At 61.7% G+C, this 57671-nt stretch carries 61 protein-coding genes and 1 riboswitch (2 of these 62 only partly in view); of the genes, 57 read left to right on the top strand and 4 right to left on the bottom strand.

Translation table 11 applies throughout. The features are described from left to right. The 16 genes from priA to hslO all read left to right on the top strand — a co-directional run. A protein-coding gene (gene priA, locus GTO91_RS04875; protein WP_161255676.1) for a replication restart helicase PriA crosses the window boundary here: on the top strand, positions 1 to 2433 show its 3' portion. It extends 9 nt beyond the left edge of the window; only the last 2433 of its 2442 coding nucleotides appear in the window; its start codon lies beyond the left edge, outside the window; the stop codon is at positions 2431 to 2433. Positions 2434 to 2524: 91 nt separating this feature from the next. Further along, positions 2525 to 2980, top strand: coding sequence for a peptide deformylase (gene def, locus GTO91_RS04880; RefSeq protein WP_161255684.1), 456 nt, complete (start codon positions 2525 to 2527; stop codon positions 2978 to 2980). 8 nt (positions 2981 to 2988) lie between these two features. Then, on the top strand, positions 2989 to 4023 hold the full coding sequence (gene fmt / locus GTO91_RS04885; RefSeq protein ID WP_161255687.1) for a methionyl-tRNA formyltransferase: 1035 nt from the start codon (positions 2989 to 2991) through the stop codon (positions 4021 to 4023). A gap of 31 nt (positions 4024 to 4054) precedes the next feature. Continuing rightward, positions 4055 to 4888 carry a DUF116 domain-containing protein gene (locus GTO91_RS04890; protein WP_161255690.1) on the top strand — a complete coding sequence of 278 codons (834 nt, stop codon included), beginning with the start codon at positions 4055 to 4057 and terminating at the stop codon, positions 4886 to 4888. Then, positions 4888 to 6246 (top strand): 16S rRNA (cytosine(967)-C(5))-methyltransferase RsmB, encoded by a 1359-nt coding sequence (rsmB, locus tag GTO91_RS04895; RefSeq protein WP_235919121.1) that lies wholly within the window; start codon positions 4888 to 4890, stop codon positions 6244 to 6246. Before GTO91_RS04890 ends, rsmB begins: the two co-directional genes overlap by 1 nt. 2 nt (positions 6247 to 6248) lie before the next feature. Beyond that, the gene (rlmN, locus tag GTO91_RS04900) at positions 6249 to 7373 is read left to right on the top strand and encodes a 23S rRNA (adenine(2503)-C(2))-methyltransferase RlmN (protein WP_328793732.1); all 1125 of its coding nucleotides are present in this window, start codon (positions 6249 to 6251) and stop codon (positions 7371 to 7373) included. Then, entirely contained in the window at positions 7370 to 8125 is a 756-nt protein-coding gene (locus tag GTO91_RS04905; protein WP_161255696.1) for a Stp1/IreP family PP2C-type Ser/Thr phosphatase, read from the top strand. The genes rlmN and GTO91_RS04905 overlap by 4 nt, the downstream gene beginning before the upstream one ends. After that, the gene (gene pknB / locus GTO91_RS04910) at positions 8122 to 10014 is read left to right on the top strand and encodes a Stk1 family PASTA domain-containing Ser/Thr kinase (protein ID WP_161255699.1); all 1893 of its coding nucleotides are present in this window, start codon (positions 8122 to 8124) and stop codon (positions 10012 to 10014) included. The genes GTO91_RS04905 and pknB overlap by 4 nt, the downstream gene beginning before the upstream one ends. A 113-nt stretch (positions 10015 to 10127) precedes the next feature. Then, positions 10128 to 11039 (top strand): ribosome small subunit-dependent GTPase A, encoded by a 912-nt coding sequence (gene rsgA, locus GTO91_RS04915; RefSeq protein WP_161255702.1) that lies wholly within the window; start codon positions 10128 to 10130, stop codon positions 11037 to 11039. Then, positions 11036 to 11698 (top strand): ribulose-phosphate 3-epimerase, encoded by a 663-nt coding sequence (rpe, locus tag GTO91_RS04920; RefSeq protein ID WP_161255704.1) that lies wholly within the window; start codon positions 11036 to 11038, stop codon positions 11696 to 11698. The genes rsgA and rpe overlap by 4 nt, the downstream gene beginning before the upstream one ends. A gap of 57 nt (positions 11699 to 11755) precedes the next feature. Further along, positions 11756 to 11872, top strand: a riboswitch (FMN riboswitch). Positions 11873 to 12032: 160 nt separating this feature from the next. Beyond that, on the top strand, positions 12033 to 13133 hold the full coding sequence (gene ribD / locus GTO91_RS04925) for a bifunctional diaminohydroxyphosphoribosylaminopyrimidine deaminase/5-amino-6-(5-phosphoribosylamino)uracil reductase RibD (protein WP_170294096.1): 1101 nt from the start codon (positions 12033 to 12035) through the stop codon (positions 13131 to 13133). Further along, complete coding sequence (locus GTO91_RS04930) at positions 13115 to 13789, top strand: riboflavin synthase (protein ID WP_161255707.1); 675 nt, start codon at positions 13115 to 13117, stop codon at positions 13787 to 13789. The genes ribD and GTO91_RS04930 overlap by 19 nt, the downstream gene beginning before the upstream one ends. A gap of 12 nt (positions 13790 to 13801) precedes the next feature. Beyond that, complete coding sequence (locus tag GTO91_RS04935) at positions 13802 to 14995, top strand: bifunctional 3,4-dihydroxy-2-butanone-4-phosphate synthase/GTP cyclohydrolase II (RefSeq protein WP_161255710.1); 1194 nt, start codon at positions 13802 to 13804, stop codon at positions 14993 to 14995. 26 nt (positions 14996 to 15021) lie between these two features. Then, a complete protein-coding gene (gene ribH / locus GTO91_RS04940; protein ID WP_161255711.1) occupies positions 15022 to 15492 on the top strand; it encodes a 6,7-dimethyl-8-ribityllumazine synthase in 471 nt (156 codons plus the stop codon). 4 nt (positions 15493 to 15496) lie between these two features. Next, entirely contained in the window at positions 15497 to 16423 is a 927-nt protein-coding gene (locus tag GTO91_RS04945) for a bifunctional hydroxymethylpyrimidine kinase/phosphomethylpyrimidine kinase (protein WP_161255714.1), read from the top strand. Between the two features lie 92 nt (positions 16424 to 16515). Then, positions 16516 to 17418 carry an Hsp33 family molecular chaperone HslO gene (gene hslO / locus GTO91_RS04950; RefSeq protein ID WP_161255717.1) on the top strand — a complete coding sequence of 301 codons (903 nt, stop codon included), beginning with the start codon at positions 16516 to 16518 and terminating at the stop codon, positions 17416 to 17418. Positions 17419 to 17564: 146 nt separating this feature from the next. On the opposite strand, the gene rpmB is transcribed toward hslO, so the two are convergent. After that, the gene (gene rpmB / locus GTO91_RS04955) at positions 17565 to 17756 is read right to left on the bottom strand and encodes a 50S ribosomal protein L28 (protein WP_155474739.1); all 192 of its coding nucleotides are present in this window, start codon (positions 17754 to 17756) and stop codon (positions 17565 to 17567) included. 152 nt (positions 17757 to 17908) lie between these two features. On the opposite strand from rpmB, the gene GTO91_RS04960 reads away from it, so the two are divergent. Genes GTO91_RS04960 through GTO91_RS04980 form a run of 5 tightly spaced genes read left to right on the top strand, consistent with a single transcriptional unit; the run spans position 17909 to position 22915 of the window. Next, a complete protein-coding gene (locus GTO91_RS04960; RefSeq protein WP_235919126.1) occupies positions 17909 to 18118 on the top strand; it encodes a DUF1858 domain-containing protein in 210 nt (69 codons plus the stop codon). 34 nt (positions 18119 to 18152) lie between these two features. Then, positions 18153 to 18512, top strand: coding sequence for an Asp23/Gls24 family envelope stress response protein (locus GTO91_RS04965; RefSeq protein WP_235919176.1), 360 nt, complete (start codon positions 18153 to 18155; stop codon positions 18510 to 18512). Beyond that, positions 18490 to 20193, top strand: a complete 1704-nt coding sequence (locus GTO91_RS04970) for a DAK2 domain-containing protein (RefSeq protein WP_161255723.1) — start codon at positions 18490 to 18492, stop codon at positions 20191 to 20193. The genes GTO91_RS04965 and GTO91_RS04970 overlap by 23 nt, the downstream gene beginning before the upstream one ends. Before the next feature lie 4 nt (positions 20194 to 20197). Beyond that, positions 20198 to 22741: an ATP-dependent DNA helicase RecG gene (recG, locus tag GTO91_RS04975; protein WP_161255727.1), complete on the top strand. Its 2544-nt coding sequence runs from the start codon at positions 20198 to 20200 to the stop codon at positions 22739 to 22741. Between the two features lie 33 nt (positions 22742 to 22774). After that, entirely contained in the window at positions 22775 to 22915 is a 141-nt protein-coding gene (locus GTO91_RS04980) for a small, acid-soluble spore protein, alpha/beta type (protein ID WP_161255730.1), read from the top strand. Positions 22916 to 23117: 202 nt separating this feature from the next. On the opposite strand, the gene gpr is transcribed toward GTO91_RS04980, so the two are convergent. Continuing rightward, complete coding sequence (gene gpr / locus GTO91_RS04985) at positions 23118 to 24104, bottom strand: GPR endopeptidase (protein WP_161255733.1); 987 nt, start codon at positions 24102 to 24104, stop codon at positions 23118 to 23120. 124 nt (positions 24105 to 24228) lie between these two features. Between gpr and rsmD the strand changes: the two genes are divergently transcribed. From rsmD to GTO91_RS05000, 3 genes are read left to right on the top strand one after another with little or no spacing between them, the layout of a single operon-like run. Further along, entirely contained in the window at positions 24229 to 24822 is a 594-nt protein-coding gene (rsmD, locus tag GTO91_RS04990; protein WP_207708969.1) for a 16S rRNA (guanine(966)-N(2))-methyltransferase RsmD, read from the top strand. Then, on the top strand, positions 24819 to 25325 hold the full coding sequence (gene coaD, locus GTO91_RS04995; RefSeq protein ID WP_161255739.1) for a pantetheine-phosphate adenylyltransferase: 507 nt from the start codon (positions 24819 to 24821) through the stop codon (positions 25323 to 25325). Before rsmD ends, coaD begins: the two co-directional genes overlap by 4 nt. 17 nt (positions 25326 to 25342) lie before the next feature. Next, positions 25343 to 25861, top strand: a complete 519-nt coding sequence (locus GTO91_RS05000; RefSeq protein WP_161255742.1) for an ATPase — start codon at positions 25343 to 25345, stop codon at positions 25859 to 25861. Between the two features lie 82 nt (positions 25862 to 25943). Here the strand turns inward: GTO91_RS05000 and GTO91_RS05005 are convergent, their stop codons facing one another. Then, the gene (locus GTO91_RS05005; RefSeq protein WP_161255745.1) at positions 25944 to 27128 is read right to left on the bottom strand and encodes a nucleoside recognition domain-containing protein; all 1185 of its coding nucleotides are present in this window, start codon (positions 27126 to 27128) and stop codon (positions 25944 to 25946) included. A 137-nt stretch (positions 27129 to 27265) separates the two neighbouring features. On the opposite strand from GTO91_RS05005, the gene GTO91_RS05010 reads away from it, so the two are divergent. From GTO91_RS05010 to ylqF, 32 genes are all read left to right on the top strand, one after another. Beyond that, on the top strand, positions 27266 to 28456 hold the full coding sequence (locus GTO91_RS05010) for an acetate/propionate family kinase (RefSeq protein ID WP_161255750.1): 1191 nt from the start codon (positions 27266 to 27268) through the stop codon (positions 28454 to 28456). A 76-nt stretch (positions 28457 to 28532) separates the two neighbouring features. Next, positions 28533 to 29072, top strand: a complete 540-nt coding sequence (locus tag GTO91_RS05015) for a YceD family protein (RefSeq protein ID WP_161255753.1) — start codon at positions 28533 to 28535, stop codon at positions 29070 to 29072. 15 nt (positions 29073 to 29087) lie between these two features. Then, positions 29088 to 29267, top strand: a complete 180-nt coding sequence (rpmF, locus tag GTO91_RS05020) for a 50S ribosomal protein L32 (RefSeq protein WP_012283215.1) — start codon at positions 29088 to 29090, stop codon at positions 29265 to 29267. 184 nt (positions 29268 to 29451) lie between these two features. Further along, positions 29452 to 30024 carry a transcription factor FapR gene (fapR, locus tag GTO91_RS05025; protein ID WP_161255756.1) on the top strand — a complete coding sequence of 191 codons (573 nt, stop codon included), beginning with the start codon at positions 29452 to 29454 and terminating at the stop codon, positions 30022 to 30024. A gap of 13 nt (positions 30025 to 30037) precedes the next feature. Next, positions 30038 to 31045 (top strand): phosphate acyltransferase PlsX, encoded by a 1008-nt coding sequence (gene plsX / locus GTO91_RS05030; protein ID WP_207708970.1) that lies wholly within the window; start codon positions 30038 to 30040, stop codon positions 31043 to 31045. Next, the gene (locus tag GTO91_RS05035) at positions 31042 to 32034 is read left to right on the top strand and encodes a beta-ketoacyl-ACP synthase III (protein WP_328793733.1); all 993 of its coding nucleotides are present in this window, start codon (positions 31042 to 31044) and stop codon (positions 32032 to 32034) included. The genes plsX and GTO91_RS05035 overlap by 4 nt, the downstream gene beginning before the upstream one ends. Before the next feature lie 95 nt (positions 32035 to 32129). Beyond that, a complete protein-coding gene (gene fabK, locus GTO91_RS05040) occupies positions 32130 to 33086 on the top strand; it encodes an enoyl-[acyl-carrier-protein] reductase FabK (RefSeq protein WP_161255765.1) in 957 nt (318 codons plus the stop codon). After that, positions 33086 to 33997, top strand: a complete 912-nt coding sequence (gene fabD / locus GTO91_RS05045) for an ACP S-malonyltransferase (protein ID WP_161255768.1) — start codon at positions 33086 to 33088, stop codon at positions 33995 to 33997. The genes fabK and fabD overlap by 1 nt, the downstream gene beginning before the upstream one ends. 48 nt (positions 33998 to 34045) lie before the next feature. Continuing rightward, positions 34046 to 34792: a 3-oxoacyl-[acyl-carrier-protein] reductase gene (fabG, locus tag GTO91_RS05050; protein WP_161255771.1), complete on the top strand. Its 747-nt coding sequence runs from the start codon at positions 34046 to 34048 to the stop codon at positions 34790 to 34792. Positions 34793 to 34813: 21 nt separating this feature from the next. After that, a complete protein-coding gene (acpP, locus tag GTO91_RS05055) occupies positions 34814 to 35044 on the top strand; it encodes an acyl carrier protein (protein WP_161255776.1) in 231 nt (76 codons plus the stop codon). Positions 35045 to 35188: 144 nt separating this feature from the next. After that, entirely contained in the window at positions 35189 to 36133 is a 945-nt protein-coding gene (locus tag GTO91_RS05060) for an NAD(P)H-dependent flavin oxidoreductase (RefSeq protein ID WP_161255778.1), read from the top strand. Positions 36134 to 36151: 18 nt separating this feature from the next. Beyond that, on the top strand, positions 36152 to 37399 hold the full coding sequence (gene fabF, locus GTO91_RS05065) for a beta-ketoacyl-ACP synthase II (RefSeq protein WP_161255794.1): 1248 nt from the start codon (positions 36152 to 36154) through the stop codon (positions 37397 to 37399). 96 nt (positions 37400 to 37495) lie between these two features. After that, entirely contained in the window at positions 37496 to 38203 is a 708-nt protein-coding gene (gene rnc, locus GTO91_RS05070) for a ribonuclease III (RefSeq protein WP_161255797.1), read from the top strand. A gap of 4 nt (positions 38204 to 38207) precedes the next feature. Continuing rightward, positions 38208 to 39359: a radical SAM protein gene (locus GTO91_RS05075; protein WP_161255800.1), complete on the top strand. Its 1152-nt coding sequence runs from the start codon at positions 38208 to 38210 to the stop codon at positions 39357 to 39359. A gap of 416 nt (positions 39360 to 39775) precedes the next feature. After that, positions 39776 to 40036 (top strand): stage V sporulation protein S, encoded by a 261-nt coding sequence (locus tag GTO91_RS05080; protein ID WP_012283228.1) that lies wholly within the window; start codon positions 39776 to 39778, stop codon positions 40034 to 40036. Between the two features lie 149 nt (positions 40037 to 40185). Then, positions 40186 to 43758, top strand: coding sequence for a chromosome segregation protein SMC (gene smc, locus GTO91_RS05085; protein ID WP_161255803.1), 3573 nt, complete (start codon positions 40186 to 40188; stop codon positions 43756 to 43758). Between the two features lie 54 nt (positions 43759 to 43812). Continuing rightward, entirely contained in the window at positions 43813 to 44724 is a 912-nt protein-coding gene (gene ftsY, locus GTO91_RS05090) for a signal recognition particle-docking protein FtsY (protein WP_161255806.1), read from the top strand. A gap of 25 nt (positions 44725 to 44749) precedes the next feature. Then, positions 44750 to 44950 (top strand): tautomerase family protein, encoded by a 201-nt coding sequence (locus tag GTO91_RS05095; protein ID WP_161255809.1) that lies wholly within the window; start codon positions 44750 to 44752, stop codon positions 44948 to 44950. Next, a complete protein-coding gene (mtnP, locus tag GTO91_RS05100; RefSeq protein WP_161255812.1) occupies positions 44947 to 45744 on the top strand; it encodes an S-methyl-5'-thioadenosine phosphorylase in 798 nt (265 codons plus the stop codon). The genes GTO91_RS05095 and mtnP overlap by 4 nt, the downstream gene beginning before the upstream one ends. 18 nt (positions 45745 to 45762) lie before the next feature. Continuing rightward, the gene (gene mtnA, locus GTO91_RS05105; protein ID WP_161255814.1) at positions 45763 to 46800 is read left to right on the top strand and encodes an S-methyl-5-thioribose-1-phosphate isomerase; all 1038 of its coding nucleotides are present in this window, start codon (positions 45763 to 45765) and stop codon (positions 46798 to 46800) included. Positions 46801 to 46891: 91 nt separating this feature from the next. Then, a complete protein-coding gene (locus tag GTO91_RS05110; protein WP_161255817.1) occupies positions 46892 to 48205 on the top strand; it encodes an amidohydrolase in 1314 nt (437 codons plus the stop codon). Positions 48206 to 48278: 73 nt separating this feature from the next. Further along, entirely contained in the window at positions 48279 to 49538 is a 1260-nt protein-coding gene (locus GTO91_RS05115; RefSeq protein WP_161255820.1) for a GGDEF domain-containing protein, read from the top strand. A gap of 192 nt (positions 49539 to 49730) precedes the next feature. Then, on the top strand, positions 49731 to 50114 hold the full coding sequence (locus GTO91_RS05120) for a putative DNA-binding protein (protein ID WP_170294100.1): 384 nt from the start codon (positions 49731 to 49733) through the stop codon (positions 50112 to 50114). Continuing rightward, positions 50107 to 51471, top strand: coding sequence for a signal recognition particle protein (gene ffh / locus GTO91_RS05125; RefSeq protein ID WP_161255939.1), 1365 nt, complete (start codon positions 50107 to 50109; stop codon positions 51469 to 51471). The genes GTO91_RS05120 and ffh overlap by 8 nt, the downstream gene beginning before the upstream one ends. Before the next feature lie 93 nt (positions 51472 to 51564). After that, positions 51565 to 51837: a 30S ribosomal protein S16 gene (gene rpsP / locus GTO91_RS05130; protein ID WP_012283239.1), complete on the top strand. Its 273-nt coding sequence runs from the start codon at positions 51565 to 51567 to the stop codon at positions 51835 to 51837. 33 nt (positions 51838 to 51870) lie between these two features. Further along, on the top strand, positions 51871 to 52098 hold the full coding sequence (locus GTO91_RS05135) for a KH domain-containing protein (protein WP_012283240.1): 228 nt from the start codon (positions 51871 to 51873) through the stop codon (positions 52096 to 52098). Between the two features lie 81 nt (positions 52099 to 52179). Next, entirely contained in the window at positions 52180 to 52695 is a 516-nt protein-coding gene (gene rimM / locus GTO91_RS05140; protein WP_161255823.1) for a ribosome maturation factor RimM, read from the top strand. 108 nt (positions 52696 to 52803) lie between these two features. Then, positions 52804 to 53616, top strand: a complete 813-nt coding sequence (trmD, locus tag GTO91_RS05145) for a tRNA (guanosine(37)-N1)-methyltransferase TrmD (RefSeq protein WP_161255826.1) — start codon at positions 52804 to 52806, stop codon at positions 53614 to 53616. Beyond that, positions 53613 to 54236 (top strand): RNA methyltransferase, encoded by a 624-nt coding sequence (locus GTO91_RS05150; RefSeq protein ID WP_161255830.1) that lies wholly within the window; start codon positions 53613 to 53615, stop codon positions 54234 to 54236. The genes trmD and GTO91_RS05150 overlap by 4 nt, the downstream gene beginning before the upstream one ends. Positions 54237 to 54682: 446 nt before the next feature. Continuing rightward, positions 54683 to 55027: a 50S ribosomal protein L19 gene (rplS, locus tag GTO91_RS05155; protein ID WP_161255832.1), complete on the top strand. Its 345-nt coding sequence runs from the start codon at positions 54683 to 54685 to the stop codon at positions 55025 to 55027. Between the two features lie 82 nt (positions 55028 to 55109). After that, entirely contained in the window at positions 55110 to 55679 is a 570-nt protein-coding gene (gene lepB, locus GTO91_RS05160; RefSeq protein WP_328793727.1) for a signal peptidase I, read from the top strand. 2 nt (positions 55680 to 55681) lie between these two features. After that, entirely contained in the window at positions 55682 to 56542 is an 861-nt protein-coding gene (gene ylqF, locus GTO91_RS05165; protein WP_161255835.1) for a ribosome biogenesis GTPase YlqF, read from the top strand. Positions 56543 to 56617: 75 nt separating this feature from the next. Here the strand turns inward: ylqF and GTO91_RS05170 are convergent, their stop codons facing one another. Then, the gene (locus GTO91_RS05170; protein WP_161255838.1) at positions 56618 to 57472 is read right to left on the bottom strand and encodes a polysaccharide deacetylase family protein; all 855 of its coding nucleotides are present in this window, start codon (positions 57470 to 57472) and stop codon (positions 56618 to 56620) included. A gap of 125 nt (positions 57473 to 57597) precedes the next feature. Between GTO91_RS05170 and GTO91_RS05175 the strand changes: the two genes are divergently transcribed. Next, positions 57598 to 57671, top strand: the 5' portion of a protein-coding gene (locus tag GTO91_RS05175) for a ribonuclease HII (RefSeq protein ID WP_328793728.1). It continues 565 nt past the right edge of the window; 74 of the gene's 639 nt are visible here — the first part of the coding sequence; it begins with the start codon at positions 57598 to 57600; the stop codon falls past the right edge of the window.

The raw sequence follows: 57671 nt of genomic DNA on the forward strand, positions 1-57671 counted from the left end.
AACGGCACGGCGGCGAATGGCATGGCGGCCAACGGCATGGAACTCGGCGCCATGGAGGCCAATGGCAGAGAGGCCGGTCGGAGGCCGGAACTCGCCCAGGTGATTATCGATATCCCACACCGCGATCTGGATCGGGTCTTTCATTACCGCATCCCGGAGGCCCTGGCCGGGGAGGTCGAGCCGGGCCGCGAGGTTTGGGTCGCCTTTCACGGCAAACTGACCCGCGGCTGGGTGCTTGGCCTGGAGGTGGCCACGGCGGAGTTGGAAAAAGCCTTCGCTCTCCAGCCGGTCGAGGCGGTCAACGGAAGCTACCGGCTGGGCCATGACCTGCTCGCCCTCGTGCCTTGGCTGGCCCGTGAAACCTTGGGGACGATGGCCGATGTGCTGCGGCTGATGGCGCCGCCTGGTCCGCCTGTCCGACCCGCCGCCTGGGTGCTCCTGGCCGCTAAGCCTGATCAGGAGGCGATCGCCTTCTGGGAGGGGATCGATCCGGAATGCGCCGATCTGCTGCGCCGCCTCTCCCGGGCGTCGCAACGGCGGATGAAATACGCCTCCTTGACCGGCAAGGGGGGCGGCGTGCCGCCGGCGGTGATTGATCGGCTGAGCGACGCCGGGCTAGTGACGGTCCGGCGGCTGTTGCCCAAATTGGGGGAGAGAGCGACGCCGGAAAGGGCGAGGGAAAAAGCGCTCAAAACAGCATCTAACCCCGCATCAAAACCCACATCGATAACAAACAGCAATGTTCAACCGCCGCTTTTCCCCGAGCCCGCCCTTACCCCCGATCAAAAGCAGGCCGTCCACTATCTGACCGAGGCCCTCTATGCAGCCAGGAGAGGCAACGACAGCCGGCCCTTTTTGCTCCACGGCGTGACCGGCAGCGGCAAGACGGAGGTCTACATCCGCGCCATCCGGGAGGCCCTGGCCCGGGGGCGCCAGGCGCTGCTGCTGGTGCCGGAGATCGCCCTGACGCCCCAGACGGAGCGGCGGTTGCGGGAGCGCTTCGGCAGCAAGGTGGCCCTGTTGCACAGCGGCCTCGCCGATGCGGCGAGGCGGCAGGAATGGCAGCGCGTCCACCGGGGCGAGGCCGACCTCGTCGTCGGCGCCCGCTCCGCTGTCTTCGCTCCGCTGCCCAGGCTGGGCCTGATCATCGTCGATGAGGAGCATGAGCCCTCCTACCAGCAGGACAATGACCTGAAGTACCATGCCCGGGAGGCGGCGATGGAGCGTGCCCGCCATTGCGGCGCTGTCGTCGTCCTTGGTTCGGCGACGCCGGCGCTGGAAACTTACGAGCAGGCGCTTTCGGGCCGATTCCGTCTGCTGCAATTGCGCCAGCGCCCGGCGGGCGGACAACTACCCCCGGTCGATGTGATCGATATGCGCGACGAGTTGGCTGCCGGGAACAAGGGCATGCTCTCCCGGTATCTGTTGGAGGCCGTCGAGGAACGCTTGCGGCGGCGGCAGCAGGTGATCCTCTACCTGAACCGGCGTGGTTTTTCCACCTTCGTCATCTGCCGCGAGTGCGGAACCGTTGTGACCTGTCCCCGCTGCTCCATCTCCCTCGTCTACCATCGTCACGGCGAGCAGTTGCACTGCCACTACTGCAACTTCCGCCAGGATGTGCCGGAGACGTGCCCCCACTGCCGGAGCCGGGCGATCCGCTATTTCGGCGCCGGCACCCAGCGGATCGAGGAGGAATTGCGGGCGCGCTTTCCCGGCGTGCCGGTCCTGCGCATGGACCGCGATGTGGCGGAACGGGAGGGGATTGCGCCGGTTCTCGACGCCTTCGGCCGCGGCGAAGCGCCGATCCTCGTCGGGACCCAGATGATCGCCAAGGGACTCGACTTCCCCCGGGTGACGCTGGTCGGCGTTCTCGCCGCCGACGCCTCCTTGCACATCTCCGATTTTCGCGCCGCTGAACGGACCTTTCAACTTCTCTCCCAGGTTGCTGGGCGGGCGGGGCGGGCGCGGGAACCGGGTCAGGTGGTCTTGCAGACCTACTGTCCCGAACACTACTGCCTGCAGGCGGTGCAGTTGCATGATTATGAAGGGTTTTTCCGCCGCGAAATCGAATTACGGCAACAACTGGGTTATCCGCCCTTCGCCCGGCTGGCCCGTGTGCTCTTTTCCGGTCCCGAGGAGCCCCTCGTCCGGGTGGCGGCCGATACGTGGGCGGAAATCCTGCGCCATCAGGCTGGAACGGTGACGATAGGCGGCTCGTCCGGCCTGGAAGAGCCGGAGGGCCTCGATGTATGGGGGCCGGCGCCGGCGCCGGTGGCCAAGGTGGAAAACCGTTTTCGCTGGCTCTTGACCCTGCGGGCGAAGGGCGACGGGATGAAGGCGCTCCGGTCGGCCCTGATCGCCGCCGAAGGGGAATACAGCCGCCGCCGCGGTCGTCCGGCCGGTGTGACGATCAGCCTCATGCTCAATCCTTAAAAGGTTGGAAACGATGTTTTCCCCGTGTTCCTTGATCCGGGTTTGCGATATGATATTTTGGATAGATTTAAAGCCGACAGGAGGGTTTTCTTTGGCCGTTTATGAAATTCTAAAAATGGGCGATCCCGTGCTGCGTGAAAAGGCGAAGCCGGTCACCCGTTTCAACAGCAACCTCGGTCGTCTGATAGACGATATGTTTGATACGATGGCGGCGGCCCGGGGTGTCGGCCTCGCCGCGCCCCAGATCGGCATCGGCAAGCGCGTCTGTGTCGTCGAGGTGGGCAAACGGCGATTTGAGTTGGTCAATCCCGAGATCATCGAGGCCGAAGGCGAACAGTGTGACGCCGAAGGCTGTCTCTCTATTCCTGACTACACCGGCAGTGTGAAGCGCTTCCAGCGGGTCCGCGTTAAGGCACAGGATCGCAACGGCGAGACCTTTATCGCTGAGGGAACAGACCTGCTTGCCGTGGCCTTCCAGCATGAGATCGACCACCTGGACGGGATCCTCTTTGTCGATCGCGTCGAAAACGACGAGCCGGAGGAGTGACAGCTTCGATGCGTCTGGTCTTTATGGGGACGCCCGATTTTGCCGTTCCCACCTTGGAGGCGATCGTTACGTCCGGCCATGATGTGGCCCTTGTCATCACCCGGCCCGATCGCCCGCGCGGGCGGGGCCAAAAGCCGCAGCCCAGTCCCGTCAAAGAGGCGGCGCTGCGGTTGGGCCTCCCTGTCGATCATCCCGCCCGTTTGGACGACGACTTTGTGCAAAAATTGAAGGACCTGGGCGTGGAGGCCGGGGTGGTGGCCGCCTTCGGGCGGATCCTGCCGCCGCGGCTGCTCGACGCTTTTCCGCAGCGCTGGATCAATGTCCACGCCTCCCTGTTGCCGAAATACCGCGGCGCGGCGCCGATCCACCGGGCCGTCGTCGACGGGGAAAAAGAGACAGGGATCACGACGATGCTGATGAGCGAGGGCCTTGACGAAGGGGACATGCTCTTAAAGCGTTCCGTCGCCATCGGTCCCGATGATACGACCGGCCAGGTCCATGACGCCCTGGCCGAACTGGGCGCCGGGTTGCTGGTGGAGACGCTGGCGGCGATGGAAGAGGGGCGCTTGCAGCCCCAGCCCCAGGACGGCTGCCAGGCGACCTATGCGCCCATGCTCACACGCGCCGACGAGCAGGTGGACTGGAGCGCCCCGGCAGAGGCGGTTCACAACCGCGTGCGGGGGATGAATCCCTGGCCGGGCGCTTTTACCGTTGACGAGGGGAAGATTATGAAGATCCTGCGGGGGCGGTTACGTCACGAGGGCTTGTCCCTCCCTGTGTCCGGCTTGCCTGCCTCGCCCGGTGAGTTCGGTCAGCCTAGTCTGTCCCTCTCCGGCTCATCTGCTTCATCTTATCCGGCCGCTGCGACAGGTTCGTCCGTCCAGCCCGGCGAGATCCTGCAGATCGCCGGCGATGAGGTGGCCGTCGCCACCGGCGCCGGTGTGTACTGGCTGTCCGAGGTCCGCCCTGCCGGCGGCAAGACGATGACGGCCGGCGCCTATGCGCGGGGACGCCGGATGGGGCCGGGATTCCGGTTCGGTTGAGATTGGAAGTTTAATTGGGAGCGTTGGAACCATGCCAATCCGCAAGCGGCTGTTTATCGGCCTGATGGTGGCCAGCTTTTTTGCCCTGATCGGGCTGGCGCTCCTCGGCTGGTATCTTGTCAAGTATCAAAACTACCCCTGGAGCAAGGTGCTGATCGGCCTGCTGGGGATCACCTTTCTCGCTGTCACGGCCTTGATCGCCTTCGGCATCGGCGGGATGATCCTCTCCATCTGGCAGGATCGCGCCATTCCTTCGGTCTATCGTTGGACGCGGATGGCGGTCAACGTACTCTTTCCCATGGCCCTGGTCATCGCCCGTTTCTTCGGCATCAGCCCCGACCGTCTGAAGAGCAGTTTCATTGAGGTGAGCAACCAGCTGGTGCGGCTGCGCAAGGTGACCGTCGCGCCGGAGCGGCTGATGATCCTGGGGCCCCATTGCCTGCAAAAGACGACCTGCCCCCACAAGATCACCCTCGATATCCACAACTGCAAGCGCTGCGGCGCCTGTCCTGTTCATGACCTGATCGAACTGACGGACCGCTATGGCGTGAACCTGACCATCGTCTCCGGCGGGACCTGGGCGAGAAAGGCGATCCTGGAAAAGCGCCCCCAGGCGATCGTGGCCATCGCTTGTGAACGGGACCTGACGAGCGGCATTCAGGATGTTGATTTTCTTCCCGTTTTGGGCATACTGAATGATCGACCTGAGGGACCCTGTTGCAACACCCTGGTCAACATGAGCCGTCTCGAACAGGCGGTGCGTTACTTCCTCTATGACGAGCGCGCCGACTGGATCAACAGCGGGGTGATCGGAACGGTGCTGGAAAAATCGGCGCTCCCTGAACGCCGGGTGGAGGTATCTTGATGCAGCCATCGCCGAGAGGCGTCGCCCTGGACGTGCTCAACGCCGTCGAAGAACGAAAAGCCTACGCCAACCTGCAGTTGGCCCACGCCCTGGAGGGGAGCGGACTGCAGCGGCTCGACCGCGGCCTTGTGTCCGAATTGGTGCTGGGCGTGCTCCGTCGTCAAAACGCCCTCGATTTTGCCCTCGACGGGCTGTTAAAGCGGCCCGGCGGCGTCCCCACGGATGCGCGCCGTCTCCTGCGGCTCGGCGCTTACCAGATTCTCTATTTGGACCGCATCCCCGACGCCGTCGCCTGCCATGAGACGGTGGAACTGGCCAAACAGGCCGGTCTGGGCCGCCTGACATCGCTGATCAACGGTGTGCTGCGCCAACTGGTCCGGCGGCGCGACGAGATCCCCTGGCCGCGCTGGGAAGACAAGCCGGTAGAGCATCTCACTGTCGTCGAATCTCATCCCGAGTGGCTCGTCCGTCGCTGGCTCAAACAGTTTGGGGCCGAGCGGACCCGGGCGATCTGCCAGGTCAACAACCAGCCGGCGGCTGTGTCGCTCCGGGTCAACGGGCTGCGCGCCAATCGGGACGCCTTTTTGCAACAACTGGCTGAAGCCGGTGTGGAAGCTGTCCCTTCGGCGCTGCACGGCATGGGAGTCCGGCTGGCCTCGGCCTCGGCGGTGACGCGCCTGCCCGGATTTGCGGAAGGGCTGTTTACCGTTCAGGATGAGAGTTCCATGGTCGTCGCGCCGGTCGTCGACCCGCAGCCGGGGGAGATCGTCGTGGACGCCTGCGCAGCGCCGGGGGGAAAGACGACCCATATGGCTGAACGGAGCGGCGACAAGGCGACCATCCATTCCTGGGACATCCATCCCCACAAGTTGGGTCTGATCCGGGAGAACTGCCGGCGGCTGGGAATCGAGTGCGTCCAGGTGGAGGCTATCGATGCCCGCCATCCGGCGGAGGCGTTGCGAGGCGAAGTCGACTGCCTGCTTCTGGACGCCCCTTGCAGCGGCCTCGGGGTGTTGCGCCGCAAACCGGAACTGCGCTACCGCATCTCCGAGGCCGATCTGGTCCGGCTGCGGGAGTTGCAGCGGGAGTTGTTGGACGGCGCGGCGCCGCTCGTCAAGCCGGGCGGGGTGCTTGTCTACTCCACTTGCACCATCGAGCCGGAGGAAAACTTCCAGCAGGTGAAAGACTTCCTGCAGCGCCATCCGGACTTTGGCGCTGAAGATCTGTCGCCCTTCCTGCCTGATCTGGATTTTACAGAGGAAGAGAAGCGGCAGTCGGCAAAGGGGTACTTTCAAATCCTGCCCCATCGCTTTCAAACGGACGGGTTCTTTGTGGCCCGGTTAAGGAGGCGGTCTTGAGCGTGAAGGAACCGGCAGAAGAAGCGGCCATAAAGCAGCGAACCGAGAGGCAGACAGAACAGCCCACTGACTTGCGCGGCCTCTTTCCCGAAGAGATAGCGGCTCTGCTCAAGCCATGGGGCCAACCGGCCTTCCGGGGCAAGCAGATATTCAAATGGCTCCAAAACCGGGCTGTTCGCGAGGTCGCCGAGATGACCGACCTGCCCCAGGCGCTGCGGGCCAGGCTGGAAGAAGCGGGGTGGCTGAAGCCCCTCGCCCTGGAACGGCGCCGCGTCGCCCGCGACGGCACCGAGAAATACCTCTGGCGGCTGGCTGACGGAGAACTGATCGAGTCGGTCCTCATGCCCTACCGGCGCGCCCAGACCCGGGACCGCGTGACCGTCTGCCTGTCCACGCAGGCCGGCTGCCCGCTCGGTTGCCGTTTTTGCGCCACCGGCCAGCAGGGTTTTCGGCGGAACCTGACAGCCGCAGAGATCGTCGGACAGGTGCTGGACATCACTTACGATCAGCGTAAGAATGATCCCGATTTCAAGGTGACCAATCTCGTTTTCATGGGGATGGGCGAGCCCTTTTTGAATTATGACAACGTCCGCCGGGCCATCGGTCTCTTCACCCACCCCGAGGGGCAGGCCATCGGCCAGCGTCGGATCACCGTCTCCACCGCCGGCATCGTGCCCGGCATCGACCGCTTTGCCGGCGAGGACTGGGAGGTGAACCTGGCCTTGTCGCTCCACGCCGCCGATGACAAGCAGCGCAGCGAGTGGATGCCGGTGAACGAACGGTTTCCCCTAGCCCAGGTGCTGGAGGCCTGCCGGCGCTACTGGGAAAGGACGAGGCGGCGCCTGTCCGTGGAGTACGCCCTCATGGCGGGCGTCAACGACCGGCCGGAGGATGCTAGGCGGCTGGGTTCGCTGTTCAAGGGTTGGCCCATCCACTTGAACCTGATTCCCGTCAATGCCGTCGCCGGGACAGGCGCCCGGCGGCCCGAGCGGGAACCGACAGAGCGCTTTCTCGCGGAACTGCGGCGCTGGGGAGTGGACGCCGTCATCCGTGAGGAGCGGGGACAGGATATCGAGGCGGCCTGCGGGCAACTGCGCGGCGCCGCCAGGGGGGAGGAGGAGGCATGAACGTCATCGCTCGCACCGACAAAGGGCGAGTTCGGCCGACCAACGAGGACAGCCACTTCTGTGATGTGGCCCAGGGGCTTTTTCTGGTCGCCGACGGGATGGGCGGTCATGAGGCTGGGGAGGTCGCCAGTGCGCTGGCGGTGGAAGCTTTTACCGGCCATTGGCGCGAGACAGAGGGGAACGGGGAGCCGGGAACTCGGCTGGAGGCGGCCTGCCGGGAGGCGAACCGGCGGATCTACCGGGAGTCGGTGAACCAGCCGAAGTGGGCCGGCATGGGCACGACGCTCACGGCCGCCCATCTGACGGCGTCTACGCTCACCGTGGCCCATGTGGGCGACAGCCGGGCCTACCTCTTCCAAAACGGGCAGGTCCGCCTGCTGACGCGGGATCACTCCCTGGTGGAAGAGATGGTCCGCCTCGGCAAGATCACCGAGGCGGAGGCCCAGTCCCACCCGCAGCGCAACATCATCACCCGTGCCCTGGGCACCCGCGATGATGTGCGGGTGGACGTGATGACGGCGACCTGGACACAGCGGGACCTGTTGCTCTTGTGCACCGACGGCCTGACCAACCTGGTGACGGCCGAGGAGATGGGCCGGCTCTTTGATCCGAACGCCGCGATTCCCTACCAGCGGGAGGCCCTGGAACGCGTCGCCGACGCCATGATGAATCTGGCCCTGGAACGGGGCGGTTATGACAATGTCACTTTCCTGATCATATGGCAAGAGGAAGGTGAGGGGTGGCAGGCATGATCGGACGCATCTTCGGCAATCGTTATGAAATCGTCGAACTCCTGGGCGGCGGCGGCATGGCTCAGGTCTTTAAAGGCTGGGACCGGTCGCTTCAACGGGCCGTCACCGTCAAAATCCTTCGCGAAAATCTCTGCTCTGACGAAGAGTTTGTCCGCCGGTTCCAACGGGAGGCCCAGGCGGTGGCCGGTTTGTCTCATCCCAATATCGTCAATGTCTATGACGTGGGCCGTGAGGGCGAGACCGACTACATAGTGATGGAGTTCATCGACGGGCCGACCCTGAAGGAGGTCATCCGCAGCCGGGCGCCTTTGCCGCCCGAGGAGGCCGTCGAACTGGCCAAGCAGATCTGCGACGCCCTCGAACACGCCCATGAGCGCGGCATCGTCCATCGCGATATCAAGCCCCACAACATCCTGATCACCCGGACAGGGCGGGTGAAGGTGACCGATTTTGGCATCGCCCGCTCCATCGCCCAGAACACGATGACCATGGACCGTTCCATCGTCGGGTCGGTCCACTACCTGTCGCCGGAACAGGCGCGGGGGCTGCCGGTCGATGAAAAATCGGACATCTATGCCCTCGGCGTCGTCATGTACGAATTGTTGAGCGGACAGGTGCCTTTTCAGGGGGAGACGCCGATCGCCGTGGCCCTCCAGCAGATCCAGGAGCAGCCTCAGGCATTGTCCATCCTGAACCCTCGTGTGCCCTCTGCGCTGGAGCAGGTGGTGTTGCGGGCGATGGAGAAAGAGCCGGCTCGCCGCTATCGCAACGCCCGGGCGCTCCGGCAGGATCTGGAGCGGGTCTTTACCGGCCAGGTGGCGGGACGGCTGCCCCATGCCGATGACGACAGCCCCACAGTGCGCCTGGACGGGGCTGTCGCCCGCATCGACGCGGAACTTGCCGCTACGGAGCGGGAAGAGGAAAGGAAAGGCGCCCGTAGAGCCGATCAAGGAAAAGGCAAGCGGTCCTGGGGCGTCTGGGCTGCAGGACTGTTGGCGGCGGTGTTGTTGCTGGCGAGCCTGACCTTTGCCTGGACGCGCTATATGAGCGTGCCCGAGGTGACCGTGCCGAAGGTCAAAGGGATGCGGGTCACCGAGGCCATGGAGCGGCTGGAAAAACTGGGGCTCCGCGCCGAGCCCAACTATGTCTTTGACAACGCCAACGTCAACATGGTCATCGCCCAGGACCCCGAGGAAAACCAGGTAGTCAAGCAAAACAGGGCCGTCAAACTGACGGTAAGCCAGGGACCCAAGCTGATCCGCGTTCCCAATGTGACGGGAAAACCGCTGCGAGACGCCCAGGTGGCGCTCAAGGAGGTCAACTTCAACGTCAATGTGGAAGAGGTCTTTGACGAAAACCCGGCCGGAACCGTCCTCTTTCAGTCCCCGGTAGCCAATTCGGAGCAGCCGGGGGAAACGGTCATCCAACTGCGAGTCAGCAAAGGGCCGGAGGCAAAGGCCACCATGCCTCCCCTGGTGGGGAGCAAGCTTCAGGAGGCCCAGGCCAAGTTGGAGCCGCTGAAGATCGATCTCAAACTGAAGCTTCAGGAGAACGCCACACTGCCGCCCTGGACGATTCTGGCCCAGGACCCGCCGCCGAACGCCCCGCTTAAGCCTGGCGATCCTGTCACCCTGACCTACTGCATCCCGCCTGCCAACGCCTCACCGGCCAGCCCCGTCAAATCATCGGTGCGCGTCTTTGTTCCCAATGACGGCAAAGAGCATACGGTGCGCATCGTCTTTGTCGATGAGCGGGGCGGCCAGAAGGAACTCTACAGTCATCGGCACAAGGCCGGCGAAATTGTCAGTCAGGAGGTCGCTACCACGGGCAAGGGAACGGTTCAGGCCTATGTGGACCAGACGGTGTACTGGGAGCGCAAGGTGGAGTGAGGCGCGAACAAGGTTGATCGATGCGCGAGCAGGCTAAGCAATGCTAAGGGAAGCCACACAGCACTAGAAATCGTGAGTAAGGCGAGTAAAGTGGAGTAATGGAGGATCCCCGTTTGAACCAAAGGGAGACGGAAGGAACGATCATCAAAGGATACAGCGGGTTTTACTATGTCCTCGCCGGCGGCCGGTTGCACACCTGCTCCTTGCGGGGCAAGTTTCGACTGAAGGGCGATGACCGCGTCTTTTTGCCCGGCGATCGGGTGCGCATCTGCGTCCTGGAAGGGGACAAAGGGGTCATCGAAGCGGTGTTGCCGCGGCGGAACGAACTGCTGCGCCCGCCCGTGGCCAATGTGGACCAAGTGCTCCTGGTCTTTGCCCTGGCGTCGCCTGACCCTGATTTCGTCCTTGTCGACCGTTTGCTCGTCCTGGCTGCTCATGCCGGCATCCGGCCTGTCCTCGTCTGGAACAAGGCGGACATCGCGCCGCCTGAGCGGGTGGCCCAGGTCCAGGCGCTCTACAGGGATATCGGGATGGACCAGTTCGTGCTCTCGGCGCGGCAGGGGGAGAACCTGGAGGGGCTGAAGGGCCTGCTGGAGGACCGCATCTCCGTCGTCGCCGGCCCCTCGGGGGCGGGCAAGTCGACCCTCCTCAACGCGCTGGCGCCGGGGTTGTCCCTCAAGACGGGCGAGGTCAGCGCCAAGATCGGCCGCGGCCGCCACACCACCCGCCATGTGGAACTGATCCGGTTGACGTCGGGCGCGCTGGTCGCCGATACACCCGGGTTTTCCACCCTCTATCTGCCCGATATCCCCGTCCAGGATTTGCCCGGATTTTTCCCTGAGATGGCGCCTCACCTCGGCGGTTGCCGTTTTACCAGTTGCCTGCACAAGACGGAGCCGGACTGTGCCGTCATCAAGGCCGTCGAGGCGGGGCAGATCCACCGGCAGCGCTACGACCACTACCTGATGTTCCTGAACGAATTGATCGAGCGGGAGCGACAGGCCCCGAAAGGAAGAAAATCATGACGATCAAAATCGCGCCGTCGATCCTGTCGGCCGACTTCGCCAACCTGGGCGCGCAGGTCGCCGCCGTGGAAGCGGGCGGCGCCGAGTACCTGCACATCGACGTGATGGACGGTCACTTCGTGCCCAACATCACCATCGGACCCCTCGTCGTGGCGGCGTTGCGGGAGCGCAGCCGGATGGTCTTTGACACCCACCTGATGATCGAAGCCCCGGACAAGTACATCCCTGACTTCATCCAAGCCGGGTCGGACCTGATCACGGTCCACCAGGAGGCCTGTGTCCACCTGCACCGCACCCTGTCGCTGATCAAGGAAAAGGGCGCCCGGGCCGGTGTGGCTCTCAACCCAGCCACACCCTGGCAGAGCCTGGCCTGTGTCCTGCCCATGGTCGATCTGGTCCTGGTCATGTCCGTCAATCCCGGTTTTGGCGGCCAGAAGTTTATCGCCGGCGCCTTGCCCAAGATCGAAGCGTTGGCCCGTTGCCGCCAGGAGCAGGGCCTTTGCTTCGAGATCCAGGTCGACGGCGGTGTCAACCGGACGACGGCGCCCCAGGTCGTCCAGGCTGGGGCCGATGTGCTGGTGGCCGGTTCGGCCCTCTTCGGGGCGCCCGATCCCCAGGCTGAGGTGGCCCAACTCCGGGCGGCTGCGTTGACCCTTTGACAGGATTCGCGCCGGTTGGTATAATTGATCCTACAACAAAAAGCACAATTGAATCGGTGTTTTCCTTGGGGATGGGTGCAATTCCCTACCGGCGGTAAAGCCCGCGAGCCCTTCGGGGCAGATCCGGTGTGATTCCGGGGCCGACAGTGACAGTCTGGATGGGAAAGGGAAACGAAGAGGCGGCTGACACATGGGCAGCTTGTCCTTGCTTTGTCCTGCCGTTGCGGTTCCGGTCAAAGTGTTGTTTCTGTATCCCCGGGGAAACTAACCCCGGGGGTTCTTCGTTTTCCCGGAGAGTGGTGGTGTTGAGTTGATTCCAGAAGACCTTTCATTCATGAGCCGCGCCCTGGAACTGGCCGCCCTGGCCTTGGGGAGGACAAGTCCCAACCCGGTCGTCGGCTCGGTCATCGTCAAGGATGGGCGCGTTATCGGGGAAGGGTATCACCGGAAAGCGGGGACGCCCCATGCGGAGGTTCACGCCTTGCGCCAGGCCGGCGAGGCCGCCTGCGGCGGAACCCTCTATGTGACCCTTGAACCGTGCAACCATCATGGACGAACCCCGCCCTGCACCGAAGCGATCATCGCCGCCGGGATCAGCCGGGTGGTGGCCGCCGTGCCAGACCCCAACCCCCAGGTGGCGGGGCAGGGATTCTCCAGGCTGCGCGAGGCCGGCATCGAAGTCGATGTAGGGGTGATGGCCGATGAGGCCATCGCCATCAACCAGCCCTTTTTCACCTGGATGACGCGCAAGCGGCCCTGGGTGCTACTGAAGTGGGCCATGACGGCGGACGGCAAGATCGCCGCCGCATCGGGCGACAGCCGCTGGGTCAGCAGCCCGGCGTCGCGCCACAAGGTCCACGAGTGGCGCAACCGCCTCGACGCTATCCTAGTCGGCATCGGCACGGTGCTGGCCGATGATCCCCAGTTGACCGTCCGCCTCGCCGAAACCGACTGTCGCAACCCCATCCGCGTCATCGTCGACAGCAAGGCGCGGACACCGCTGACGGCGAAGGTCCTGTCGCCGGAGGCGAAGACCATCATCGCGGTCACCGAGGCGGCGCCGGCGGAGCAGGTCGCAGCGCTTGAACAGGCTGGGGCCAAGGTGCTACGCTGCCTAGCCGATGCCGGCGGTCGCGTCGATTTGTCCAATCTTTTGAACCAACTCGCCTGTGACGGCGTCACGTCGCTTTTGGTGGAGGGCGGGGCGCGCATCCACGGGGCCTTTTTGGATGGAAACCTGGCCGACCGGGCGGCCATCTTTTTGGCCCCGAAGATCGTCGGCGGAGAGGGGGCGCCGTCGCCGGTCGGCGGGACGGGAGCGGCTATGATGGCCGAGGCCCGCCGGCTGCAAAGATGTGTTATGACCCCTGTCGGAGACGATTGGCTGCTCGAAGGGGTACTGCAGGAGGTGAGGCCGTGTTTACCGGAATCGTAGAGGAACTGGGCGTCGTCCGGGCGATTTCCCGGGGCGCTCGCTCAGCCAAGATCGAGATCAACGCGAAAACGGTCGTTGAGGACGTGAAGCTCGGCGATTCCATCGCCGTCAACGGCGTCTGTTTGACCGTCGTCCGCTTTGACGGGAGCGGCTTTACGGCCGATGTGATGGCCGAGACGATCGACCGCACCGCCCTGTCGGAACTCCAGCCGGGACACCGGGTCAACCTGGAGCGGGCCGTCCGCGCCGGCGATCGCCTGGGCGGCCATATCGTCTCCGGCCACATCGACGCTGTCGGCGTCATCCGGGGCCAGGAGCGCGTCGACATTGCCGTCGTGACAGAGATCGCCGCGCCGCCGGAACTGTTGCGCTATGTCATCCCGAAGGGCTCCATCGCCATCGACGGCATCAGCCTGACGGTGGTCGATGTCTTTGAGGCGGCCTTTACCGTCTCCTTGATCCCCCACACGGCCGGGCTGACAACGCTGGGCTTGAAGAAGCCGGGCCACAAGGTCAACCTGGAGGCCGACGTGATCGGCAAGTATGTGGAACGCCTGCTCACCGGCAGGATACCTTCCGCCGAGTCGGGCCGCGCTGCGGCGGCAGGAAAAGGATCCCGGTTGACCCGCGAGTTTTTGCTGGAAAATGGATATTAAGAGGTGAGTCCCTTGGCATTTAGCACGATTGAGGAAGCCATCCAGGACATCCGCGACGGCCGTATGATCATCGTCGTTGACGATGAGGACCGGGAGAATGAAGGCGACCTGTTGATGGCGGCGGAAAAGGCCACGCCGGAGGCGATCAACTTCATGGCCACCTTCGGCCGGGGTTTGATCTGTGTCCCCATGACGGGGGAGCGGCTCGACGCCCTGGAGATCCACGCCATGGTCCGCGACAACACGGACCGCATGCAGACGGCCTTCACTGTCTCCGTTGACGCCACAACCTGCACCACCGGCATCTCGGCCTACGAACGGGACCAGACGATCCACACCCTGCTGGACGCCAAGACGAAGCCCGACGATCTGCGCAAGCCGGGCCACATCTTCCCGCTGCGCGCCCGCGACGGCGGCGTGCTGGTGCGGGCAGGGCACACGGAAGCGGCTGTCGATCTGGCCCGGATGGCCGGCCTCTACCCGGCCGGCGTCATCTGCGAAGTCATGGCCGACGACGGCACGATGGCCCGGATCCCCGAGTTGCTGCCCTTCGCGGAAAAACATAACCTCAAGATCATCACCATCGCCGACCTGATCGAGTACCGCCGCCGCACGGAAAAGCTGATCCGGCGGGTGGAGACGATCAAGCTGCCCACCAAGTACGGCGATTTTACGGCAGTCGCCTATGAGAGCCTCCTCGACGGCGAAGGTCACCTGGCCATCGTCAAAGGGGATGTGGAAGACGGCGAAGAGTCGGTGCTCGTGCGGGTCCACTCGGAATGCCTCACCGGCGATGTGCTCGGCTCCAAGCGCTGTGACTGCGGCGACCAGTTGGCCAGCGCGCTCCTGCGGATCGAGGAAGAGGGTCGCGGCGTCGTCCTCTACATGCGCCAGGAGGGACGCGGCATCGGCCTGGTCAACAAGATCCGCGCCTACAAGCTCCAGGACATGGGCGCCGACACCGTTCAGGCCAACGAGATGCTCGGCTTCCCCGCCGACCTGCGCGATTACGGCACCGGCGCCCAGATCCTGGCCGACCTGGGCCTGAAAAAGATCCGCCTCATGACCAACAACCCGCGCAAGATCAAAGGGTTGGAAGGCTACGGCCTCTCTGTCGTCGAGCGGGTGCCTATCGTCATCGACTGTGTCCCCGAAAACGAACGGTACTTGAAGACGAAGGAAGAGAAACTGGGGCATATGCTCTAAAAAAAAGTGAAGGAGTCGATCCATCCATGCCAGGCGCTATCTATGAAGGCCATCTGATCGGCCAAGGGTTGAAAATCGGCATTGTCGTTTCCCGTTTTAACGAGTTCATCTCCTCCAAACTGGTTGCCGGCGCCCAGGACGCCCTGTTGCGCCACGGCGTCTCCGACCAGGATGTGCATGTCGCCTGGGTTCCCGGCGCTTTCGAGATCCCCCTGGTGGCGAAAAAAATGACGGCTAAGGGTTATGACGCCGTCATCTGCCTCGGCGCCGTCATCCGGGGCTCGACGCCCCATTTTGACTACGTCTGCAGCGAGGTGTCCAAAGGCGTCGCCCAGGTGGGCCTCCAATCGGGCGTTCCCACCATCTTTGGGGTCCTCACGACTGACACGATCGAACAGGCCATCGAGCGGGCGGGGACGAAGGCCGGCAACAAGGGCTGGGACGCCGCCATGTCGGCCATTGAGATGGCCAATCTGCTGCGCAGCATCGGCGGCTGATCCGATGGATCGGATTCCGTCGGCCATCACCGTGCAGAGCCTGGTCGCCCGGGGATTTGTCGGCAATTCGGCCGTCATCCCCGGGTTCCTGGCCTGCCGGGTCGAACCCTACCCGGTCCATACGGTCATGCTCGGCGCCCATGGCGCCGTCCGTCCCCGGCGGGGCGGCGTCGTTCCGTCGCCACTTTTCTACGGCCTGCTGCGCTCCCTCGAAGAGGTGGAGGCCGACCTGATTCTGAGCGGTTACCTCGGGTCAGCCGAACAGGGAGATATCCTGGCCGACTGGTTGTCCCGCCGGATGGCGGCGAAGGAACCGATCCCCTACCTGCTCGATCCCGTGCTGGGCGATGATCCCCACGGGCTCTATGTGACGCCGGAGGTGACGGATGTGGTCCGGGAGCGGCTGTTGCCGCTGGCCCAGGTGATCACGCCCAATCCCTTTGAGGTGCTAAAGTTGGCCGGAATGGATCCGGCGGCGGCAGACCGCAGTGAGCCTGTAATCATAGCGGCGGCACGTCGCCTGTTGGAACCGGCCACGGGGCCTTGCCCCCCTGCGCCCGCGTCCAGGCTTCAGTGGGTGATCGTCACCAGTTGGCGGCGGGAGAACAACCGGATCTACACCCTTGCACTCGGACGGGAGGCGGTCTGGGAGGTCGGCGTCAACGCGGTGCCCTGGTCAGCCTACGGCACAGGGGATCTCTTTGCCGCCATCGTGGCGGCTGGGATCTGCCACGACCGGTCCGTTCCCGAGGCCTGCGCGGCGGCGGCTCGCGCTGTGGCAACGGCCCTGAAAGAGGCGCAAAGCAACGGCGCGGATACAGTCATGCCGATCGGGCTTCCTGACTTTTATCGAACATCAGCCGGTGAAGCTGCAGAGGCTGCCGGCGGCGAATGTGACTGTGGCCTAACGCTTAAGCGTTTTGAACCCTAGTCGGATGACTGTACATCTTCTAAAAATGGCAAGCCTATACCTGAATTTTGTCGCATGTAAGCCTTAGTTGGAAAGGAAGACGGATCACAGCGATGGGTGTCACGAAGGGCGATGAACTCATACGGGCCACGGCCCAAGACGGCATGGTGCGCTTTATCGGCGCCCGGACGACGGAACTGGTGGGCCGGGCTAGGGAACTGCACGGGACATGGCCGGTTCCGACGGCCGCCCTGGGCCGGGCCTTGACGGCGGCGTCCCTCTTGGGGGCTTTGCAAAAAAACGATGAGAAGATGACCTTGCGCATCCTTGGCGACGGTCCCCTCGGAGCGGTGGTCGCCCAGGGCGATGCCAAGGGGCGGGTGCGCGGCTATGTGCAGCATCCGGAACTGGATCTGCCGCCGACGGCGGAAGGGAAGCTTGATGTGGGCGGCGCCGTGGGCCGCCAGGGCCATATCCATGTGACGCGGGACCTGGGGCTGAAAGAAGCCTACACCGGTTCAGCTGAGTTGGTCTCCGGCGAAATCGCCGAGGATCTGACCCAATACTTCCTCATCTCCGAACAGACGCCGAGCGCCGTCGCCCTGGGCGTCCTCATCGATGTGGACGGCTCGGTGATGTCTGCCGGCGGCTACTTGCTCCAGTTGATGCCTGGCGCCGATGACACCATGATCGAACAGTTGGAGGCGCGGATCGCCCGGATCGGCCCCATCAGCCAGTATTGGTCCACGGGCAAGAGCGCCCGCGATCTGATGGAGGAACTCCTGGAGGGCATGGAACCGAAGGTGCTGGCCTCTTATCCACCGGAGTTTTTCTGCGGCTGCGACCGGGAGCGCGTCGCCGCATTGCTCAAGAGCCTCGGCGCTGACGAACTGGCCGATATGCGCGAGAGCCAGGGGGGCGCTGAGGTGCGATGCCATTTTTGCAGTCAAGCCCACTTTTTTGCCCCTGAAGAACTGCAAGCCTGGGAACAGGAACTGCGCAGCAAGACGGTATAAGTTCATTATCGTTGATCGCCCGCAGCGCCCAGGCAGTCGAAAGACGAAGGGAAGCGCTGCGGGCGAAAACGCAAAAAGTCCTTTGACCAACAGGTCAAAGGACTTGACGCTTCGGGGTTATCGGCAACCGCAGGGGCCGCGGTTGGTTAGACAGACCGCTGAACTTTGCCCGAACGGAGGCAGCGGGTACAAACATTCAGACGAACAGGCGCACCCTTGACAACCGCGCGAACGCGCTGGAGGTTGGGAGACCAGGTGCGTTTTGTGCGGATGTGGGAGTGACTGACTTGCATCCCCGTTTGAACCCCTTTGCCACAAATGGCGCATTTCCGTGCCATGATTCCACCTCCTTGGGCTCGAAAAAAATCACTATTACAGTCTAACAGATAGATTGCCCTTTGGCAAGATCTTGGACGCAGGGAAAAAGGAATTCTTCCCGCTTTTGACGAATAGGTTGGCAGGAAGCAAAACTTGTTAAGGGGGGAGCGACTTGGGAAGAATAACCAAGGACATGTCGTTGATGGCATTGCTGCAGGCTTACCCTGAAGCGGCGGAAATCCTGGCACGGCACGGGATGGGCTGCCTCGGTTGCATGGGTTCCGCCACAGAGACGATTGAAGGCGGCGCCCGGATGCATGACATTGACCTTCAGGTCCTCCTGGCGGAATTGCAGCGGTTGGAAAGGCAGGGGCCCGCGTGAGGGCCTTTTTTTATAGGAAGGAGTGTGACCGGTGATGACGGTGAAAAATCCCTCTGACATGGGCAGTGTTTCGATCGCCGACGATGTGATCGCCAATATCGCCGGACAGGCGGCGGCAGAGTGTTATGGTCTGGTGGGCATGGCGCCCAAACACCTCTTCGCAGGGATCGGCGTCAACAAGCGGGCGGAAAACGCCGCTCGCGGCATCCAGGTGAACGCCTACGGTGATTATTCGGTCTCCTTGGATCTGCATGTGATCATGGCCTACGGCGTTCGCATTCCCGAAGTGGCCCGGACGGTCATGGAACGGGTCAAGTCAGCTATCGAGAACCAACTGGGGTTGTCTGTTCGTGAGGTGAACGTCCATGTCCATGGACTCAAGATCCCCGATTAAGGAGCGCTTGGACGGGCCTTCCCTGGCCGCCTTGATCCGGGGCGGCGCTAAACGAGTCGAAGTCAACCGGCATCAGGTGGACCGGCTGAACGTATTTCCCGTGCCTGACGGAGATACGGGCACCAACCTGTCCTTGACGCTGCGCGCCTGCGCCGAGGCCATCCCTGACGGCGAGATCCGGGCGGGAAAAGTGGCCATGGCGGCGGCGAAGGGCGCATTGCTCGGCGCCCGCGGCAATTCGGGCGTGATTTTTTCTCAACTGTTCCGCGGTTGGGCAAAGGCCCTCGAAGACAAGGAGTCGGTGTCGCCGCTCGATTGGGCGCGGGCGATGGAAAAAGGGGTGGAGATGGCCTACAAGGCCGTCATGAAACCGGTGGAGGGAACGATCCTGACGGTCGCCAGGGCGGCGGCCAGGGAAGCCCTCGCTGCGAGCCGCCCCGGCAGTGATCTCGATCAGATCCTGACAGCGGCGATCACGGCGGCCCAGCGGGCGCTCGCCAAGACACCGGAGCAACTGCCTGTGTTAAAAGAGGCTGGTGTTGTCGATGCCGGTGGGCAGGGCTATCTGTTCTTTCTGGAGGGTTGCCGCCAGGCTTTGCGCGGCGAGGCCGTCACAACCGAGGCGTCCCTGTTCGAGAAAGGTGCGGCTGCCGGCGCAGCAAGTCGTGGCGAGGGGCCTTTTGAACAAGGACAGGATCAGTACTCCGCGCCGGAGCAGTTCCGCTACTGCACAGAGTTCATCCTCAAAGGGCGTCAACTGCCCCTCAATGGTTTGCGCAAGAGCCTCGAATCTCTGGGCGACTGCCTGCTCGTTGTCGGCGATCCGGAGGCGGCTAAGATCCATATACATACGGACCATCCCGGGCTGGTTCTGGAACAAGCCCTCCGGCATGGCGACCTCCATGAGATCCACATCAATAACATGGTCGAACAGGCTGCAAACCGGATGGCCGAACAAAGGGAGAACCAGACGGCAAAACCGTTGAGAGCCGAAAGGGAGGCGGCTGGGGATGCAGGCGAGCGGAGGCCCATCGGCGTGATCGCCGCTGCGCCGTCAGAGGGCTGGGCGCGAATGTTTCAAGAACAGGGGGCTGCCGCTGTTGTCGACGGTGGGACAAGCCGCAACCCCAGCGCCAGCGACTGGCTGGCGGCGATGGAAAAAGCAGCCGTCGATTTCTGCCTGCTCTTGCCCAACCACCCCAACCTGATTCTGGCGGCCCGGCAGGCTGCGCAGATCTTTGGCGAGGACCGGGCGCAAGTCGTTGCGACCCGTCATCTTCCCGGCGGTCTGGCAGCGATGCTGGCCTTTGATCCCCGGAAAAGCGCCGGCGAGCTCCAGTTCGCCATGGCTAAGGCGGGTCAGGGAACGCGCTGCATCGAGATCACGAGGGCTGTCCGCGACGCCAGCCTGAATGGCGTCGCTGTCTCTGAGGGCGATCTCATCGGCCTTCTCGACGACAGGCTCATCGCCGGAGGGAAGGAACTGACAGAGGTTGTCCGTTCTGCCCTGGCTGCGGCGGGCGATGGCTGGGAGTTGGTCACCCTCTATCAGGGAGAGGGCGCAGACGCTGCAGAGTCGGAAAGCCTGATCGAAGAGATCGAGCGAAACTGTTCGGGCGCCGAGGTGGAACGGGTGGCGACGGGACAACCGCTCTATCCCTATATCATTGGACTGGAGTAAGGGCATGAAATGGCAATCCTTGTGGCAGAACCTGCGGCGGGCTGTCGATGCAGAGCGCCATTGCGGGTACACTGACGGCGGCGTTGTCGGCGGCTTTGCGGCCTTTGCCCGTTCAGCCCTCATCGCCCTGCGACGGGAAGCGGTCGACGTTCCCGGCCCTTGGGGGGCGCGCCTGGCCTTATGGGAGGGCCAATTGCAATACTACCGGCAGCAACCGATCCCTGAACGGCGTCATCTGGTGGAACAGATCTCGCAAAACCTCAGTGAGTTTGAGTTGGCGCTGTCCCCCCAACTGCCGACTGATCAACCCTTTTTGGCGGCGTCGCCCCCTTCGGCGACACCATCCCGTCCGGTGGAGCCAACGGGCACGCGGTCAGGGAACGCACCGCCCCAAACTGCGCCTCAACGAACGGCTTCGACACGCACCGCTGCCCCTGGCTCCGCCGCCTCTCGCGCCGCCGCCCCTTCCGGCGCAGACCGCCCGCTCGCCCGCGGCGGCCAGGGGCCGGGCACAGAGATCCAGTTCCTGCGCGGGGTAGGGCCCCAGCGGGCGGCGACGCTGAAAAAGCTGGACATCGCCACTGTGCGGGACCTGATTTTTCACCTGCCCCACCGCTACATCGACCGGAGCCGGCTGATGAGCATCGCCCAGATCCGCTACCCCGGCGACGTGACGGTGGCCGGCGTGATCCGCGCCTACCAGCAGTGGAACCCACGGCGCGGGCTGGCGGTGATCAAGGGCCAGATCGACGACGGGAGCGGTCTGCTTCCCATCGTGCTCTTCAACCGCAAACACCTGCCGGCCAAGCATCCGCCCGGCACTGCTGTCGTCGTCTCCGGCAAGGCTGAGTTCCGCTACGGCAAGGCGGAACTGCATGTGGAGGAGATGGAAAATCAGGCCGAGGCGGGACTTCACACCAACCGGATCATTCCCGTCTACCCGGCTACAGAGGGCTTGAACCAGCGGTTTCTGCGGGGCCTCTTTGAACAGGTGCTGGACAAGTACGCCTCATCGCTGAACGATCCCCTTCCGACCCCGGTGGCGGCGAAAGTCAAACTGCCTTCCCTTGTCGAGGCGGTCCGCCAGATCCACTTTCCCGAAAGTCTGGAAGCGGCCGAGGCGGGCCGGCGCAAGGTCGCCTTCAACGAGATTTTTTTGCTGTCTACGGCCTGGCGCTATGTGCGCCGGCAGAAGCAGGGGCTCATCGAGGGGATCCGGCACCAGCCGGCGCGGGAGGAACTGCTGCGGTTTTGGTCGCTCCTGCCCTATACACTGACAGGGGCGCAGCAGCGGGTGATCAGCGAGATCGAGGCGGACATGGAAGTCGGCAGGCCCATGCACCGGCTGCTCCAGGGCGATGTGGGCGCCGGCAAGACGGTGGTTGCCGCTTCTGCTGTCGTGAAGGCCGTCGCCTCCGGGTATCAGGCGGCCTTGATGGCGCCGACAGAGGTCCTGGCCGAGCAGCATGCCATCAACTGGCAGAGCCTGCTGGCCAACATGGCCATGCCGGTGGCCCATCTGACCGGGTCGATGGGGCGGCGCCGCCGCGAAGAGGTCCTGCGCGGTCTGAACGACGGCTCCATCCCTGTCGTCGTGGGCACCCATGCGTTGTTGCAAAAAGAGGTGACCTTCCGTCGCCTAGGTCTGGTGATCATCGATGAACAGCATCGCTTCGGCGTCCGGCAGCGGGCCGTCCTGAAAGGGAAGAGCGAGGCGGCCGATCTGCTGGTGATGACGGCGACACCGATCCCGCGCACCCTGGCCATGGCCGTCTACGGCGATCTGGATGTGTCGGTCTTGGATGAGCGTCCGCCGGGCCGGCAGCAGGTGAAGACCCATCATGTGGGCAGCGACGCCTGGCCGCGCATCTACCGGTTGATCCGCCGCGAGGTGGCTGCCGGTCGTCAGGCCTACGTGGTCTGCCCTGCCATCGAGGATTCGGAGGAATCAGACCTAGCCGCCGTGGAGGAGCGCTACGCCACCCTGTCCCGCGATGTCTTCCCCGATCTGGCCGTCGGCATCCTCCACGGGCGGCTGAAGAAAGAGGAAAAGGCCGCCGTCATGGAGCGTTTTTACCGCGGCCAATTGCACATCCTCGTCGCCACGACGGTGATCGAGGTGGGCATTGACGTGCCCACGGCGACGATCATGGTCATCGAGGGGGCCGAACGGTTCGGATTGGCGCAACTGCACCAGTTGCGGGGACGGGTCGGTCGTGGCGACGCCCAGTCCTACTGCATCCTTGTGGCCGACAAGCTCTCCGAGGAGGGGCGGCAGCGCATGCAGGCCATGGAAGCGAGCGACGACGGGTTCCGCCTCGCCGAGGAGGACTTGAAATTGCGGGGGCCCGGCGAATTCCTGGGGACGCGACAGAGCGGCATCCCCGCTTTTAAAGCGGCCGACCTGGTCCGTGACGCCGATCTGATAGAAATGGCGAAGGAATGGGCCCGGCGCTGGTCGGAACACGATCCCGAACTCGAGGCGCCGGAGAGCCGCGAACTGGCCCAGCGGGTGAGGGAGACTTTTCATGGATTGGACTTGTTCTGACGGGCGATCCTAGCAGGTGAGGAGGTGATCGCCTTGCCGGAACGGGATCGCGACGAACTGTCGCCGCAACTGGAGGACTTTAAAATGGAAGTGGCCCAGGAGATCGGTCTGGGCCACCGTTTTCAGGGCGCTAAAAAGGACGGCGCCACAACGGGAGTCCAGCCGGGCAAGTGACCGGGTTGTGCCAAGGACGACGCAGTCCGGCGGCCCGGCGGGCCGTCCAGCACAGAGCAGCCATAATTGGAAGCAGCCGGTTAGAGAGCAGTCAACAGAGTTGTCCGGCCAGATAATCGCCGGTGAAGAGCAACCGGCACAACAGCCAACAAAGAGCAGCGAAAGAAAAGAGCGCTCCCCCAAGGGACGCTCTTCGCCCTTTTTACTGCAGGTACTGGGTCCATTGGTCCGGCGTGATGGCCGGATGGAGCGCCTGGGCGATCCCGGCCGAGACAACACGGGAGGTCTGCTGGATCAGTTGGTCGATCTCCTTGGGCGTCATGATCAGGTCCCGCTGGAAGGGGCCCAGGACCTCTTCAATGATCTGCTGCATCGCCTCCGGATTGAGCCCTTTGTACAATCGGTAGAGGGTGGGACTCGTCTGAAACTGCTGCATCAGTTTTTCGATGGCCTCATGGGCGATGATGCCGGCGTGGACGACGGTGGGGATGCCGAGCGCCACGACGGGACAGCCCATCGTCTCCAGGTTGATCCCGGCCCGTTTGTTGCCGACGCCTGAACCGGGGTGGATGCCTGTGTTCGCCAGTTGGATGCTCGTGGCGATGCGGTCGACAGAACTGGTGGCCAGTGCGTCGATGGCGATGATCAGATCGGGTCGTGTTTTTTCCACGATCCCTTTGATGATCTCTGCCGTCTCGATCCCTGTCAGGCCGAGGACGCCGGGAGCGATGGCGCTGACGGGACGGAGATCGCCCGATAGTTCCTCCGGCGCGTAGTGGTGCAGGTGGCGGGTGACGAGGGTCGATTCGACCACCTTGGGCCCGAGGGCGTCCGGGGTGGCGTTCCAGTTGCCGAGTCCGACGACGAGAACCGAACTGTTGGGGCCGATCTGCAGGAGTCCGCTCAGTTCACGGGCCAGGATCGTCGAGATGGTCTGGTGGGCCTCCCGGTTGTTCTCCCGCAAAGGGGGCGCGTCAATGGTCACATAGGTCCCCCGCGGCTTGCCCATGGCCTGTTCGCCTTGTTCCGATTCGACGACGACGGTGGTAACGACTGCCTGCGGGTGTTCGGTCCGAAAGATCCGCACACCGGGCACATCAGAGCCCATCTCCCGGCGGATGACGTCATGGGCCTCGACGGCCATGTCCAGGCGGATGCCGAGGTTGCTGTACAGAGTGGAGCGATTCACAGCCATTCCTCCTTCTTTCCTCAATGTGCCCTCTGGGACAGGAGGCTCATTCCTCTGTTGCGGGAATTGTCGAAAGAGGGAGGCCATGCTATAATCTGGGTAATGCGGTAAAGGGGGATTGGACGTGCGGATCATATCCGGCCAAGCCCGAGGCCGCCGCCTCGTCTCTGTCAAGGGTTGGGAGACGCGGCCCACGGCCGATCGCGTGAAAGAAGCGCTGTTCAGTGTTCTGGCCGGGCGTTGCCTTGAGGCGCAATGCCTGGACCTGTTTGCGGGAACGGGCGCCTTGGGCCTCGAGGCCCTCAGCCGGGGCGCTGCGTTCGTATATTGGGTGGAAAAACATCCGGCTGCCTGTGCGATCATCGCAAAAAACATCGAAGCAACCGGTTTGGACAGGGGAAAAGTGCTGAAGCAGGATGTCCGGCAGGCCTGCCAGCGTCTGCTCGCCGAAGGAAGGCGCTTTGATTTAATCTTTGCCGACCCGCCCTATAAGCGGGAACTCTGGCTGCCCGTGTTGGAGTCGGCTGCCGCCGGCCTGTTGGCGCCGGCAGGGACCTTGATCTTGGAAAGCAGCCGCGATGAAGGGCTTCCCGAAGAATTCGGTTCCCTGATCCGGAGGAAGCAGGACCGCTATGGAGACACCATGATTCATTACTACCAGTGGGAGCGGTCGCCGGAACCGGAACCGGACGAACGCTGTGAGGAGGCCGATTCGTGACTGTTGCCGTTTATCCGGGCAGTTTTGATCCCATCACCAAGGGCCATATGGACATCGTGGAGCGGGCTGCCCAGATTTTTAATGAAGTGATCGTCGCTGTCGTGATCAATCCCAACAAAAAACCGCTCTTTACCATGGACGAGCGCGTCGAGATGATCCGGATGGCGTCTGCCCATATCCCGAACGTCCGCGTCGAGTCTTTTTCGGGTTTGCTCGTCGATTTTACACGCAAGCAGGGCGCCCGGGCCATCGTGCGGGGCTTGCGGGCTGTTTCCGACTTCGAGGTAGAGTTTCAGATGGCCCTCATGAACAAGCGGCTCTATCCCGAGGCGGAGACGGTATTCATGGCCACCCACACCGACTATGCCTTCCTCAGCAGTTCCATGGTCAAAGAAGTGGCTTCCTTCGGGGGAGACGTATCGGATTACCTGCCGCCGTCGGTGCTCACCAGGGTGGCGGAAAAATACGGCGATACAGTATGGGGAAAGGCGCCGGCCAGATAGAAAGGGGAACCTGTTCGATGGAGCGTTCACAGGCTTTGGAAGGGAATTCGTCGCGCTTTGGCGAAGGCAGGAGCGTTCTGCGCCTCCTGGACGAACTGGAAGAATTGATCGAGACATCGACGCGCATCCCGATCACGGGCAAGGTGCTTGTGGATGATCATACCCTCCTGGATTTTCTGGATCGCATCCGCACGGGACTCCCCGAAGAGCTGCGCCAGGCCAAATGGCTGACGAAGGAACGGCAACGGGTCATCCAGGAAGCCGAAGCCGAGTGCCAGCAGATGATCGAGGAAACGAAGGCTTATGTGGCCAAGTTGGCCGGTGAGACGGAGATCGTCCGGATGGCTCAGCAAAAATCCGAGGAGATCCTGGCTGAGGCCCGTAGCCAGGCGGCGGAGTTGCAAAATGACGCTCGCCAGTATGCCGACGATGTCCTTCGCCAGATTGAACATACCCTGACCAAGTCTGTCAACACGGTCCGTAAAGGCCGGGAAGAGCTGCAAGCCACGTGGGAGCGGGGAGAGGAAGCCTATTGACCCCCGCGCCGGGGTGAAGATCTACCCGTTTTATGGTGCAAGTCGTTTTCAGCGGGGTGTCGAGGGACGCCCTTTTTATTTTTTATCGTTTCGTCACCCCTTTTCGGGCGGACAGGACCGTCCACAGAAGGAGCAGGAACGCCAGGATCAGATATGCGATCCCGGTGGAACCGGGCCAGAACGGCCAGATTTGGATACCAAGGATGGGAGGGATGCAGGCGGAAGCTAGCGAAGATGGTATATGGGGCAGCCAAAGGCTGACAATCACCATGGATAGGATGCCTTGCGCCAGCCTGGCCAGGATGTAGCGGCTCATCCGCACCCCCGTTCCGGCCAGACAGGTCGCGACCTGGGCCAGAATGGAGAGGCCGCTCCAGGACAGGATCAAGGCGGTGAAAACAAGACGCTGGGAAAGGGGGGCTTGGGCCACCGCAATCTGCTGACAGCCGATGCTCATCTCCAGCGCCCCCGACAGAAGTCCCGGCGCCAGATCGGGGCTGCACTGAAGGGCGGGGAGCGCCTTTTCCAACAGCGCCAGCAGCGGCGCAAGCAAGCCCCCGGCGGAAAACAGCCGGAAGGCGACGACGAAAAACATGGTATACCCACCGATGATCAGGATGTTGTGCATCCCTTTGCCGATTGCCGTTCCCAGTGTTTCCCCGGCGGTCCCGGGCTGGGTCAGGAAGGTTTGCCATTCCCTTTTCAAACGGGAACGGAAGGGAAGGGACGCCGTAGCGCGAGACCCAGGCGACAGGCGGGCATGGATCAAGCCGACAAGCAGGTTGGACATGTAGTGGGAGGCTGCCAGCAGCAGTCCCGCTTCTGATGATCCGAACATGCCGGCGCCGACGGCGCCGAGCATGAATAGGGGACTGGCGTTGTTGGTGAACAGGACGAGCCGTTCGCCTTCCGCAGGCGTCAGCATACCCTCCCGGATCAGGCGGGCCGTCATGATGGCGCCGACGGGAAAACCGGTGGTGAATCCCACGGCGACGACGACGGCGGCTGCGCCAGGAAGACGAAAGAGCGGCCGCATCAGCGGTTCCAGCACTGCGCCGATCAACCGGGGCAAACCGAGGGCCAGGATCAGTTCGGCGACCACCAGAAAGGGAAACAGGGCCGGCAACAAGACGGTCAACCAGAGTTGTAATCCTTCCCGCGCCGCGGAGAGTGACACGGCCGGGTAAAAGACCATGAACGGGGTCAAGAGCAGAAAGAAAAGCGTCAGGATAAGCGATCCAGGGACCATAGGGATAGGCGAGATCATCAACACAAGCCTCCAATTATCTGTAAAATTCTGAAAATTTCGAGATAATCATCTTGACGAAATCTTCTGCTTAAGTGACAACCGTAGACCATTGGGGTATATTAAAGAAAAAAGTCACAAATATAAGGAGGATCCTCATGATCGTTTTGGTTATCAACTCTGGTAGTTCTTCGCTCAAGTACCAGGTTTTTGACATGCAGAAGGAAGCGCTGCTCGCCAAAGGCCTGGTCGAACGGATCGGCCTGAACGGTTCTATTTTGACTCATCGACCGACCGGCAAAGACCAGGTCGTCATCGAAACGGAGATCCCGAACCATGACCGGGCGATCCAACTGACCGTCGAAGCCCTGACCCATGAGGACCATGGCGTCGTTGCGTCGATGCGTGAAATCGACGCTGTGGGGCACCGCGTTGCCCATGGCGGCGATAAGTTTTCCGACTCGGCTGTCATCAATGAGCAGTCGTTGGCCAATATCCGCGCCCTCTTCGAAGTGGCGCCGCTGCACAACCCGCCGGCGGTGATGGGTATCGAGGCCTGCCAGCACATGCTGCCCGGCGTTCCCCAGGTCGCTGTTTTTGACACGGCCTTCCACCAGACGATTCCCGGCTACGCCTACAACTACGCCCTCCCCTATGCGTTAGCGGAAAAGTATTCCCTCCGCCGCTACGGCTTCCACGGCACTTCCCACAAGTATGTGGCCCAGCGGGCTGCGGCCATGCTCGGCCGGTCCCTGGAGGATCTCAAAATCATCACCTGCCACCTGGGCAATGGCGCCTCCATCGCCGCCATCGACGGTGGTCGTTCCGTCGACACGTCGATGGGCTTCACGCCGCTGGAAGGCCTGATCATGGGCACCCGCGTCGGTGACATGGATCCGGCCGCCGTTCCCTTCCTGATGGAAAAAGAGGGATTGACGACAGGCCAGATCAACGATCTGATGAACAAAAAGAGCGGCGTCCTCGGCGTTTCCGGCGTCTCCAGCGATTTCCGCGACCTGGAAGAAGGGGCCGCCAAAGGGAACGAGCGTTGCCAAATGGCGCTTGACATGTTCGCCTATCGTGTTAAAAAATATATTGGCGCCTATGCCGCTGTGATGAACGGCGTCGATGCCATCGTCTTTACGGCCGGTCTCGGCGAGAACTCGCCCTCCATGCGCCGGTCTGTCTGCAGCGGCCTCGGCTACCTGGGCGTCCAACTGGACGAAGAGAAGAACAAGGGGCGCGGTGAAGCCGATGTCTCCACCGCAGGCGCGACCTGCCGCGTCATGGTGGTGCCGACGAACGAAGAACTGATGATCGCCCGTGACACCTACCGCCTCCTGAAATAAGCCGTCCGCAAGCATTGACATCCTGCGCGCGCCTTTGTATAATAATGGCTGGTTGTTTTCTAAAGAGGTGAGCTTCGTGCAAGTTGATCGGGGTTTATTGCTCAAAGTCCGCGAACGGGATCTGACGGTTCCCCTCTCCGGTCAATGGCAGACCGACCTGGATGGCGACCTCCGCCTGGAGGGACCTGTCGATGTGGACGGGCTGCTTTCCCGGGAGGAAGGCGGATACCGCTTCCGCGGCAGCCTCTCGGCCCGGCTCGCAGGCGCTTGTGATCGCTGTATGACGCCGGTGAACATGGAACTGCATGTTCCCGTCGAAGCGACCTTCACCGTGTCCGCCGAAACGGAAGCCTCGGAAGAAGCGGAACCAACGGGCGAAGTCCCCAACTATCCCTTGGAAAAAGACGGGGAACTGGATTTGAGCCCCGCTTTTCATGAAAGCCTCATCTTCGCCTTGCCGATGAAGGTGTTGTGTCAGGAGGATTGCCCCGGACTCTGTCCACAATGCGGCGCATTGCGGGCGCAGGGACCCTGCGGTTGTCCGGATGAACCGGCCGATCCCCGGCTGGCCCCTCTCCAGGCCTTGTTAAGTGGCAAAGGGCGTTCCGAGACGTAAAAGGAGGTGTAGGAGATGGGTGTTCCTCAGCACCGGCGATCGAAATCGCGCAACCGGCAGCGCCGGGCGACCCAGAAGCTGGAACTGGTTTCCTTCGGTCCCTGCCCGCAGTGCCGTGAACCGAAAATGCCCCACCACGTATGTCCCAGCTGCGGTTTTTACCGTGACCGGGAAGCCGGCAAAAAAGCCGAATAAAGCAATCATGCGTCATCGAAAAAGGCCTATCGTGTATAGGCCTTTTTCTTTTGGGGCACAAAGGAAATAAAAGGAAACCATGATTGACAGAAGGACTTGCGCGACGGCCTTTTCCCCGCTATACTTTGAATTGTTAGCAGGTGCTAAGATTTTTCCTTTGCCGTGGGATACAGGGGGAATTGCCATGGGGGGGCGGGAGAAAAAGGAAGCCCGTCTGGCCGCGCTGGAGCAGATCGTGCAGGAGAACCCCTTTTACACCGATGGGGAACTGGCGCGCCGACTGGGCGTGAGCATCCAGACGATCCGTCTGGATCGCCAGCAGATCGGCATTCCCGAGGTGCGGGAACGGACACGCCAGGTGGCCGCCGAGAAGTTGAAGGAGGTTCGCTCCCTCAGCAGCGAGGAGATCGTGGGCGAGTTGACCCACCTGCAGCTCGGCCGGGAGGCCGAATCGCGGCTCCTTGTGACAGAAGCCATGCTCCTGCAGAACTCTGCCATCGCCAGGGGACATTACCTCTTTGCCCAGGCCAACTCGCTGGCCGTGGCTGTCGTCGACGCCTCGGTGGCTGTGACCGGCCTTTCCCGGGTCCGCTACCGGCGCCCTGTCCGACTCGACGAGACCGTCGTCGCCCGGGCCCAGGTGGTCCGCGTCGTCGGCGCTCGCAACATCATTCGCATTGTCAGCACCGTCAACGACGAAGTTGTTTTTTCCGGTAAATTCTATGTGACCGCACGCGATAAAATCGCAGGGACCTAAGGAGGAAATGGGATTGCGCATTGCGCTGGACGCCATGGGCGGTGATCACGCTCCGGGAGAAATCGTCAAAGGCGCCATCGAGGCTGCCGAGGAACTGGACTTGCAGATCCTGCTCGTCGGGCGTCCTGACGCCATCGAGCCCCTGCTCGCAGAAGCCTCCGCCAGCGCTCGTTCGCGCCTGGATATTGTCGCCGCATCCGAGGTCATCGCCATGGATGAATCGCCGGCAACGGCCCTCCGCAAGAAAAAGGACGCCTCGATTGTCGTGGCGACGAGGCTCGTCAAGGAGGGGCGTGCCCAGGCTCTCGTGTCCGCCGGCTCTACAGGCGCCCAGATGGCCGCTTCCTTGCTCGGGCTGGGGCGCATCAGCGGCATCGACCGTCCCGCCATCGCCACGATCCTGCCCACACTGGAGGGCGGCAAACTGCTGCTCGATGTGGGCGCCAATTCGGAGGCCAAACCCCGGAACCTGCTCCAGTTCGCGCACATGGGCAGCATCTATGCCGAGAAGGTGATGGGGATCGCCAACCCCCGCGTCGCCTTGCTGAACATCGGCGAGGAGGAGACGAAGGGGAACGAACTCGTCCTCGGCGCTTACGGGATGCTCCGGGAGGCGCCGCTCCGCTTCATCGGCAACGTGGAAGGGCGCGATCTCTTCTTTGGCCGCGCTGACGTGATTGTCTGCGACGGTTTTGTCGGCAACGTGGTCTTGAAGTTCGGCGAGGGCATGGTCAGCGCCCTGAAAACGATGATCAAGGACGAACTGAAAAACAGCCGCATGGCTCAGGTGGGCGCCTTCCTGGCCACACCGGCCTTGCGGGGCATGGGGAAACGCCTCGATTACGCCGAATACGGCGGCGCGCCCCTCTTGGGCGTCAACGGCGTCTCCATCATCTGCCACGGATCGTCAAAGGCGAAGGCGATCAAGAACGCCCTGCGGGTGGCCCGCCAGGGTGTGCAACAGAACTTCATCGCCGCTATACAGGAACATATCCCCGGAAAGGTGGAGCCGGTATGTTGAAAAAAGTGGGCATTTGGGGCACTGGCTCCTATTTGCCGGAGCGGGTCATGACGAACAAGGAATTTGAGTCCATGGTCGACACGAGTGACGAGTGGATCGTCACCCGGACGGGGATCCGGGAACGCCGTGTCGCCGCTCCCGAAGAGGCGGTCAGCGATCTCTCCGCCATCGCCGGCGCCCGCGCCCTGGAAGCGGCCGGCGTGGCGCCGGAGGAGGTCGATCTGGTCATCGTCGGCAGTTGCACCTTCGACACCTACCTTCCGGCCTCGGCCTGTTTGGCCGCCGAGAAGATGGGCGCCCGCCGGGCCGCCGCCTTCGACCTGGAGACGGCCTGCACCAGCTTCATCTACGGTTGCGCCGTTGGCGCCCAGTTCATCGCCACCGGCATGTACCGCCATGTGCTTGTCATCGGCGCAGAGGTCTTATCGAAGTTTTTAGATTACCGCGACCGCAACACCTGTGTGCTCTTCGGCGACGGCGCCGGCGCCGCCCTGCTCGGCCCTGTCGAGGAGGGTGGATTCAAAGCCTTTGACCTGGGCGCTGACGGTTCAGGGGGCGAACTGATCACCGTTCCCGCCGGCGGCAGTCGCATGCCGGCGTCGGCAGCCACCCTGGAAGAGGGGCAGCACTACGTCAAGATGAACGGCAAAGAGGTCTACAAGTTTGCCGTCCGCGTCATCGGCGACGCCTCCCAGAAGGCGCTCGACGGGGCCGGATGGCGGCAGGAAGAGATCGATATGCTGATCCCCCACCAGGCCAATCTGCGCATCATCGAATCGGCAGCGAAGAAACTCGGCTTGTCGATGGAAAAGGTGGCCGTCAACCTGGATCGTTGCGGCAACATGTCAGCAGCGTCAATCCCGGTGGCCCTTGATGAGGTGGTTCGCGCCGGCAAGGTCAAGACGGGCGATCGCCTGCTGATGGTCGGCTTCGGTTCCGGGTTGACCTGGGGAAGCATGGCCATTGAATGGAATCCCGGGCAGCGGTAAGTCTATGACAAGTCCGAATCAATCAAGTCCTGATGCGTTCTTTTGATAAGTTCCAGCGGTGGTTTTGTTCTTGAGTTTGGTGTAGGAGGAGTCTCGTGAGAACCGTTTTGTGTGATCTTTTGGGAATCCGCTATCCCGTCCTGCAGGGCGGGATGGCCTGGGTGGCCACGGCGGAACTGGCGGCAGCCGTCTCGGAAGCCGGCGGTTTGGGCATCGTCGGCGCCGGTCAGGCGCCAGCCGAATGGCTGGATAATGAGATCAAGAAGATCAAGGCGCGCACATCGAAGCCCTTCGGCGTCAACGTGATGCTCATGTCCCCCCATGTGGACGCCATCATAAATCTGATTATCGAGCACCGCGTTCCGGTGATCACCACCGGCGCCGGTAACCCCGGCAAGTACATCCCTCGCCTGAAGGAGATCGGCACGAAGGTCATCCCCGTCGTCTCCGCTGTGGCCCTGGCCCAGCGTTTGGAGAAGTCCGGCGTTGACGCGCTGATCGCCGAAGGGATGGAATCGGGCGGTCATGTAGGTGAACTGACGACGATGGCCCTCGTGCCCCAGATCGTTGACGCCGTCAAGATCCCTGTCATCGCTGCAGGCGGCATCGCCGACGGGCGCCAGTTTGCGGCCGCCCTCAGCCTGGGCGCAGTGGGTGTGCAGATGGGCACCCGGTTCATGTGCGCCACTGAATGCACCATCCACCAGAATGTGAAGTCCATGGTGCTCAAGGCCAAGGACCGCGACACCGTCGTCACCGGGCGCCCGACGGGCCATCCCGTGCGGGTGCTGAAGAACAAGCTCGTTCGCCAGTTTGAAGAACTGGAACGGCGGGCCGCGTCGGCGGAGGAACTGGAAGCCCTCGGCGTTGGCAAATTGCGCAAGGCCATGGTGGAGGGCGACGTGGAGATGGGGTCCGTCATGGCCGGCCAGGTGGCCGCCATGGTCTGCCGCGAGCAAAGCGCAGCTGAAATCATCGAGGAGATCATCGCCGAAACGGGAAAGGTGCTCGTCCGCATGGGCGGCATGGCGGCAGGATCACAGGAGGCATAATGACACAGACACTGTTCATGTTTCCCGGGCAGGGATCCCAGTTTGTCGGCATGGGGGCCGATCTGGTCCGCGACTACAGCGAAGCCCGCGAGGTTTTCGCTGAAGCCGACGATACACTCGGTTTTTCGCTCAGCCGGCTCTGCTTCGAAGGACCGGAAGAGGAACTGCGCCTGACGGCCAACACCCAACCGGCGCTCTTAGCCACCTCCATCGCTTACTTCCGGGTGCTGGCGGCGAAAGGGTGGAAGGCCGACTGGGCGGCCGGCCACAGCCTGGGCGAATACTCGGCGCTGGTGGCGGCAGGCAGCCTGACACTGGCAGACGGCTTGCGCCTCGTGCGCCAGCGTGGGCTCTTCATGCAGGAGGCCGTGCCGGCTGGACAAGGGACGATGGCGGCCATCATGGGCCTTGAGGCGGAAGCCGTGGAAGACGTCTGCCGGCAGGCCGCAGCCGCTGTTGACGGGGTAGTCGAACCGGCCAACTTCAACGGCGCCGGTCAGGTGGTCATCGCCGGAGAGCGGTTGGCAGTCGAGAAGGCGATGGAACTGGCCAAGGCGGCCGGCGCTAAGCGCTCCATTCCGCTGAATGTGAGCGCCCCCTTCCACTGTTCCCTGATGCAGCCGGCGGCGGAGCGCATGGCCGGTTTGCTCCGGACGGCGGCCATCGCCGATCCGGTCATCCCGCTGGTGGCCAACGTGACGGCGGCGCCTGCCCGCGACGCGGAAGCGGTCCGGGAAAACCTGATCCTCCAGGTGGACCATCCTGTCCGGTGGGAGCAATCGATCCGCTTCCTCGCCGACCAGGGCGTCACCCGTTTTGTCGAGGTCGGTCCGGGGAAGGTTCTCTCCGGTTTGGTCCGCAAGATCGCCAAAGGGGCTGAAGTCCTCGCGGCAGGCGATATCCAGGCCTAGGACAGGCCTGCCAAAAGGTTCTTGCAAGTTAGGGGGAGAGTGGATAAAATGGGTGTAGACAAGCGGGCGGCCTTGATTACCGGCGGATCGCGCGGGATCGGACGAGCCATCGCCCTGCAACTGGCGGCCAAGGGTTATGCCGTGGCTGTCAATTACGCCGGAAGCGCCGACAAGGCCAACGCCGTCGTTGACGAGATCATCTCGGCCGGGGGCGAGGCCTTCGCCGTGCAGGCCGACGTGTCCCAACCGGAACAGGTTGACGCCATGATTCAGAAGGTGCTCGACACCTTCGGACGGCTCGATGTGCTGGTGAATAACGCGGGCATCACCCGGGATAATCTGTTAATGCGCTTAAAAGAAGACGATTGGGACAATGTGATAGATACCAATTTGAAAGGCGTCTATCTTTGCACCAAGGGCGTCGTCAAAACCATGCTCAAACAGCGGAGCGGGCGCATTGTCAATATTACTTCCGTTGTGGGCCAGACGGGCAACGCCGGTCAAGCCAACTACGCCGCCGCCAAAGCCGGCGTGATCGCTTTTACAAAGACGGTGGCCAAAGAAGTGGGATCCCGCAACATCACGGTCAACGCCGTGGCGCCCGGATACATCCAGACAGACATGACGGAGAAACTGCCGGTCGAGGCGCGGGAGAATTTCGTTCGATCCATTCCGTTGGGACGGATGGGGCAACCGGATGATGTAGCGAAAGTGGTCACTTTCCTGGTTTCTGAAGATGCGGCATATATTACAGGCCAGACGATCAATGTCGACGGCGGCCTTGTGATGATCTAGTATTTAAAGGAGGTGAAAGACGTGTCATCCATTTTCGATAAAGTCAAAGCCATCGTGGTCGAACAATTAGGAGTTGACGAAGAAGAAGTCAACATGGAGACTTCTTTTGAGGACCTGAACGCCGACTCTTTGGATATTGTTGAACTGGTTATGGCGTTGGAAGAGGAATTCGATATCGAGATTCCTGACGAAGATGCAGAAAAGATCAAGACCATCGGGTCGGCTGTAGAGTACATCAAGGAAAATCAGTAATCAAAAACCCATAAAAGAGATGTAATTCGGAAGTCCCGTAGCGTTACGGGGCTTCCTGCCTATAGAGGATAGGCCCCGTTTCTTCGCAACATATGCAGCGATACATCCTTGGGTATATCCAAGGGGCATTGGGGGAGTAATTCGGTGAAGCTTCCGGAGTTAAAAATCGGCCACCTGGTGGCCAAGCTGCCCATCGTCCAGGGCGGTATGGCGATTCGCATTTCCACGGCGCCCTTGGCGGCTGCCGTCGCCAACGAAGGCGGGATCGGCCTGATCGCTGCGACCGGCATGACGCTTGATGAACTGAGAGAAGAGATCCGGGAGGCCCGGCGTCGGACCCAAGGGATCATCGGCATCAACTGTCTTTTCGCTGCCCGCGAGTTTCCCAGTCTGGTAAAGACGGCCATCGAAGAAGGCATCGATCTCGTCGTTTCCGGGGCCGGTTTTTCCCGGGATATGTTCCAGTGGGGGAAGGAATCAGGCACCCTGATCGTCCCCATCGTCTCCTCGGCGCGGTTGGCCCGGATGGCTGAAAAACTGGGCGCCGCCGCCGTCGTTGTCGAAGGCAAGGAAGCCGGCGGGCACCTGGGCACCGACGAGCCGATGAAGAAAATACTGCCGGAAGTGGTTGCAGCCGTTGACATCCCGGTCATCGCTGCAGGCGGTGTCATCGACGGTCATGACATCGTCGAGGTGTTGAATATGGGCGCCAGTGGGGTGCAGATGGGCACCCGTTTCGCCGCCAGTGAGGAATCGGCGGCTGCGCCGGAATTCAAAGAGTTGTATTTGCGCGCCACCCATGACGATGTGATTCTCATCGACAGCCCTGTGGGCCTGCCGGGACGAGGCCTCAAAAACCCCTTCTGGCACAAGTTAACCGGCGGGGCGGACTTTTCGCCGAAAAAATGCGTTGCATGTTTGAAGCACTGTTCCAAGTGGTTCTGCATCGTCGAGGCGCTTGATAAGGCACAGAAAGGCGATCTTGAAACAGGTCTCGTCTTCTCGGGCGAGCATGTGGAGCGGATCAAGGAGATCCTGCCGGTTCGCCAGATCGTACAGAACATCCTGCAGGAAGTGGAAGCGTATTAAGGAGTGTGTGCACACATCATGAGCAAGCGCGTGGTCATCACGGGTGTCGGCGTGGTATCGCCCGTAGGGACAGGCAAGGAGAAGTTTTGGTCCGCCCTGACCAACGGCGTATCCGGCATCGGCCCTGTCACCCGTTTTGACGCCAGCGATCTTCCGACCCAGGTTGCCGGTGAGGTTAAAGATTTTGAACCCACCCAGTTTCTCGACCGCAAGGAAGCGCGGCGGATGGATCGCTTCTCTCAATACGGCGTGGCGGCGGCCAAGATGGCCATCGAGGATGCCGGTTTTGATCTCGATACGGTGGACCGGGACCGCTTCGGCGTCGTCCTGGGTTGCGGCATCGGCGGTATGGAGACCTTCGAAGATCAGGCCAAGGTGATGATGCAAAAAGGTGTCGGCCGGATCAGCCCTTTCTTCGTTCCCATGATGATCTCCAACATGGCCGCCGGTTATATCTCCATGAACCTCAACCTGCGAGGACCGAGCGAGACGGTGGTGACGGCCTGCGCCTCGGCGACGAACGCCTGCGGCAGCGCCTTCCGGCTCATCCAGCGCGGCGACTGCAAGGCCGTGCTGACCGGCGGGACCGAAGCCTCCATTGTCCGGCTCGCCTTCGCTGGTTTCTGCGCCATGAAGGCCATGTCCACCCTCAATGAAGAGCCAGCCAAGGCCAGCCGCCCCTTTGATCGTGACCGCAGCGGTTTCGTCATGGGCGAAGGCTCCGGCATCCTCGTCTTTGAGGAACTGGAACACGCCCTTGCCCGGGGCGCCCGCATCTATGCGGAGGTGGTCGGCTACGGTTCCTCCTGTGACGCCTACCACATCACCGACCCGGCGCCGAACGGCGAAGGGGCCGCCCGGGCCATGCAGGCCGCCCTCGATGACGCCGGCCTGAAGCCGGAGGAGATCACCTACATCAACGCCCACGGCACGGCGACGGAGAAGAACGATTACTTCGAGACGCTGGCCATCAAGTCCGTCTTTGGCGAAGCGGCGAACAAGGTAGCCATCAGTTCGACCAAGTCTATGACGGGGCACCTCCTCGGCGCCGCCGGCGGTGTCGAGTTGATCGCCTCCGCCCTCGCTGTCCATGACGATATCATCCCTCCGACGATCAACCTCGAAAACCCCGGCGAGGGCTGTGATCTCGATTATGTTCCCCGCGAGGCGCGCAAACTAACGGTGGATACGGCCATTTCCAACACCTTTGGTTTTGGCGGACACAACGCGACCATGGTGATCCGCAAGTACCGCCCCGGGGAGTAACCGGCGTCCTGATCCGCCCTGTTCAAGCGGAAGATTTTTGCAAAGACTCCCCGTGCCCGCTTCGGGTCACGGGGATCTTTTGTCTGAGGTGAACCCATGAAAAGAGCACCCAATCACCCAGCCGAACTGGCCCGGCGGATCGGCATCGCCGGCGAAGACCTGGCGACGCTGGAGATGGCTTTGACCCATCCCTCCTTCGCCTATGAGAATCCCCAGGCGCCGCAGGAGCACAACCAGCGTCTGGAGTTTCTAGGCGACGCCGTTCTCGGCCTCGTCATCGGCGAGCAACTGTTTGCGCGCTACCCGGCCTGGACGGAGGGGGAACTGTCACGCCGGCGGGCCGCTGTTGTCTGTGAGGCCAACCTGGCCGACGGGGCGCGCCGGCTGCAACTCGGCGCCTGGCTGAAGCTGGGCCGCGGCGAGGAGGCCAGCGGCGGGAGAGAGAAGCCGTCGATCCTGGCGGACGCCCTGGAGGCGGTCATCGGCGCCCTCTTCCTTTCGGGGGGCGTTGAGGCGGCGCGCCGCTTCATCCTCGACCTCTTCGGCGATGCCCTGGAGAATGCCCAGAACCTGGTCAGCGGCGACAACAAGACGGCCTTTCAAGAGTGGGTGCAGCGGACCGGCCCCGCCGACATTCGCTACTGCATCGTCGACGAGAGCGGTCCCGATCATGACAAGCGCTTCGTGGCCGCTGTCATGGTCAACGGGACAGTGATCGCCGACGGCCAGGGGCGCACGAAAAAAGAGGCGGAACAGCAGGCGGCCGGCCGGGCTATGCGGGAATGGGCCGGCAGAAAGGGATGATGGCGTGATCATCCCTATTTTTATCCCCCAGTTGGGCTGCCCCGGCCGCTGCCTCTACTGCAGCCAGGAGGGGCTGACAGGGGAAGCAGGACTGCCGGGACCGGAGCGTGTCGATGAGACGGTCCGGCTCTACTTGGGCAGCCGGATGAATGCCGGGCCTGCTGCATTTGCCGGGGCTGTAGTGAAGGGGGAGGTTCACGAGATCGCCTTTTTCGGCGGCTCCTTCACCTTGCTCCCCGGTGATATCCAGGAGCGTCTGCTGGCTGCGGCCCAGCGGTGGCTCGGCAGGGAGGGGATCGGTGGGCTGCGGCTGTCGACGCGACCGGACGGCATCGACAGGGCGACGGTGGAACGCCTGCGCCATTATGGGGTGACCGTGGTGGAGGTAGGCGCCCAGTCCATGCATGCCCCGATCCTGGAGAGGACCGGCCGGGGGCACGGTCCCGCCGATACGGTCCGGGCGGTGGACCTGTTGCGCCGGGCTGGGGTGCAGGTCGGCATTCACCTGATGACCGGGTTGCCGGGTGATGACGAGGCCGGTGCTTTGTCGTCGCTTCAGGAGTGTCTCTGGCTAAAACCCGATTTTTTGCGCATCCATCCCACCCTTGTCTTGAAAGAGAGCCCGCTGGAACGCCTGTGGCGGGCTGGGGCATACCGACCCTGGGGGTGGGGGCGGATGTTGCGCTTATTGTCGCGCATGGCGGCCCTCTGCGCCTGTCACCGCGTTCCGGTGGTCCGGTGGGGGCTCATGCCTGGCGAACTGTGCGACCGGGCGACCCTGGCGGGTCCCGCGTCACCTAGCCTCGGCGAATGGGTGAGGCGCTATCTGGCCTACCGGTACACGCTGGCCAACGTGGCTGCTCTTCTTGCCGGCGGCGGTAGCGGTCTGCGTTCCGGCGCCTGTTGTTGCCACTTGATTGTCCCGCCGCAGGATCTCTCCCTGGTCACCGGTCACCGGCAATGGCTCCTGCGACAGGTTAACGCCGCTGTTCCCTTGACGATTTCAGGCGTGACGCCACTGGATGAGTCGGGCGCTCGCGTCCGTTCCACCGGTGTGATGCCCTTTCAAGGGGATTGGCGGTTAGCCTGCGAGGGACGGACACTGTGTCATTTTGACCTGGAGGCGTTTATATCTGCATTGCGGGATCAAACATGAATCCAGTGAAACGGTCATACCACCGTCATGGCCTATCAGGCGGCGGGATATGATGAATAAGGCCTTTTGCTTATACGTGTCGTTGTTGCCGCCGTGGTTACGGCGGTTTCTTTTTTTCGCCTATCCCTGCTTGAACGGTTATTGCGATGGCAAAATGTCTTTCATCGATGATTGAACTGAGTTGGCAACTGGTAGGTAAACTCGAATTATGATGTTTTTTGACGAACAAAAATACAGGCTAAAAAACAAAAATTTGAAAAATGTACAGGTGATGTGGAAGGAAAATGCAGGATATTCGCATAGCAATAGAGAAAAGACATCATGCGACGTTAGGCCGAATCAGCGTTAAGCTGATACCCCACATCTTGAACCCAAGGGAAAAACATAACAAATATGGCTAGGAGGGAACTGTGTAAATGGAAGGACTCAAAGTATCGGCGCAATCCAATCCCAAATCGGTAGCTGGAGCATTGGCCGCCATCCTCCGTGAGAAAGGTCGGGCCGAGATTCAGGCGGTGGGGGCTGGGGCCGTTAATCAGGCGATCAAGGCCATCGCCATCGCCCGGGGTTTTGTCGCTCCGAACGGCATCAATCTGATCACCATCCCTGCCTTTGTGGAGATCGCCATCGATGGGGAAGAACGGACGGCCATCAAGTTCATCGTTGAGCCTCGGTAACGACGACGACTACATAAAAACCGCATAAGTGGCTGTATGATCCAAGAGGGCTGTCCGGCAACGGGCAGTTTTTTCTTTTATGCGCCTTTCTTGTTCCCCCCAGGGGCCTATGCTACAATGGAGAGGAATTTTTCGGGAGGAATCGGGAATTGGTTCTTAAACGCATAGAATTGAACGGTTTTAAATCTTTTGCCGATAAAACAGAAATCCTGCTTTCCCCCGGCTTGACTGTCGTTGTAGGGCCCAATGGCTCTGGGAAATCGAATGTGGCCGACGCCATCCGCTGGGTGCTGGGGGAACAGAGCCCCCGGTCGCTCAGGGGCTCGAAGATGGAAGATGTCATTTTCGCCGGCTCTGATCGCCGCAAGCCGGTCGGGATGGCTGAAGTTTCCCTTACCCTGGACAACGAAAAAGGGATGCTGCCTGTCGATTACCGAGAGGTGACAGTGACCCGGCGCGTCTTTCGCTCCGGCGACAGCGATTATCTTCTGAACCGGAGCCCCTGTCGCCTGCGGGATCTGCAGGAGCTTTTTTCTGATACGGGTCTCGGCCGCGAGGGCATTTCGATCATCGGTCAGGGGCGGGTTGACGAGGTGCTGTCGTCCCGTCCCGAGGATCGGCGCGCCCTGATCGAGGAGGCGGCTGGCATCGTCCGCTACCGCAACCGCAAGCGGGAAGCCGTCAAAAAATTGGAGGAGACGCAGCAGCACCTGATCCGCCTAGGCGATATCATCGGAGAATTGGAACAGCAGTTGGCCGCCATCAGCAGCCAGGCAGAACTGGCCCGGCGCTATCAGACCCTTGAGGTCGAACGGAAAGAGGTCGAATTGGGGCTGCTCGTCGTTGACTGGGAAGAGATGACGGCGACGATGGAGCAAACCCGGCGGGAACTGGACCGTTTTTCGGCGCTCCTCTGGGAAAAGGAAGTCCAGTTGGCCACTCTTGAAGGCGCTGAGGCGGACGCCGCGCTGGCGGCCCGCCAGGCAGAAGAGGCGCTCATGGCTACCCGCCAGGAGGCCCACCGCCGATCGGAAGGCGTGATCGCGCTGCAAGGCCGGTTGAATGTTGTCCGGGAACGGATCAAGGGGCTTGCGGCGCAACTTCAACTGTTGACAAGGGAACAGGAACAGTCCAGGTTGGCGCTGGCCGAATTGCGAAACCGGGAAGGGGAGCAGCGGGAACGGCGGCGGCTGGTGGCTGAGGAATTGACAGCCTCCCGGCAGGAGGTTGACGCCCGGCTCGCCCGCAGCGCTGCCGCACGGGAAGCCGTGACCGCTGCGGAAAAGGAGATCGCCGACCTCCGGCGGAGGCTTTTCGATTCAGCCCAGGCTTTGGCGCGCTTGCGGACGCAGTTGCATGAGGCAGACCTGCGCGCCGCTCGTCAGGAGGCCCAGGTCCGCCGTTTGGAAGAGGAGCGGGAGCGTTCTCGTTCCCGTGCGTCTGAACTGGAAGGGGAGGCGGACCGCCTTCGCCAAGAGGCTGCCGCCAGGGAACGGCAAAGGGCGGACAAGCAAGCCGAGCGAGACGCCGGCGCGGCGGAGAAGGCGCAATGGAGAGGACAGTCGAACGAACTGGATCACCGGCTCAGCCAGACGATGCGGCGCTGGCAGGAGGTCTCAGCCCGGCGTAAGGCCATCGAGGCGATGGAAAAGACCTATGAAGGATTCGCTTCCGGCGTTCGCGAGGTGCTGGCCCAGGTGAAGGCCGGCAACCCCCAGTTTCAGGGGATCATCGGCGTCTTCAGCGACCTGATCGAGGTGCCGCCAGGGTTGGAGACGGCGATGGACGTGGCATTGGGCGGCGGGATGCAGAACATCGTCACTGAGGATGATCAGGGGGCGCGGGGCGCCATCGAGCATCTGAAGCGGACGCGCAAGGGACGAGCGACCTTCCTGCCTTTAAAAAGCCTCCAGGTTTACGGTGGTCCGGGACGGGAGGTCTTGAACCAGCCGGGTGTGATCGGGTGCGCTGCCGACCTTGTCCGTTGCGCGCCCGCCCATATGCCGGCCGTTCGTTTCCTCCTGGGCAGGACCTTGGTGATGGAAAACCTGCAGGGCGCCCTCCAATTCGCCCGGCAGACGCGCTACCAGTGGCGGATCGTCACGCTAGAAGGCGATCTGCTGCAGCCTGGCGGCAGCGTGACCGGCGGCAGCCAGGGTCAAAGGGGTGGTCAGACCTTCCTGCGCCGGCGCGAGTTGGCGCTTCTCGCCGAAGAGGAGCAGACCTTGGGGCTGGCGATCAGCGATCTCAAACAGCAGCGGGAGGAGGCGGCCGAGCAGATCGGGCGCCTGGAAGGACAGATCCAGGAGCGGGAAAGGGCGATCACCCATCTGGATGCCGAAAAGGCGGCCAATGCCGCCGATCTCGCCCGTTTGCAGCGGGGGATTGAGCAGGAGGCGCGCCAGACCCGCGGCGTCGAGGGCGAACTGGCGATCCTGCAAGACGATCTGACGAGTCTGATGGCGGAAAAGGCGCGCTTGCAGGATGAAATGGCTGCCGGAGAGGCGGAAGCGGGGAACCTGGAGACGGCCATGAGCGAGCGCCAGGCCGAACTGGAACGCCTGCGCGCAGCAGGGGAAGATGACCGCGAGGACCTCACCCGTTGGCAGTTGGCTCTCGCCCGGCTGGAGGAGGAGATTCGAGGCATCGACCAGTCCCTCGCCGCTCTCCACACAGAGATCCGCAAGAACGAAAAAGAAATCGGCGAGAAGGAACAACGCTGCCGGACGGCGAACGGGGAAATGGCCGCTTGCGCCGAAGAACAGGTTCATATGGAAAAGGATTTGGCTGCTGCTGTCGCCGAAGAGGCCGACGCCCTGGAACAGGCGCGTCTGCGCCAGGAGGAGCAGGCCGAGGCCGATCGCCGGCACAAAGAGACGGTGGAGCGCCGCAAAGCGGTGTCGGCGGAGGTTCAGCCCCTCCGGGAGAAGGTGCACCAGCAGGAGGTGCATTTGGCCCGTCTCGACACCGAGAAAGACACCCTCACGCAGCGTCTCGCCGAGCAGTGGGACTTGTCGCCGGAGCAAGCCCGTGAGCGGGGCCGCCGGCCCGAAGACCGCCGGGCGGCGCAAAAGCGGTTGAATCAACTGCGCGCCCAGCAAAAGGACATGGGACCGGTCAACCTCTTGGCTATCGAGGAGGAGGAGCGCTTACAGGAGCGCGCCCAGTTCCTCTCCCGCCAGCACGAGGACCTGATGGCGGCGAAGGGAACGCTGGAACAGGTGATCGCAGAGATCGAAGGGATCATGGTTCGCCGCTTCGGCCAAGCCTTTGGGGAGATCAACAGCCGCTTTGGCGAGGTCTTTGCCGACCTCTTTCAGGGAGGGAGGGCAGAACTGGCCCTCACCGCTCCCGGCGATCTGTTGACAACCGGCGTGGACATCCTCGCCCAGCCGCCAGGCAAGAAGCTGGTCAACCTGTCCCTCCTCTCAGGCGGCGAACGGGCGTTGACGGCCATCGCCCTGCTCTTCGCGCTATTGCAGTTCCGACCGAGCCCCTTCTGCGTTCTCGACGAGATCGAGGCAGCCCTCGACGAGGCCAATGTGGCCCGTTTTGGCCGTTACCTGCAGAGTCTCTCTGAAAAGAGCCAGTTCATTGTCATCTCCCACCGTAAAGGGACGATGGAAAGCGCTGACTACCTCTATGGCGTGACGATGCAGGAGGCCGGCGTTTCCAAACTGATCTCGGTGCGCATGACCCGGCCTGACGAGAACAGCGCCTGAGGATAAATCTTGGATGTTTTCGGATACTACTTGTGATTTCACGGAGGTGGAACGGTGACCGGTTTTTTCAGCCGACTAAAAGAAGGACTCACCCGGACACGGCAAAACCTGGTCGAGAAGGTGGAAGCCCTGGTGACGGGGCGGCCCAAGATCGATGAGGAACTCTTTGAGGAGTTGGAAGAGGCCTTGATCAGCGCCGACGTGGGCGCCGACACGTCCCTCGATCTGGTGGAACGGCTTCGCCGGACTGTCAAGGAGCAGAAGATCAGCGATCCGGCGCGGATCAAGGACCTGCTCCAAGAGGAGGTCGCCCGCATCCTGGGCAATCAGGCCCAGCCTGTCGCTTTCGATCATCAGCCCACTGTCGTCCTGATCGTCGGCGTCAACGGCGTCGGCAAGACGACGACCATCGCCAAACTGGCCCACCGCTGGAAGCAGGAGGGGCGTAAGGTCCTCCTGGCTGCCGGCGACACCTTCCGGGCGGCGGCCATCGACCAGTTGGAGATCTGGGGCCAGCGTGTCGGCGTGGAGGTCATCCGTCACCAGGAGGGATCCGATCCGAGCGCCGTCGCCTTTGACGCCGTCCAGGCGGCCGTGAGCCGGGGCGTCGACGTGCTGATCATCGATACGGCCGGCCGATTGCACAACAAGTCCCACCTGATGAACGAGTTGAGCAAGATCAACCGGGTTCTCGACCGGGCGCTGCCCGGCGCTCCCCATGAAACCCTGTTGGTCCTGGACGCCACGACAGGGCAGAACGCCGTCAGCCAGGCGCGCCTCTTCAGTGAGGCCGTGGGCTTGACCGGTCTCGTGCTGACCAAGCTGGACGGCACGGCCAAAGGCGGCGTCATCCTGGCCATCGCGGCGGAGATGCAGGCGCCTGTCAAGTTCATCGGCATCGGCGAAAAGATGGACGACCTGCGCGACTTCGATCCCCCTGAATTTGCTCGCGCCTTGTTCGGCTAAACACGACATTGAAGGAGGAGTCATCATGCCTATCGTCAACATCACCATGCTCGAAGGCCGCACAGAAGACCAGAAGCGCGCCGCCACCCAGGCCATCACCGAGGCGCTCGTCCAGCACTGCGGCGCCAAAACGGAAAATGTGGTCATCACCATCGTCGACGTGCCGACGACCAACGTGTACATGAACGGCATGCTCGTCAGCGATAGAAGGAGGAATCCTGGTTGAAGGCTTCCATCGCCATCATCGGCGGGACGGGCGTCTATGACCCGTCCATGATTGGAGATCCCCGTGACGTCAAAGTAGATACCCCTTATGGAACGGTTTCCTTGAAACTGGGCAACTACGCCGGCAAGGATGTGGCCTTTTTGAACCGCCATGAGGAGGGCCATTCGGTCCCTCCTCATCTCGTCAACTACCGGGCCAACATCCTGGCGTTGAAGCGGCTCGGCGTTCGGCAGATCATCGCCACCGCCGCCGTCGGTTCCCTCAACGAGGCAATGGGGACGAACAGCCTCGTCGTCATCGATCAGTTCCTCGACTTCACGAAGGCGCGGCCGAGCACCTTTTTTGAGGGCGGCGCCAACGGCGTCATCCATACCGACGTGACCCACCCGTACTGCGCCCGGATCCGGCAGACCATGCTGGAGGCGGCCAAGGCGGAGCAGTTGAGCGCCCATGACGGCGGGGTCTATGTCTGCACCGAAGGCCCCCGTTTTGAAACGCCGGCGGAGATCCGCATGTACAAGATGTTGGGCGGCGACCTGGTGGGGATGACGAGCGTCCCTGAAGCGCCGCTGGCCCGGGAGGCGGAGATGTGCTACGCCACCGTCTGCATGGTGACCAACTTCGCCGCCGGCATCTCGCCGCAGGTGCTGACCCATATGGAAGTCCTCGACGCCATGAAGGCGAACATAGAGAACCTTAAACGCCTGACGATGCGGACCATCGCCATGCTGGAACCGGAGGCCGACTGTGAGTGCCAGCATGCGCTGGCCGAATTCGGCGGCTTTACGCTGTAAGGGGAAAGGGGATCACCGTTGGATACGATGCGCTGGCAGGACGATCACCTGCTGCTTCTCGATCAGACCAAACTGCCCTTGACGGAAGAGTACATTGAATGCTGGGATCACATCATCCTCTGTGACGCCATCAAAAAACTGAAGGTCCGCGGCGCCCCGGCCATCGGCGCCGCCGCCGCTTTCGGCGTCGCCCTGGCGGCCCTCAACTACACCGGCGAGGACCGGGATGAGTTTGCCGCCGATGTCAAAAAGGCGATCGCCGATCTGGGCAAGACGCGCCCGACGGCGGTCAACCTCTTCTGGGCCTTGCGGCGCATGGAGGCCATCCTGGAAGACATTCGAACATACAGCGTCAAAGAACAGCAGGAACGACTCGTCGCTGAGGCCAAGGCGATCTTCGATGAAGACCGGGCTATGAACGAGCAGATGGGCCAGTACGGCCTCGAACTGATCCCCGAGAGCGCCGGTATCCTGACCCACTGCAACGCCGGCGCCCTGGCGACGGCCGGCTTCGGCACGGCCCTCGGCGTCATCCGGGCGGCCCACCAGGCCGGCAAGGAGATCTCCGTCTTCGCCGATGAGACTCGACCGCTCCTGCAAGGGGCGCGCTTGACTGCCTGGGAACTGATGCAGGACGGGATCCCCGTCACCCTGATCACCGATTCCATGGCAGCCTATGTGATGAAACAGAAGCTCGTCGACCTGGTCATCGTCGGCGCCGACCGGATCACGGCCAACGGCGATGTGGCCAACAAGATCGGCACCTATGGCGTGGCCCTTGCGGCCAAAGCCCACGGTATCCCCTTCTACGTGGCGGCGCCGGTGTCCACCTTCGACCTGAGCCTCGAATCGGGCCTTCAGATCCCCATCGAGGAGCGCGATACGGAGGAGGTCCGCCGCGTCGGCGACTCGATCACGGCGCCGCCGGGGGTGCCTGTCTACAACCCGGCCTTCGATGTCACCCCAGCCGAACTGGTGACGGCCTTCATCACCGATCGTGGCGTTTTCCGCCCCCCCTACCTGGAGACGTTGCGGGCGATGGCGGAAACAAAGTGAATGTGATTTTCTCGATTGCCTGACGGAGACAAGCAAGCAGTTAGATAAAGTAGCAAGCGCAGGCGACGCGTCATGAAGAGGAGAGTTGTTTGTGGCGAGAATCCTGATCCAAGGGGGCATGGTGCTGCCGATGACCTCTCGCACCGCCATTGGGCGGGGGGATGTCTATGTGGAGGACGGCATCATCGCCGACATCTTCCCGGGAAGCGCCCCGGAAGCGATCTTCGGTCCTGATCTGCAGGTGATAGACGCCCGCAACAAGGCGGTTTTGCCGGGACTGGTCAATGCCCATACCCATGCGGCCATGACCCTGTTCCGCAGCTACGCCGACGACTTGCCCTTGATGCGCTGGCTCAATGAAAAGATCTGGCCGGCCGAAGCTAACCTGACCGGCGACGATGTCTACTGGGGCACCCAACTGGCAGCGGCCGAGATGCTCAAATCAGGCACCACCGTCTTTGCCGACATGTACTTTTTCATGGACCGTGTGGCCGAGGCGGTCGCCGAAAGCGGCATGCGGGGCCATCTCAGCCGGGGAATGATCAGCGTCGCTGGTGAAGCGAACGGCAACAAGGGCCTGAGTGAGTCGGAAGCGCTCTTTTCTGACTGGAACAACGGCGCCGACGGCCGGATCCGCGTCTGGCTGGGGCCCCATGCGCCCTATACCTGCAACCCTGATTACCTGAAAAAGGTGATGGCCCTGGCCGATCGGCTGGGGACGGGCCTGCACATCCACTTGGCCGAAACGCGGACAGAGGTGGAGGACATCACCAAACAGTACGGCCAATCGCCGATCCTGCTGATGGACAGCATCGGACTCTTTGAGCGGCCCGTCCTGGCGGCCCACTGTGTTCATCTGACCGAAGCGGAAGAGGAGATCCTGGCCGCGAAAAAAGTCGGTGTCGCCCACAACCCCGAAAGCAACATGAAACTTGCTTCCGGCATCGCGCCCGTCGAGAGCCTGCGCAAACGCCAGGCTGTGATCGGGCTGGGCACTGACGGCGCATCCAGCAATAACAACCTGGATCTGATCGAGGAGATGCGCCAGGCCGCCTTCCTGCAAAAGGTCAACCTCTTCGATCCCACGGCCATGCCGGCTTACGCCGTCTTGGAGATGGCCACCATCGGCGGCGCCCGGGCCTTGGGCTGGGATGACGCGATCGGCTCCCTGGAAGCCGGCAAGCGCGCCGATATCATCGTCGTCAACATGGACCAACCCCACCTGTGTCCTGACTTCGATCCTGTGGCCCACCTGGTGTACTCGGCCCGTGGATCGGACGTGGAAACAGTGCTCGTCGACGGCCAGGTCCTGGTGCGCGACGGGAAACTGGTCCGCATGAATGAAAAGCGGATCATGGAGGAAGCGCGGGCGCGAGCAATTCGTTTGACGACGCCGCAGGCATAGCGGCAGGAATCCTGCTCCGAAAGGAGAATATAACCCTCATGGGGTTCTTACTCCTTTTGGAAGGAGCCGGGTGATGGAATACTTCGTCATCGGAATGAGCGCCGTCGTCCTGCTTTTGCTCACCTATCGGTGGCAAGAGGGTCGGCGGCATTCGGTATACAGCGACGACCGATCAAAACAGACGGCACTCCTGGAACGGAGACTGGCCGATCTGGAGGGACAAGTCGCTTTTCTCGCTCTCGAACGGGATGACGCCTTGCGGACCATCGAGTCCCAGCGGATGGCCCAGGAGGAACTGGATGAGTTGACTCGCCAGAATTACATCCTCCATGAGATCAATCGGGCCATCAACACCACTGTCGATGAAGGGGAGATCGTCACCATCATCCTGCAGGCGATGGTGACGTTGACGGGCGCCGAATCGGCGTCGATTATCCTCTTCGATGGGGAAGATGTGCGGATTGTCAGCCACTGCGGTTTTGTTGAGGGCGCGCCGGAAAGCCCGGACGACGTGTTTCGAGAAAGCGTCGCCTGGAAGGTGCTTACAACCGGGCAGCCCTTCATCCATGACGATCCCGGCGAGTACCGCCGGTACCGTCCATCGCTGGTCAACTATGTCGCTTCCATCCCCTTGACTTTTATTAAAGAGGTCATCGGTTGCATCAACATCCATTCCATGGGACCGCGCTACCTGCTCACCCCTTCGAAGGCGGAGATCCTGCAGATCCTGGGCGGCCAGGCCGCGCTCGCTTTGAAAAACGCCAGCATGTATCACCAGTTGAAACGGCAGAACGAATACTTCGCCCGGCAGGCTGTCACGGACGGCTTGACAGGCTTGCACAATCACCGCTTCTTTCAACAGCGCTTGCAGGAACTGATGAAGGAAAGCGAAACCTTGGAACGGCCGGTCACCTTGCTGCTGTTTGATATCGACCATTTCAAACGCTGCAACGACACCTACGGTCATCCCTGTGGCGACGAGATCCTCCGGCAGATCGCCGGCATCCTGCGCAGCCAACTGAGACCGCAGGAGGTTGCCGCCCGTTATGGCGGTGAGGAGTTTGCCGTCATTCTGCCGGACGCCGATCTCCACCGTGGGATCGAACGGGCGGAACAAATCCGTCAGGCTGTGGCGAACTTCTGTTTCCAGAACCCTGATCGGACCTTGTGCCTGAATATGACCGTCAGCATCGGTGTTTCTGAGAAATTGGCCGATTGGGACAAGTCACGATTGATTGAAGCGGCGGATCGCGCCCTTTACCGGGCTAAGGGACAGGGACGCAACCGCGTCTGCGCTGACTTGGACCGGGAGATATCTATGGAAGCCGGCTGATACTGGGCAGACGTATTCCGCTTCACTAGAAGCAAACATACGAGGCGTAATGCAACAGAAGCGCCTGATTGTCAACAAAGGAAGGCTTTTGCCTTCCTTTGTCGCGTGAAGGAGAAAACCTTGACAGTTCCGGTTCTTCATAGTAGAATCTATGAAGTGTCAAGTCTCCTCCCTTTACAGAAGGGTTTTGTGATGGAAGAAAGACCACTGGAAAAACTGACGCGGATGGCCCTGCTCAACGACTTTTACGGTCAACTGTTGACGGAACGTCAGCGACAGGTTCTGTCCCTTTATTATGAGGATAATTTCTCCCTGGCGGAGATCGCCGAGGAGTTCTCCGTAACGCGCCAAGCCGTTTTTGACCTTTTAAAACGGGCCGAGAAGATCCTCCTGGGTTATGAAGACAAGCTGGGATTGGTCAAACGCTGGCAGGAGGAACGGCGCCAACTGTCGGAAGTTTTGGCGCAACTGCAACGCTGTCATGGCGACGGCGATTGGGGACGGTTGGAAGCGGCTATCCTCCGTCTGAAGGAAATGCTCGACGAAAGCGGGGGAGCCACCGATGGCCATGTTTGAGGGACTGGCGGAAAAACTGCAAAACACCTTCAAAAAGCTGCGTGGCAAGGGAAAGGTGTCTGAGGCCGACGTCGCTGAGGCGATGCGGGAGGTCCGCATGGCCCTGCTGGCGGCTGACGTAAGCCTGAAGGTTGTCAAGGATTTTGTGGCTCGCGTCAAGGAGCGGGCTGTCGGTCAAGAGGTCCTGGAAAGCCTGACGCCTGGTCAGCAGGTCGTCAAGGTTGTCTATGAAGAACTGGTCGCCCTGATGGGGGGGACCTCATCGAAACTCACCTTGTCGCCGAAACCGCCGACAGTGGTCATGCTCGTGGGCCTGCAAGGCGCTGGTAAGACGACGACTGTGTCAAAACTGGGCCTGTTCCTGCGCAAACAGGGGCGCCGGCCCCTCCTGGCGGCCTGTGACGTCTACCGCCCTGCTGCTGTTAAACAGCTCCAGGTCCTGGGCAATCAACTGGATCTTCCTGTCTTTTCCATGGGCACGGGCATCAGCCCTGTCGACATCGCCAAAGGCGCCGTGGAGCATGCTGTCGCCCACGGCCGTGATATGGTCCTGCTGGACACAGCCGGTCGTTTGCACATCAACGAAGAGTTGATGGAGGAACTGAAATCGATTAAGTCCTCTGTCCGCCCCCATGAGATCCTGCTCGTCGTGGATGCCATGACCGGTCAGGATGCCGTCAATGTGGCCGAATCCTTCCACGGGCAACTGGGACTTGACGGGGTGATCCTGACCAAACTGGATGGCGACGCCCGCGGCGGCGCCGCCCTGTCCGTCAAGGCGGTCACCGGCTGTCCGATCAAGTTCGCCGGCATGGGTGAAAAACCGGATGCCCTGGAGCAATTCCACCCCGATCGGATGGCCTCGCGCATCCTGGGGATGGGCGATGTGCTCACCCTGATCGAGAAGGCCCAGGCCAACATGGACGCCCAAATGGCCAAAGACATGGAACAGCGGCTGCGCAAGGCCGAGTTCACCTTGGAAGATTTCCTGGCCCAGATTCAACAGATGAAAAAGATGGGGCCGTTGGACCAACTGATGGGCATGATGCCGGGCATGAACAAGATGAAGGCGCTTAAAGACGTGCAGATCGACGATAAAGACATGAAGCATGTGGAGGCTATCATCCTGTCCATGACGCCGGAGGAGCGGCGCAATCCCCAGATCCTCAAGGACAGCCGCAAGCGACGCATCGCCCGCGGTTCCGGCACATCGGTCCAGCAGGTGAACAACCTGCTCAAGACTTTTGAACAGACGCGCAAGATCTTTAAGCAGTTTGCCGATATGCGCGGCGGCAAGGGGCCTGGCAAAGGTCCCGGCGGCAAGAAGGGCATGTTCCGGATGCCGTTCATGAAGTAAGCCATCCATGGCAACCCTTTTTCGGGAAGTCAAGCAAGAGCGCGGAACCTTTTGGCAGACGATAAAGCAAACTCTTTGAAGGAGGTGATATTCTTGGCAACTCGTATTCGTCTCAAACGCCTGGGTATGAAAAAAGCTCCCTTCTACCGGGTCGTTGTCGCCGATTCCCGTTCTCCCCGGGATGGGCGTTTTATTGAAGAGATTGGTTACTACAACCCCACCAAAGAACCGGCCATCCTGCAGATCGACGAGGAAAAAGCGATCAAATGGCTGTCCAGCGGGGCGCAACCTTCGGATACCGTCAAGGCCTTGTTGAACAAGGCTGGGATCCTGGACAAAATGGCGGAGAAAAAAGCGCAAGCTTAACCGTCGGGGAATGTCCAGTGGGGAGGTACCCACGTGAAAGAGTTGGTAGAGGTTCTGGCCAAAGCCTTGGTCGATCGACCGGAGGCCGTGCAGGTGACCCAGACGGAGACGGAGAAGCAGGTTGTCATCGAGCTTCGCGTCGCTCCCGAAGACATGGGCAAGGTCATTGGCAAACAGGGCAAGATTGCCAAGGCGATCCGCACGATGGTCAAAGCGGCCGCCGCCAGGGATGGCCGGCGCGTCCTGGTTGAAATCCTTTGATTCATTGAATCGAAATGGTGAACATTAGGGGAAAGGGGGCGAAAGCTCCCTTTTTCCCATCTGATGGGGAGGCCGCCTGTTATGTCGAAGCGTGTCCGGGTAGGGCAGATCGTCAACACACAGGGGGTGCGCGGGCAGGTCCGCCTGTGGCCGTTGACGGAAAAGCCGTCGCGGTTTAATGAAATAAAACGGGTGTTTGTGGAGACGCCGCCCCAGGGAGCGCCGGAGGTATTGACGCTCACCGGCGCTCAACCCATGAAAAAACTGGTGATCGTCAGCTTTCAGGAGATCAGCGATATGACCCAGGCGGAGCGGCTCAAGGGCTGCTACCTGACCATTCCCGTTGAGGAAGTGCCGGCGCCGGAAGCGGATAGCTACTACCATTTTCAATTGGAAGGGCTTGCCGTCTTCACGGAAGCAGGGGAGAGGCTGGGTCAGATCGAGGAGATCCTGGAGACGGGAAGCAACGATGTCTACGTGGTGCGGCAATCGTCGCCTCCTGGAGAGGTACTCGTCCCGGCCCTTAAGTCGGTGGTCCTGAAGGTCGATCTGGCTGCGGGGTCGATGACCGTGCGACTTCCGGATGGGCTGCGCTGACCGATGGCGATAAGCGGGATGCCCGATAAATGGAATAGCCGATAAATGGTTATGGCCGATAAATCGAATGCCTGATAAACGAATGCCGGGTAAACGGATGGCGATACGATGAAGATTGACGTGTTGACGATTTTTCCGGAGATGTTCACGGGCCCGATGGATGCCAGCATCATCGGGCGGGCGAGGGAGAAGGGGATCCTGTCGGTCAACACCCACGATGTGCGGGCCTATACGACGAACAAACACCGGCGCGTCGATGACACCCCTTTCGGCGGCGGCGCCGGCATGGTGATGAACGCCCAGCCCTTTTTCGACGCCCTAGCGGCGCTCTGTGGTCCCCAGGAACAGCGAGATCCCTTGCGGTCACGGGTGGCGCTGCTGACGCCCCAGGGCGCTGTCTTCAACCAGGCCAAGGCGCGTGAACTCTCGGGCTTGCAGCAATTGGTGCTGATCTGCGGCCGCTATGAAGGCATCGATGACCGGGTGCGCCAGGCCTGGGTCGATGAGGAGATCTCCATCGGCGATTATGTGCTCACCGGCGGCGAACTGCCGGCGATGGTGGTCATCGACGCCGTGGCCCGCCTGCTGCCGGGCACCCTGGGCGACGAGACCTCCGCTGAGGAGGAGTCTTTCAGCGACGGTCTGCTCGAATACCCCCAGTACACAAAACCGGCGCTCTTTCGCGGGATGGAGGCGCCGCCGGAACTGCTGAGCGGCCACCATGAGGCGATCCGGCGCTGGCGGCGCAAGGAGGCTTTCAAACGGACCTACCAGAAACGCCCGGAACTGCTCATCGGCCGGCCGTTCCCTTTTGATGACCGGGTGCTGTTGGCAGAGGCGCTGTGCGAACTGGGCCTCGACGCTGAAATCCCGGAGAAGCCAAAGAAGAAACGCGCCAAGGGAAGGGAGCCGCGCACGTGAACCTGCAGGATGTTCGCCTCTATATCGGTCTTGTCCACCACCCCGTCTATAACAAACGGATGCAGGTCATCGCCACATCGGTGACCAACCTGGATCTCCACGATATCTCCCGCAGCGCGACCACCTATGATGTGGCTGGCTACTTCGTTATCCATCCCCATCAGGCACAGCAACGCCTGGTCGGCGAGATCCTGCGCTATTGGATGGAAGGTTATGGCGCCGAATACAACCCAGACCGCAAGGAGGCCCTTGAACGGCTGAAGGTGACGGCTACGCTGGAAGAGGCGATGGCAGCCATCGAGGAAAAAGAGGGGCGGCAGCCGAAGATCATCACGACTGACGCCCGGATCTATGATAATTCAGTCGGTTACCGGCAGATGCGGGAAAAGTTTGTCACCGAGGACGGTCCCTGGCTCTTGCTCTTCGGAACCGGCTTCGGCATGGAGCGGGAGATGATGATGCAGGCTGATTACATTCTCTATCCGGTCTGGGGACGGGGGCCTTACAACCATCTCTCGGTGCGGGCGGCGGCGGCGATCATCCTGGATCGGTTGCTGGGGGAGCCGTGGTTTGAGGGCGACTTTAGCGTGCCATGTAGCGCTACCGAGTCGTCAGAGTAACAAACCCTAATTGTAACGTATACGCTTCGTTGCGGTTTGCGCCGACTCCGCTCGCCAAGAGCTGCGCGGCTACTCGCTTGTCTGCTACGCTGGCGCGCCAAACCTCTGGGCTTTTCTGCATGTGAACCGTGGCGCGCTTAACCGCTCCGCAGCCTGCGCTCGCTTTACGCCGCTCCGCTCAAAGGCTCACTGCGCCGGCGCAAACCTGACGTTGTGGTTAACGCTCTGCTACGGGCGACTCTTTTACGCTAGCGGCTGTTTGTGCCGCCACGACACGGTTAGAATTCTTCCGATTATGGTAAACTCTTTGTTGTCTGGACAACCGTACTATGCTATAATACTTTTGTTTGTAGGCGGGAACGTTGTTCCCCCTAAGCAAGGGTGGTCCGCTGCTCCATGAGAGAAGGTGGGGTAAGAACGCCTGGGCCGGAAGGAGGTACAGATCGATGCAAGATATTATTCGCCAGATCGAAGCGGAGCAACTGCGTAAAGATATCCCTGATTTCAAACCGGGCGACACCCTCAAGGTGCACGTCAAGGTTGTGGAAGGAAACCGGGAACGGATCCAGTTGTTTGAAGGGATCGTCATCAAGCGCCGCGGCGGTGGTCTCAGCGAGACCTTCACCGTTCGTCGCGTCTCTTACGGCGTCGCCGTAGAGCGGACGTTCCTCATCCACTCCCCGCGGCTCGACAAGATTGAAGTAGTTCGCCGCGGACGCGTGCGCCGGGCCAAGTTGTACTACCTGCGCGGCCTCTCCGGCAAAGCGGCTCGGATTCGAGACAAACGGTAGGACTGGTGTTCAGGGACTGGGAAGCCAGTCCCTTTTGTCTATGGATCTGCTGGTATATAATGGGAATCGGGAGGGGTGTCCTGTGGAAGAGATTCAGCAACCGGAGGAGTCTGCGCTGCAAAGGCAAGCGAAGCCGCCCAAGTCGGCAGTCCGAGAAATCGCCGAGGCCGTACTGGTGGCTGTCGCATTGGCCTTTCTTATCCGCTTTTTCCTCTTTCAACCCTTTTATATTCCCTCCGGTTCGATGGAGCCGACTTTAATGCCATTGGACCGCATCATCGTCAGCAAGGTCAACTATTGGTTTTCTGAGCCGGCTCATGGCAATATCATTGTTTTTCGGTTCCCTGAGGATCCGAGCCGCGACTTCGTCAAGCGGGTCATCGCTGTCGGCGGACAAACAGTAAAAATTCGCAACAGCCAGTTGTTCGTCGATGACCGGCCGATCCCGGAACCGTATCTGCCGCCGGCGCTGCGCATGGGTGACTACGGTCCCTTCACCGTGCCGGAAGGAAAGTTCTTTGTCATGGGCGACAACCGGAACCACTCTGACGACAGCCGGAGATGGGGGGTCGTGCCGAGGGAAAATGTGATTGGTCAGGCGGTTTTTCTCTATTGGCCCTTTGACCGTATCCGAACCTTGGGAGGAACCTGACTTTGAGTGGTATTCAATGGTATCCCGGCCACATGACCCGGGCGCGGCGTCAGGTGGGTGAAGACCTGGCCAAGGTCGATCTGGCGCTTGAACTGGTTGACGCGCGGATTCCCCTCAGCAGCCGCAACCCTGATATCGATCGGATCCTCGGCGAAAAGCCGCGTATCGTCCTGCTGAACAAGGCTGACCTGGCTGATCCGGCGGCGACGCGGCGCTTCATCGACCATTTTCGCGAGCGTTCGATTCCGGCCCTGTCCATCGACGCGGCGACGGGGGAAGGCGTCCGGGCGATCGCGCCGCTGGTCGAACAGACGCTGGAACCGCTCATCCAACGGTGGCGGCAGCGGGGGATGCGGCCCCGCGCCTTCCGGGCCATGGTGGTCGGCATTCCCAATGTGGGCAAATCGTCGCTGATCAACCGCCTGGCCGGCCGGCGCAGGACGGTGACAGCCGATCGCCCCGGCGTGACCCGCGGCCCCCAGTGGGTGCGCATCGGTCAGAAATTGGAGCTTCTTGATACGCCGGGGATACTCTGGCCTAAGTTTGAAGACCCTCTCGTCGGTTTCAAGCTATCAGCCACAGGCGCCGTCAGCGACCTCGTCGTCCAGGTGCAAGAGGTGGCCCAGTTTATTCTTCAGTTTCTGTCCGGCGAGGCGCCGCAATCAGTAGCAGAGCGGTATGGTTTTCAAATGGCCGAGATCTCCGACATAGAATGGCTGGACGCTGTGGCGCGCCGCCGGGGATTCTTGGGTTCCGGCGGGGTATTGGACCGTGAAAAGGCGGCGATTCAGGTGCTCGGCGACTTTCGCTCCGGCAAGCTCGGACGACACACCCTGGACAAGCCGGAGGAATACACCGGATAAGCCGGAAGAACACAATCAGCGCCCCTCTTCGCGAAGGGCGCTTTTTTGTATCCTTATTCGGGTGTGTTCGTGTGCTTATTCATTAGAGCCGGTTGCATTGCCGGGCATCGGCGGGAGCATCTGATCCAGCGTTTCCACTGTATATCCCCGTTCTTGAATGGTTTTTAGGATGGGTTCCATCGCTTCGACGACGGCTTTTGAGTTGCCGTGGAGCAGGATGATGGCGCCAGGGTGGAGTTGGCTGCTTACATCTTCATGAACCTGCTGGGGTCGTGACGACGGCAGCCAGTCCACCGAGGAGATGCTCCAGAAAATGGTCCGGTAGCCGAGGTTTTTGGTCGTTTCCAAGGATTTGCGGCTGAATTCCCCTTTGGGAGGCCGCAGGTATTTGGCCTGATAATCGGAGCCAGAGGCCTGCTGGATGTCCCGGTGCAGCGACATGATCTCTTCTGTGAGTTTTTCTGTAGAGATGTCAGGCAGGCTGGGGTGGTTCCAGGTGTGATTGGCTACCGTATGGCCTTCAGTGATCATGCGCCGGAGCAGATCGGGCTGTGTCTTCACCCAGTGTCCAGCCAGGAAAAAGGTCGCCTTGGCGTTATAGGCAGCTAGGGTATCGAGGATGCGCGGTGTAGCGCCCTCCAGTTCGTAGCCCATGTCGAAGGTGATGACGACAGCCTTGCGGCTGTTGTCGCCCATGTAGGCGGCGCCGTATTCCCGCAACTGGTTTTTTTGCCATTCCGGAACATAAGGGGGCGTTTCGTTTTTGGAGCGAACAAATCCCCAGCCGTATTTTCCGGCGGCGCTGTTCGGGGAGGTTCCGAAATGGGCCGGCGCCTGTTCATCGGGCTCCACCGGCAGCGGTTGCAGGAATAGATATCCCGTGATGCCGAAAAGGAGAAACAGGGCCAATCTGCGAATTACTCTGTTCAAAGGGCGCCCTCCGTTCCGTGGCCGATGTCAGAAATAGTGTGTCTGCCGGGGAACGGACCTATGGGCGGGATTCGCAGGGGTCTATGGTGCCTCTTTCCACCCGGTTTACAGAGCGGAGGATGATGGTGTCCAAGAGCAGTCTTTTATTGAAGGAATCATGGATAGAACGGGAATCGTTGCTGCGCGGCAAAGGGTTTCA

The sequence above is a fragment of the Heliomicrobium undosum genome, assembly GCF_009877425.1.
GTDB lineage: Bacteria > Bacillota > Desulfitobacteriia > Heliobacteriales > Heliobacteriaceae > Heliomicrobium > Heliomicrobium undosum.

Bases quoted from the DNA above. Each gene is read 5' to 3' on its own strand.
- GTO91_RS05115 (WP_161255820.1), top strand. From the start codon at position 48,279: ATGGAATACTTCGTCATCGGAATGAGCGCCGTCGTCCTGCTTTTGCTC.
- GTO91_RS05080 (WP_012283228.1), top strand. From the start codon at position 39,776: ATGGAAGGACTCAAAGTATCGGCGCAATCCAATCCCAAATCGGTAGCT.
- fabG (WP_161255771.1), top strand. From the start codon at position 34,046: ATGGGTGTAGACAAGCGGGCGGCCTTGATTACCGGCGGATCGCGCGGG.
- rnc (WP_161255797.1), top strand. From the start codon at position 37,496: ATGAAAAGAGCACCCAATCACCCAGCCGAACTGGCCCGGCGGATCGGC.
- GTO91_RS05010 (WP_161255750.1), top strand. From the start codon at position 27,266: ATGATCGTTTTGGTTATCAACTCTGGTAGTTCTTCGCTCAAGTACCAG.
- pknB (WP_161255699.1), top strand. From the start codon at position 8,122: ATGATCGGACGCATCTTCGGCAATCGTTATGAAATCGTCGAACTCCTG.
- GTO91_RS04970 (WP_161255723.1), top strand. From the start codon at position 18,490: ATGGACTCAAGATCCCCGATTAAGGAGCGCTTGGACGGGCCTTCCCTG.
- rpmB (WP_155474739.1), bottom strand. From the start codon at position 17,756: ATGGCACGGAAATGCGCCATTTGTGGCAAAGGGGTTCAAACGGGGATG.
- fapR (WP_161255756.1), top strand. From the start codon at position 29,452: ATGGGGGGGCGGGAGAAAAAGGAAGCCCGTCTGGCCGCGCTGGAGCAG.
- GTO91_RS04945 (WP_161255714.1), top strand. From the start codon at position 15,497: ATGGATCGGATTCCGTCGGCCATCACCGTGCAGAGCCTGGTCGCCCGG.
- rpe (WP_161255704.1), top strand. From the start codon at position 11,036: ATGACGATCAAAATCGCGCCGTCGATCCTGTCGGCCGACTTCGCCAAC.
- rpmF (WP_012283215.1), top strand. From the start codon at position 29,088: ATGGGTGTTCCTCAGCACCGGCGATCGAAATCGCGCAACCGGCAGCGC.
- GTO91_RS05120 (WP_170294100.1), top strand. From the start codon at position 49,731: ATGGAAGAAAGACCACTGGAAAAACTGACGCGGATGGCCCTGCTCAAC.
- ribD (WP_170294096.1), top strand. From the start codon at position 12,033: ATGAGCCGCGCCCTGGAACTGGCCGCCCTGGCCTTGGGGAGGACAAGT.
- recG (WP_161255727.1), top strand. From the start codon at position 20,198: ATGAAATGGCAATCCTTGTGGCAGAACCTGCGGCGGGCTGTCGATGCA.
- rplS (WP_161255832.1), top strand. From the start codon at position 54,683: ATGCAAGATATTATTCGCCAGATCGAAGCGGAGCAACTGCGTAAAGAT.
- hslO (WP_161255717.1), top strand. From the start codon at position 16,516: ATGGGTGTCACGAAGGGCGATGAACTCATACGGGCCACGGCCCAAGAC.
- ffh (WP_161255939.1), top strand. From the start codon at position 50,107: ATGTTTGAGGGACTGGCGGAAAAACTGCAAAACACCTTCAAAAAGCTG.
- GTO91_RS05095 (WP_161255809.1), top strand. From the start codon at position 44,750: ATGCCTATCGTCAACATCACCATGCTCGAAGGCCGCACAGAAGACCAG.
- GTO91_RS04905 (WP_161255696.1), top strand. From the start codon at position 7,370: ATGAACGTCATCGCTCGCACCGACAAAGGGCGAGTTCGGCCGACCAAC.
- GTO91_RS05005 (WP_161255745.1), bottom strand. From the start codon at position 27,128: ATGATCTCGCCTATCCCTATGGTCCCTGGATCGCTTATCCTGACGCTT.
- ribH (WP_161255711.1), top strand. From the start codon at position 15,022: ATGCCAGGCGCTATCTATGAAGGCCATCTGATCGGCCAAGGGTTGAAA.
- rimM (WP_161255823.1), top strand. From the start codon at position 52,180: ATGTCGAAGCGTGTCCGGGTAGGGCAGATCGTCAACACACAGGGGGTG.
- fabD (WP_161255768.1), top strand. From the start codon at position 33,086: ATGACACAGACACTGTTCATGTTTCCCGGGCAGGGATCCCAGTTTGTC.
- fabF (WP_161255794.1), top strand. From the start codon at position 36,152: ATGAGCAAGCGCGTGGTCATCACGGGTGTCGGCGTGGTATCGCCCGTA.
- trmD (WP_161255826.1), top strand. From the start codon at position 52,804: ATGAAGATTGACGTGTTGACGATTTTTCCGGAGATGTTCACGGGCCCG.
- rsmB (WP_235919121.1), top strand. From the start codon at position 4,888: ATGCAGCCATCGCCGAGAGGCGTCGCCCTGGACGTGCTCAACGCCGTC.
- fmt (WP_161255687.1), top strand. From the start codon at position 2,989: ATGCGTCTGGTCTTTATGGGGACGCCCGATTTTGCCGTTCCCACCTTG.
- GTO91_RS04890 (WP_161255690.1), top strand. From the start codon at position 4,055: ATGCCAATCCGCAAGCGGCTGTTTATCGGCCTGATGGTGGCCAGCTTT.
- GTO91_RS04965 (WP_235919176.1), top strand. From the start codon at position 18,153: ATGACGGTGAAAAATCCCTCTGACATGGGCAGTGTTTCGATCGCCGAC.
- GTO91_RS05000 (WP_161255742.1), top strand. From the start codon at position 25,343: ATGGAGCGTTCACAGGCTTTGGAAGGGAATTCGTCGCGCTTTGGCGAA.